This window comes from Methylobacterium ajmalii (assembly GCF_036448855.1).
Taxonomy (GTDB): domain Bacteria; phylum Pseudomonadota; class Alphaproteobacteria; order Rhizobiales; family Beijerinckiaceae; genus Methylobacterium; species Methylobacterium ajmalii.
Map to the genome: position 1 here is coordinate 1 of NZ_JAZFXT010000066.1, position 57,289 is coordinate 57,289.

The following is a 57,289-nucleotide window of genomic DNA, read 5'->3' on the forward strand; positions in this document are numbered from 1 at the left end:
CTCGCAGCCGGCGGTGTTGGGCAGGAAGCGCGCGCCCTTCAGCCGCGCCACCGTGTCCGAGCCGTGGCCGTGGAGCGAGATGCGGCGGATCGAGACCGTCACCACCTCGGCCCCGCTCGCCCGCACCTCAGGATGAGGTTGGTGGATGGGAATCACCAACAACGTCGAGCGTTTCCGGCAAGTCCTTCTGATCGATCGTTCCTGCATCGAGCTTGTTCTGGACGCAGTTTCGTCTGGCCAAACGCTTGAGGCGATCCCAATCACTCCGGATCAGCGCTTCCTTCTTTGCCCGACCCCAACCTTTGATGCGCCGCTCCATAGCGATCGCATCCGTGATGCGCTCGAACATTTCGGCATAGACGAGTGTCACGGGTCGGCGCTCGCGGGTGTAGCCAGGATAGGTGCCGGTCTGGTGCTCGCTGAGGCGCTTGTCGAGGGTCTCCCCGCGTGCCGAGCCGACGTAATAGCTGCCGTTGGCGCATCGAAGAATGTAGACGAAGGCATTCATGACGATATGTCTCCGCCTTCTGATTCATAGCAACGGACACCTGATCTCCAACCCCTAACCTCATCCTGAGGTGCGGGCGATCGGAGATCACTGAGCCTCGAAGGAGGGCTCCAGAAGCCGCTGCGATCCCTGTAGCCCTCCTTCGAGGTCAGTCCATCTCTGATGGACTGACACCTCAGGATGATGTCGAGGGTGGGGAAGGAAAAAGCGTCCGCGATGCTGCGCGACCCCATCGAACGATCTCACAACCACTACCCGCCCTGCATGGCGCGCACGATCTCGACGCGGTCGCCCTCGCCGAGCGGCGTCTCGGCCCAGGCGCGCTGGCGCACCACGGCGCCGTTGAGGGCGATGGCGAAACCCTGCGGGCCGGAGAGGTCGAGGTCGGCGGTCTCCTCGCGCCACAGGGCGTCGAGGGTGGCGGCCGCGCTGTCGCGGGGCTCGCCGTTGACGAGGATCTTCATGGGGTCTCGCGGGACGACGGGGTGAAGCGGGCAAGGCCGAAGGGCGCGGCGACCGGCAGCGTCTCGCCGCGCAGGATCAGGGCGGCGACCGCCTCGGCGGTGACGGGGGCGAGCAGGTAGCCGTTGCGGTGGTGGCCGGCGGCGAGCACGAGGCCCGGCCGCGCCTCGCCGAGGATCGGGGCGTCGTCGTCGGAGGTCGGTCGAAAGCCGCTCCAGACGCCGGCCACCCGCATCTCCTCGACGCCCGGAAGCGCCCGGCGGGCGCCCTCCAGCAGCGCGTAGAGCCCGCCGGCGGTGAGGTGGGGGTCGAAGCCGGTCTCCTCCACGGTGGCGCCGACGATCAGCGTGCCGTCGGCCTTCGGGGCCATGTGGACCTGCTCGGTCCAGACGACGTGGGAGAGGTGACCGCTGCGCGGCGTCATCTGCAGCGCCATCGACTGGCCCTTGAGCGGGCGCACCGGCAGGGCGAGATCGGGGATCAGCCCCCCCTCCCCGGCCCAGGCGCCGGAGGCCAGCACCGTGGTACCGGCCCGTAGCGCGCCGGCCGAGGTCTCGATGCCGGTGATCCGCCCGCCCTCGCGGGTGAGCGCCGTGACGGTCGTCTCCTCGACGAGCCGCCCGCCGGCCGCCCGCAGCGCTCGGCGCAGGGCCGCCATCACCCGGGCGGGATCGACCTGGTGGTCGTCGGGGCAGAAGAGGCCGGCGGTGACGGTGGGGCGCAGGCCCGGCTCGCGGGCGCGCACCGCCGGGCCCGACAGCCACTCGGCGGCGAGGCCGTCGCGCCGCTGCAGCTCGTGGCGGAAGCGCAGGCGCTCGACCTCGTCGCGGCCGAGCGCGATCACGAGCGTGCCCTCGCGGCGGTAATCGATGGCGAGGCCGGATTCGGCCTCCAGCTCGTCGCGAAACGGGTGCCAGAGGCGCTGGCTCTCGACGCAGAGCGGCGACAGGCCCTCGCCGCCGGGCTCGTGCTCGGCGGCGGCCGCCAGCATGCCGGTGGCGGCAAGGCTCGCCCCGTCCCCGGCCGTGCCGCGCTCGACCACCGCGACGGCGAGGCCGGCGCGCACCAGCCGCCAGGCGACCGAGAGGCCGATCAGCCCGGCGCCGATCACCGCGACGTCGGCGCGCTCCGGCAGGCGGTCGGTTCCTTCGGAGGTGGCCGGCCCGCTCCGCCGTCCGATCGTCTGCGCCCTGGTCGCGTGCACCCTCGTCTCCACGGTGGCCCGAAGAGAGTTGGACAGCGCCCGGTGGCCGGATGATGCGCGGGGCCTGAGACGGCCTGTCCAATCCCTACGCCGGTATGAGCCGGATCAGGTTCGAAGGATTTCCGCGCCGACCGAGGCCGAAGGGCCTGCAGTCCAGCGGTGTCTCAGCCCCTTGCCGGGGATCTCCCTGGAACGGCCGGAATTTGGCGAGCGGGAGCCGGTTCGTCAACCGCCTGCGACCGCCCGCCGTGCCCGACGGCGCGAAATCGGTAGCCCTCGAATCAGCAACCCTTGCCGGGCCGGTAGATCGCCATCTCCTCGGCGATGCCGTCGAGGGGGTGGGTGCCGAGCAACTCGGGATCGCCCCACAGGAAGTCGACGAAGGGCTTCGACATCAGGAGCGGCTCGGACAGGATCTTGTTGAGCTTGGCGAGCCGGCTCGCCAGATTCACGTCGCGGCCGATCACGGTGAAATCGAGCCGGGCGCCGGAGCCGACATTGCCGTAGGCCGCCTCGCCGTGATGGAGCGCGATGCCGATCTCGATGCGGGTGGGAAAGCGCGCGGCGCGGTTGGCCTCCTCGACGCGCCGCAACGCGGCCTGCGCGGCCGAGAGCGCGCCCTGCGCCGCGCCGCCGAGGTCGTCGCCGCTCTCGCGGAAGATCGCGAGCAGCCCGTCGCCCATGTATTTCAAGACCTCGCCGCCCTCGCTCTCGATCGGCGGCACTAGGCAGTCGAAATAGGTGTTGAGCAATTCCACCGAGGCCTCGGGCGTGAGCGCGTCGGTGAGGTGGGTGTAGCCGCGCATGTCGGCGAACAGGATCGCCGAGCGGATCCGCTCGACCTGGCCGCGGCGGATGAAGCCGGCGAGGATCGCCTGGTGCGGCCCGTCGCCGACATAGACCCGCAGCACGTGGTCGAGCCGGGCGTTGAGGCCGCGCATCTCCATCACGGCCGACAGGGTCGGCACGATGAAGCGCAGGATGGCGAGGTCGTCGTCGCGAAAGCCGCTGGGGTCGCGCGTCGCGAAGGTGACGCCGTTCTTGGTGCCGTTGGTGAAGAACAGCGGCACGGTGATGTAGTGGGTGTAGCCCGCCGCCTTCAGCTCCGGGACGATGCTGAACCGGTCGTCCGGCGTCTGGCGCAGATCGAGGATCAGCCACTGCCCGGTGGCGTAGACATGCGCGAACGGGCTGCGCGAGAGCGCCTTCTCGGTCGCCTCGCCGTGGGGAAAGAGGCGGAAGCTGACGCCGTCCTCCCGAGTCCAGAACCGGCCGACGCCGGAATAGTCGGAGTGCAGGGCGTCGATGGCGGTGGTCGCCCGGTCGACCGGCACGCCGAGGTTGTTCAGCCGCTCGGCCATGCCGGCCAGGAGATCGCCGGATTCCGGCAGCCGCGCGCCCTCGCTGAGCAGCCAGTCGCGCAAGGCCACGCATTCGCGAAACAGGCCGATCGGAATGTCGCTCGCCTCCGACCCGTCCGCCGCGGCCGTGGGCGTCGGAACGGAGTTGAGGCGAGGCTGGTCGTGCATGGCTCTGACATGGGCTTCGCCGTACGGAACGGCAAGGCTTGCGAGGAGGCGATCGAATGGGCCGGCCGACCGTTCCGGCACGGTCGGGCCGGACGGAACCTTGGCGGTGGGAACCGAATCTGGTAGCGATCGGGACGCCCCCGGGACACCATCCCGCCCGGCCGTAAGCGTCTCACGTCAAGCAACGCGCTCCCTGGGTGGTTCCACCGGGCGGGCCGCGTCGCCTCGCTCCGGGCGGATCCATCCGCTTCGAAAGACGCGTCATGCCCTCCCTCATCGTTCCGCGCCGCCTTCCGGCCCGTACCGCGCCGCTGGTGACCGCCTTCCTGCTCTCGATCCTGATGACCTGCGTCGTCTCGGGCATCGCCACCCTGCTCAGCCTCGGGCCCACGCCCGACGCGCTGTGGCACTGGCCCCGCGCCTGGGGCCTCTCCTGGCTCGTCGCCTTCCCGACCCTGCTGCTCGTCCTGCCGCTGGTGCGCCGCGCCGTGGCGCGGATCGTGGCGCCGCTGTAACGGAGAAGGCCCGGGAGGCGGCTGCCTCCCGGGCCTTCTCGGTCCGTGCGGATGTCGGGGCTCAGTTGTCGAGGAAGCTGCGCAGCTTGCGCGACCGGCTCGGGTGCTTGAGCTTGCGCAGGGCCTTGGCCTCGATCTGGCGGATACGCTCGCGGGTCACCGAGAACTGCTGGCCGACCTCCTCGAGGGTGTGGTCGGTGTTCATGCCGATGCCGAAGCGCATGCGCAGCACGCGCTCCTCGCGGGGGGTGAGCGAGGCGAGCACCCGGGTGGTGGTCTCGCGCAAGTTCGACTGGATCGCCGCGTCGATCGGCAGGACGACGTTCTTGTCCTCGATGAAGTCGCCGAGGTGGGAATCCTCCTCGTCGCCGATCGGGGTCTCGAGCGAGATCGGCTCCTTGGCGATCTTAAGGACCTTGCGGACCTTCTCCAGCGGCATCGCCAGCTTCTCGGCCAGCTCCTCCGGGGTCGGCTCGCGGCCGATCTCGTGCAGCATCTGGCGCGACGTCCGGACGATCTTGTTGATCGTCTCGATCATGTGCACCGGGATGCGAATCGTGCGGGCCTGGTCGGCGATCGAGCGGGTGATCGCCTGCCGGATCCACCAGGTCGCGTAGGTCGAGAACTTGTAGCCGCGGCGGTACTCGAACTTGTCGACCGCCTTCATCAGGCCGATGTTGCCCTCCTGGATCAGGTCCAGGAACTGCAGGCCGCGGTTGGTGTACTTCTTGGCGATCGAGATCACCAGTCGCAGGTTCGCCTCGATCATCTCCTTCTTGGCCTGGCGGGCTTCGCGCTCGCCCTTCTGGACCATGTGGACGATCTTCCGGTATTCCTGGATCTCCAGGCCGGTCTCAGAGGCGAGCGAGATGATCTGCTCGCGCAGCGTCAGGATGTTGACCGCGCCGCGCTCGGTGAAGTTCTTCCAGCCCTTGCCGCCGAGCTTGGCCACCCGCTCGACCCAGTGCGGATCGAGCTCGTAGCCCTGGTAGTGGCGCAGGAACTCGTCGCGGGCGACGCCGTGGTTCTCGGCGAGCCGCATCAGGCGGCCCTCGTGCGAGATCAGCCGCTTGTTGATGTCGTAGAGCTGCTCGACCAGCGCCTCGATGCGATTGGCGTTGAGCGACAGCGACTTCACGTCGGCGACGACGGTGTTCTTCAGCTCGGAGTAGCGCTGGCCTTGCGATTCCGAGGCCGCCGCGCCCTTGAGCCGGGTCTCGGCCTGCTCGGCCTGCACCTTGCGCAGCTTGCGGTAGTTATCGGCGATCGCGTCGAAGGTCTCGAGCACGCGCGGCTTCAGCTCGGCCTCCATGGCCGAGAGCGACACGTTGTTCTCGAGGTCGTCCTCGTCGCCCTCGCCGTCCGGCGGGGTCTCGCCCTCGGCGTCGCCCTCCTCCTCGGACTCGGCCTCGCCCTCGGCGGGACCGCCGCGGCCGTCGGGGCCGGCATAGGTCGCCTCGAGGTCGATGATGTCGCGCAGAAGCACCCGGCCGTCGACGAGCTCGTCGCGCCAGATGATGATGGCCTGGAAGGTCAGCGGGCTCTCGCACAGGCCGGCGATCATCGCCTCGCGCCCGGCCTCGATCCGCTTGGCGATCGCGATCTCGCCCTCGCGGGAGAGAAGCTCGACCGAGCCCATCTCGCGCAGGTACATCCGCACCGGATCGTCGGTGCGGTCGGTCGGCTCCTTGGTGGTCTCGGCGCGAAGCGCGACCGGGCGGGCGGCGGCGACCTCGGCGACTTCGCCGCCCTCGCTCGCCTCCTCCTCCTCGGCACCCTCCTGGGCCGGGGCCTCGCCCTGCTGCTCGTCGGCCTCCTCGGCCTCGACCACGTTCACGCCGAGCTCGGACAGCTGACCGAGGACGTCCTCGATCTGCTCAGAGGTGAACTCCTCCTGGGGCAGCACCTCGTTCAGCTCGTCGTAGGTGACGTAGCCGCGCTTCTTGGCGAGCTTGATCATCCGCTTGACGGAGGCATCCGTCAGGTCGAGGAGCGGGCCGTCGGTCTGCTGCTCGGGGGCCGCTTCGGTCTCGTCTCGTTCCGTTGCCTTCGTCGCCATGCTCAGCCTATGCTTCCCGGTGTCGGCAGTGCCCGGGCGGGGGAGGCTCCCGCCGTGCCGGCACCGTGATGTCGCGTCGGACGGCGCGGGTGCCGTCCCAGGATCTCACGCAGAATTGCAAGCCATTCTATCGGCTTGCCGTAAACCAGTCGGGGCGCAAGCCGCAAGTCGTGCGTGGCGTCACGGCGTTTCCGTCACCCCGTTTGCCTCCGAACCGACCTCGGCCGCCTCGACCGCCGAGAGCTGGTTCCTCAAGTCGAAAAGCCAGGCTTGGTTGGCTTCGGTCTCCGCCTCCGCGAACGCACGCTCGGCTGCCCGAAGTTCGCTATGTAGCGTTCCCGCCTTGCGGTGCAAGATCACGGCCTGCTGGAACGCGTCCTCCAGCCGCACCGGATCGGCGTGCGGATCCAGCAACCAGCGGTCGCCGGGACGCACCAAGCCGGCGATTCGGCCCGCAGCCGCCGTGAGCCCGGCCCGTTCGAGCCGCGCGTCGAGGAGGGCGGCGTCGCTCGCCCCCCCCTCCGCCGCGAAGTCGAGGAGCACGCTGCGCAGCGCCCGCGCATCCGCGCCCTCGAACTCGACCTCGGCCAGCTCCTCGGCCTCGCGCGCCAGGAGTTCGGGATGGACCAGGAGGGCCGCGACGATCAGGGCCTCGCGCGAGGACGAGCCGCCGGAGAACAGCGATGAGCGGGCGAGCAGCGGGCTCGCCCGGGCGGTGAGCCGCGGCGAGACCGGCGCCGGCGGCGCTCCGCGGGCCCGCGGCACGAACGGCGCGCGCTCGCGGCCGTAGGGGCGGTCCCCGCCGCCGCCCGGCTGGCGATTGGAGTTGTTGGGGCTCAAGGAGCGCAGGCGCGCCTCGATCTCGTCGCGGTAGTAGCGCTTCAGGGTCTCGTCGCGGATGCCGCCGACGATCTCGCGCAGGCGCTGGGCGAGGCCGGCCCGGCGCTCCGGCGTGTCGACCGGGCTCATCTCGGTCTCGCGCGACCACAGCACGTCGACGAGGGGCTTGGCCCCGTCGAGCACCCGGTCGATGGCGCCCGGGCCGCCCGAGCGCAGGAGGTCGTCCGGGTCCTGGCCCTCGGGCATCAGGGCGAAGCGCAGGGATTTCCCGGGCGCCAGCGCCGGCAGGGCGACGTCGAGGGCGCGGTAGGCGGCGCGCCGACCCGCCCCGTCGCCGTCGAAGCACAGGATCGGCTCGTCGGCCATGCGCCAGAGCAGGGCGAGCTGGTCCTCGGTGAGCGCGGTGCCGAGGGAGGCCACCACCTCCGGATGGCCGGCGAGCGTCATCGCGATGGCGTCGACGTAGCCCTCGACCGCGATCACCCGGCCGGTGTCGTGGGCGCTCTTGCGGGCGGCATGGTGGTTGTAGAGCATCCGCCCCTTGTGGAAGAGCGGCGTCTCGGAGGAGTTCAGGTATTTCGGCTTGGCGTCCGGGCTCATGCCGCGGCCGCCAAAGGCGACGACCCGGCCGCGCACGTCGCGGATCGGGAAGATCACCCGGTCGCGAAAACGGTCGAACGGGACCTTGATGTCGTCGCCGGTGGTGAGAAGGTTCAGCTCCACCATCAGCTCGGCCGGCACGTCCCGGGCGGCGAGGTGGTCGCGCAGCGCGTAGCGCTCGGGCGGCGCGTAGCCGAGGCGGAAGGTGCGGCGGATCTCGCCGTCGAGCCCGCGCCCGGCGAGGTAGTCGCGGGCCCGCGCGCCGGCCCGGCCCGCGAGCTGCTCCTCGAAGAAGGCGCAGGCGAGCTCCATCACCTCGAGGGCGCCGCGCCGCCGGGTTTCGCTCTCGCGGGTGGCCTCGCTCGGCGCCGGCAAGGCCACCCCGGCCTCGGAGGCCAGGCGCTCCACCGCCTCGGGGAACGAGACGCCCTCCGTCTCCATCAGGAAGGTGAAGATGTCGCCGTGCTTGCCGGAGGAGAAGCAGTGATAGAACTGCTTCTGGTCGTTCACGTAGAACGAGGGCGACTTCTCGGCGTTGAACGGCGACAGGCCGCGCCATTCCCGCCCCGCCTTCTTGAGGCGCACGCGCCGGCCGACGACATCGGAGGCCGGCAGGCGCGAGCGGATCTCTTCGAGCAGGTGAGGCGGATAGCGCACGATGGATTCCGGTTGAGGGACCTGCCTTGTAGCGCGTCTTGGTCAGCGGAGTCCTAACGGGGGGGCGGACCGGCCGCCCGACGCGGCCGTCAGGCCGCCCGGACCGTGGCGAGGAAGCGGGCGACCTCGGCCGAGAGCTGCTCGGATTGCCGCGACAGCTCGGAGGAGGCCGCGAGTACCTGGGACGCCGCGGCGCCGGTCTCCTCGGCCGCGCTCGCCACCGCGGTGATCGTGTCCGTGACGGCGTGGGTGCCGGTGGCGGCCTCCGCCACGTTGCGGACGATCTCGCGGGTCGCCGCCCCCTGCTGGTCGACCGCCGTGGCGATCCCGACCGACACCCGGTCGATCTCGGCGATCCGGCCGGTGATCGCGTCGATCGCCGTCACCGCGTCGCCGGTCTTGCCCTGGATGCGGCCGATCTGGCCGGTAATCTCCTCGGTGGCCTTCGCGGTCTGGCCGGCGAGTTCCTTCACCTCCGCCGCCACCACGGCGAAACCGCGGCCGGCCGCGCCTGCGCGTGCCGCCTCGATGGTGGCGTTGAGCGCCAGCAGGTTGGTCTGGGCGGCGATCGAGGAGATCAGCCCGACCACGTCGCCGATCCGCGACACCGCCTCGCTCAGCTCGCGCATGTGCCCGGCGGTGCCCGCGGCCTCGTCGACGGCAGTGCGGGCGAGCGCGGCCGAGCCCGAGACCTGACGGCTGATCTCGCCGACCGAGGCGCCCAGCTCCTCGGCGGCGGCCGCCACCGTGCCGACATTCTCGGCGGTCTGGCCGGCGGCGGTCGCGACGGCGGTGGAGCGTCCGGCGGTCCGGGTGGCGCCCTCGGTCATCACCGCGGCGGTGGCCTGGAGCTCGGTGGCGGAGGCGGCGACCTGGCCGACGATGCCGCCGACGGCGTGCTCGAAGGCATCGGCCATCTGGCGCATGCCGGCCCGGCGCTGCTCCTCTGCCGAGGCGCGGGCGAGCGCCGTCTCCTCCTCCAGGGCCCGGGTCCGGATCAAGTTGTCGCGGAACACCTGCACGGTGGCGGCCATCGCGCCGATCTCGTCGCGGCGTCCCAGCGCCGGCACCGTCACGGCGGCGTCGCCGTCCGCCAGGGACTGCATCGCCTGCGTCATGCGGCGGATCGGCTTGACGATGCCGAACTGCGCCACCGCGCAGCTCAGGGCCACGAGCAGGAGCGCCGCTCCGAACAGGGCCGCGTTGACGAACAGCCGGCGTTGCGCCGCCTCGGCCGAGGCATCGGCCGCCTCGACCCCGAGGGCAAGGGCCTCGTTCGCCACCGCGACGATGGTGTTGAGCTTCGGGGTGACGAATTTCTGCCACTCGGGCAGGGACATGGCGGGCTCGGCGCCCGGCGTGAAGGCGCGCAGGTTGCGCTGGAGCGCCGCCGTCACCTCGGGCGTGAAGTAGACCGCCTGCGCCGTCGCGACGGCGGCGGCGATACGCGGCGGCATCTCGCCGGTCGCGGTCTCGACGAGCCTCCACGTCGCCTCGTAGCGGCCGCGCAGGACCTGTGCGGCATCGCCCTGCTCGGCCGTCATCGGCTTCTGGCTCGACAGGACGGTGTTGACCATCACGGCGAGCGATCCGGCGGTGGCCCGGGTCGACCAGGCGTTGTTCTTGGCAGTGGTCAGCCCCCGGGTCGCGGGGTCGAGGTGGGCCATCTGGCGCTCCAGCGCGGCGGAGACCCGCTCGAGCCGGGCCAGCACCGCATCGCCGGTCTGCAGCACCCGCGGGGCCAGGGCCTTGTCGCGGGCGCCCGCGTCGAGGCCGTAGGCCTCGTCGGCCATGCGCCGCACGGCGAGCTGGTCGTTGTAGCCGGATTCGAGGTCCTTGAGCGCCCCGGCGAGGCCCGGCACGGCGAGGTCGGCCGGCGCGGCGAGGAGCGTCCCGATCGCGGCGTCGACCCGGCCGCGATGGCCGTCGATGACCTTGCGCATCGCCCCGACCTGCTCTCCCGACAGGCCCAGGGTGGCGGCGGTGTCGCCGCGCTCCGAGCGGAACGCCTGCATCGCCTCGAGGATGCGCTGGTCGAGCTTCGCCGCGGCGGCGACGGTATGGGCGTTGCGGTAGCCGCTCCAGGCCTGGAGCACCCCGTCGAGCGTCATCGCGCCGACGATCGCACCGAGGGCCAGGGCGATCCCGAGCACCTGGGCCCGGATGGACAACAACGAACGCACCGCGACCTCCTGAATGCCGGAAGCCGCCGGGCTTCACGTCGACAAGACCGAAGATGACGCGAACTTCCCTAATAAAGCTCTAAATATCGCAGGGTCATACTCCAATGTTATATCTTGAATTGTGAGAACCTTGAGAAGCGTCGGGACGCGACCGAACGGTGCGTTGCCGCCGGGATGTCGCGCAACGGTTGCCCGGTGGCGGACATGCTGGCCCGTCCGGGAAGGGCCCCCTTCGCCGGGGGCCCGGACCGTGTCAGGACAGCATCCCCTTCACCAGGCCGCTCGCCTTGGCGAAGTCCATCCGGCCGGCATAGGCGGCTTTCAGGGCGGCGATGACCTTGCCCATGTCCTTCTGCGAGGCGGCGCCGGTCTCGGCGATGGCGGCCTGGATCGCCGCGCGGGTCTCGTCCTCGTCCATCTGCTGGGGCAGGAACTGGGCGATGATCGCGGCCTCGGCGCGCTCGCCCTCGGCGAGCTCGGGGCGGCCGCCCTGGTCGTAGACCGTCGCCGATTCGTTGCGCTGCTTGATCATCTTCTGGAGCAGGGAGAAGATCTCCTCGTCGGCCAGCGGCTCCTTGCCGAGGCCGCGGGCCTCGATGTCCTTGTCCTTCAAGGCGGCCTGGATCAGCCGGACGGTGGCGAGCTTCGCCTTGTCGCCGCCCTTCATGGCGTCCTTCATCTCGGCGGTGAGGCGCTGGCGCAGCATGCCGGTCTCCTGATGTTCTCGTGGGGGGCGAGGCACTTGCACGATTCCTGCAAGGCTCTTGAAAGTCGAGGCGCTTGAGGGGATACCGGAGCATCCCCAGATTGACCGGGCCGCCGCCGGCCTCGTAAACAGCCGGCCGCGCCCGTCGGCCGGACCCGGCCGCGACATAAGCGAGATCAACATCATGCTGCAAGACGACGCGGCCGCCCCCGCGCAACCCGAAGGCTGGGCCGAGCCCGTCGCGACCGCCCTCCTGGTGCTCGCCGACGGCACGATCCTGGAGGGTTTCGGCATCGGCGCCACCGGCGAGGCTGCCGGCGAGGTCTGCTTCAACACCGCGATGACCGGCTACCAGGAGATCCTGACCGATCCGTCCTATGCCGGGCAGATCGTCACCTTCACCTTCCCCCACATCGGCAACGTCGGCACCAACGACGAGGACCTCGAGAGCCTCGACGCGGCGCCGGCCTCCGGCGTGCGCGGCGCGGTGATCGCATCCGCCGTCACCAACCCGTCGAACTGGCGGTCGTCCAGCCACCTCGACGGCTGGCTGAAGGCCCGCGGCATCGTCGGCATCACCGGGGTCGACACCCGGGCGCTGACCGCGCTGATCCGCGACCGCGGCATGCCGAACGCCATCCTGGCCAACGCCCCGGACGGCCGCTTCGACCGCGAGGCCTTGACCGCCAAGGCCGCCGCGCTCCCGCCGATGGAGGGCCTCGACCTCGTGCCGCCGGTGACGAGCAAGGCCTCGACGGCCTGGGGCGAGACCTCCTGGCAGCACCCGGCCGGCTACGGCAACCGGGCGGCGGGCGAGGGCCTGAAGGTCGTGGCGATCGATTACGGCGTGAAGCGCAACATCCTGCGCCTGCTGGCCAAGGCCGGCTGCGACGTCACCGTGGTGCCGGCCACCGCCACCGCCGACGAGGTGCTGGCGCTCAAGCCCGACGGCGTCTTCCTGTCGAACGGCCCGGGCGACCCGGCGGCGACCGGCGAGTACGCCGTGCCGGTGATCCGCGCCCTCCTTGACCGGAAGGTGCCGACCTTCGGCATCTGCCTCGGGCACCAGCTGATGGGCCTCGCGCTCGGCGGCCGCACCGTGAAGATGAGCCAGGGTCATCACGGCGCGAACCACCCGGTGAAGGACCACACCACCGGCAAGGTCGAGATCGTCTCGATGAACCACGGCTTCGCGGTCGATCCGTCGAGCCTGCCTTCGAACGCCGTCGAGACCCACGTCTCGCTGTTCGACGGCTCGAATTGCGGCCTGTCCCTCACCGACCGTCCGGCCTTCTCGGTGCAGCACCACCCGGAGGCCTCGCCGGGCCCGCAGGACAGCCACTACCTGTTCGACCGGTTCGTCAGCCTCATGCGCGATACGAAGGGCAGTAACGCGTAACTTCGAAAAAGGTTGCGGCCGGCTTCGGCCGCAGCCACAAAAAACCCGAACTCGCGGCCGATTCTCCCGGCCGTCCACGGGGCCTTCGAGCGACGACGATCCAACGATCGTCGCGGGGCCGCGAATTCGGGGGCCTGCCCAGTGATCGACCACGCCGCGACCGACAGCTTCTCGCGCCTGCACCGCACCTTCACCACCCATCTCGGCATCGCCGTGGGCCTGGCCTGGGTGACGACCCTCGCGGCCGCAATCCAGGCGCCGTGGGTGCGCAACATCCGGGCGCTGATGGACCCGATGGCGACCCGCGTCGAGAGCACTTGGTCGTTCCTGTTCGCGATGCCGGTGGTGCTGACGCTGGCCTGGCTCGGCGCGGTCTACGGCCGCGAGACCCTGCGCGAGCTGCGCGCGCTCCCCAACGACGCCGCCGAGTTCGCGCTCGCCGCCGTCGTTGCCTTCGCGGTGTTCTACCTCTCGATCGACCGGGCGATCTCGGTCCTGCTCATCGGCGGCTAAAACCCGCGTCGCGCCGGGAACGGGAGGATCGGCGTGGTCTCCTCCTGGCGCGAGTTCTGGGACCGCGACACCCCGATCTACGTCAGCGCCCGCCACAAGGCCCGGCACTATGCCGGGCTCGCGGACGAGATCGCCGCCCTGGTGCCGCATCCGGAGGCCGTCGTCCTCGACCACGGTTGCGGCGAGGCTCTCTTCGCCGATCCGATCGCCGAGGCCTGCGGCCGGCTCCTTCTCTGCGACGCTTCCCCGCGCCGGCGCGACGCCCTGGCCCGACGCTTCGCCGGCTCACCCCGGATCGCCGTGCTGGCGCCCGAGGACGTCGCCGCCCTGCCCGCGGCGAGCCTCGACCTCGTGGTGGCGAACTCCCTGGCGCAGTACCTCACCGACGCGGAACTCGCCGCCTGCCTGCGCGACTGGCGCCGCGCGCTCAAGCCCGGCGGCCGCCTCGTCCTCGCCGACGTGATCCCGCCGCAGCTCGGCGCCGCCGCCGACGCGACCGCCCTCCTCGCCTTCGCGCGGCGCGAGGGGTTTCTCCTCGCCGCGCTTCTGGGCCTCGCCCGCACCCTCCTGTCGGATTATCGCAGCCTGCGTCGCCGGCTCGGGCTCACGCGCTACGACGAGGCCGCGATGCTGGCCCGGCTGCACGAGGCCGGCTTCACCGCCGAACGGATGCCGCGGAATCTCGGGCACAACCAGGGGCGGATGGCATTCACGGCGCGGGCGTGAGGGATCGAGGCCAGACCGCGCTCACAGCGCCTGGAACATCACCAACGCATCCACATCCCCGTGGATCGGGTGCCGGAACGCCAGAGGCAGGCGCCCGACCGTCTCGAAGCCGAGTGAGTGCCACAGCCGCACCGCCCGCTCGTTGGTGCTGACGACGAAGTTGAACTGCATGCCGCGGTAGCCGCGGGCGCGGGCATGCGCGAGGGAATGCTCGGCCATCCGGCGGGCGATCCCGCGCCCCGTCGCGCCCGTCCGCGTCATGTACCCGCAATTGCAGACGTGGCGTCCGCCGCCGGCCTGGTTGGCCCGCATGTAGTAGGTGCCGACGACCTCGCCCGCCTCCTCGGCGACGAAGGTCTCCTTGTCCGGCCCCATCCAGTAGGCGAGGGCCTCCCCCTCGCCCATCTCCGGGTCGAGCGTGTAGGTCTCGCCGGCGCGGATCACCGGCGCAAGGATCGACCAGATGGCGGGGGCGTCGTCGGGGCGGGCGGGACGGATCGGCATGGCGCCGCTCATAGCGGCCCGGGGCCGGGCGCGGAAGCGCTGCGGCCCGGCCGGGCGGTATTTCGCCGCGAGAGGCTTGCCGGCGCTTCGGCCGCGCCGAGGTAAACTCTTACAGGAACGAACTCGGAGAACCGGGATGACGCTGTCGCGTCGCTCCCTCCTGGCCGGCGCGGCCGTGCTGGCCGCCTCCGCCAGGGCCCGCGCCGCCGCGGAGGTGGAGGTCGTGGTGATCGGCGCCGGTGCCGCCGGCCTCGCCGCGGCGGCGGCGATCCGCCGGAGCGGCCACGGCGTGGTGGTGCTGGAGGCGCGCGAGCGCATCGGCGGGCGCGCCTTCACCGAGACCGCCCTCGGCGCGGGGCGGAGCTTCGATGCCGGCGCGCAATACGTCCACTGGGCCGAGCGCAACCCCTGGCGGGAGATCGTCCGGGCGTCGGGCGTGCGCACGAGCGACGAGACCACCGGGTCCTGGCCGGTGCTGGTCAAGGACGGCGTGCGCGCGAGCGAGGACGAGCGGCGGCGTCGCCGGGCCGGCTTCGGGCGGGTCAGCGGCCTCCTCGACCATCCGGCCGGGCCGGACCGCGCGGTGGCGCAGGCCGTGGCGGGCGAGGACGAGGCGGTGCGGGCCGCCGCGACCGGGCTCACCCGCCTCACCCTCGGCGAGGAGCCGGACCGCGTGTCGTCCGCGGATTACGACCAGCTCTGGTCCGGCGACGACATCTGGGTCGACGGGTACGGCGCCCTCGTCGCCCGCCACTATGCCGAGCTGCCGGTGCGCGTCGGCATGCCGGCGACGGGGATCGACTGGCGCGGCCCGGGCGTGGCGGTCGAGACGCCGGGCGGCACCCTGCGGGCGGCCTGCGCGATCGTCACCGTGCCGGTCGGCGTGCTGGCGGCGGGCAGCTTGCGCTTCACCCCGGACCTGCCGGCGTCGACCGCCGCGGCCGTGGCGGGGCTGGGGATGGGCGCCTACACCAAGATCGGCCTCGCCCTCGACCCGGCCAAGGCGAAGGATCTTCGCGACGCCGTGATCCTGACGAGCGGCACGCCAGGCTTCACCGCCTACCTGGAGATGCGGCCCTTCGACAGGCCGCTGGCGGTGCTGCATTGCGGCGGCGACGGCGCCCGCGCCCTGTGCGAGGCCGGCGAGCCGGCCGCGCTAGCAGCGGCGACAGACCATCTGGCGAGCGTGTTCGGGGCCGAGATCCGGGGCGCCGTGTCGGGCGGGCGGCTCGCCGCGTGGTGGACCGATCCGTTCAGCCGGGGCAGCTACTCCGTCGCGCGGCCGGGGCGGCTTGCCGCCCGCGAGGCCCTGCAGGTCCCCCTCGCCGAGCGGGTGTTCTTCGCCGGCGAGGCCGCGGCCGGCGGGGGCGCCATGACGGTGGGCGGCGCGACACTCGACGGGGAGCGGGCGGCCCGCGCGGTGCTGGCGCGGCTCGGGTCCTGACAGGTCGGGCTCGGGTCTGGACGGGTCAGTGCAGCGTCTGGCGCGGCCCCCCGGCCGGCCGGCGCTCCCAGGCCTGGACCAGGCTGCCGGAGACGCCGCCGTCGCACAAAAGCGTGCTGAGGTCGCAGAAGGCGCGCTCGCTCACCGCGAAGTCGGTCGCGGTCTCGAAGTCGTCGGGCTCGTCCTCGGTCGAGGCGGTGAACCGGTCGTAGGCGGCGGACATCTCCGCGAAGGCGAAGGCCACCGGCATGGTGCGAAACACCGTGACGCCCTCGGTCTCGACGTCGCCCGTATCGAGGTCGCGCATGCGCACGACGTAGCCGTCGGCGTGCTCGGCGATCTCGTAGCGCCAATGGCGGCCTTCGCAGGCCGCAAGGATTGTCGCGCCCATCACCCGCGCCCTCCGTCTCGGTCGAGGAGCGAATGCGGGGCGGCCCGGAGGGTTCCGGCGCGCCCGGGTCGCAGGGGCCGCCTACCGTGTGCGCGCCCCGAACTCGTAGGCCGCGCGGCCGCCGACGCGCAGCGAGGTGCCGTTGCCGAGATCGATGAAGCCCGGCGCGCTGCCGGCGCGCACGGCCTCGAGCGCCTCGCGGCATTCGGGCCGGTCGGGCAGGCGCACGCCGGGCGGCGCGTCCTGCGGGCACAGGCGCGCCGGGCGGGCGCCGCGCTCGCCGGCCAGGGCGGGCTGCGCGAGGACGCCCGGGGCGATGGCGAGGGCAGCCAGCACGAAGGCGACGGGGAGACGTGCGGTCACGGGATCGAGGCTCGGCGACGGGTCGGCGCCAGGATAGCGCCCCGCCCCGCGCGAGGCGAGCGGGGACGGCCGCTCAGCGCCGGCCCCGCCCCATGTCGGCCGGGGTGACCGTGACGGTGATCGCGCGCCCGTCGCGCTCGACCTGGAGCGCGACGCCGCGGCCGACACCGCTCGCTTCGAGGGCCGCGGTCAGGTCGGCAAGGCGCCGCACCGGGCGGCCGTTCACCCCCATGATGATGTCGCCGAGCTCCCCGCTCGACGAATCGACGCCCTGGAGGCCGGCCTGGGCGGCGGGCGAGCCCGGCAGCACCCGCACCACCACGATGCCGTCGATGCCGAGACGCGCCGCCGCGTCCTCGCTCGCCGCCACGATGCCGATGCCCGGGCTCGGGGTGCGGCCGGTGCGGATCAGGTTCGGCACCACGCGGTTGACCACGTCGACGGGAATCGCGAAGCCGATGCCGGCGCTGGCGCCCGAGGGAGAGAAGATCGCCGTGTTGACGCCGATCAGCCGCCCGGCGGAATCGAGCAGCGGCCCGCCGGAATTGCCCGGGTTGATCGCCGCGTCGGTCTGGATCACGCCCGAGAGCTCGCGACCCTCCGCGGTCGGCAGCCGGCGCTGCAGGGCGCTGACCACGCCGGTCGTCAGGGTGTGGTCGAGGCCGAACGGGTTGCCGATCGCGTAGGTGAACTGCCCGACCTTGAGGTCGGCGGAGGTTCCGATGGCGATCGGCGGCGGCGCGGCGGTCACCCGGCCGAGCTTGAGCACCGCGAGGTCGTAGTTCGGATCGGTGCCGGCGAGCGTCGCGGGCACGACCTCGCCGGTCGACAGCCGCACCTGGATCTCGCCGCCGCCCTGGATGACGTGGTTGTTGGTCACGACGTGACCGGCCGCGTCCCAGACGAAGCCCGACCCGGTCTGCTCGCCCCCGCCCTGCCGGCGCTCGCCGGTCTCGGGATCGAAGGAGATCATGCCCTGGCGCGGCTTGGCGAAGACGTAGACCACCGAGGGGGCGGCACGCTCGAACAGCGCCACGGTCGAGGCCTCGGCGGGGGCGAGGTCGCCCCGCGCCGTCACCGCCCGCGGCGCCTCGGCCGAGAACATGAGGCTCGTCACGTAGGGCTGCGCCACGAAGAGGGCGAGCAGCACCAGGGCCGCCGCGACGGCGATCCTCAGGAAGCGATCGGGCACCGGTTGTCTCACTCCGTGATGGACCTCGCCGGGGCGGGGCCTGCCCTAGGGCAAGTGGGCCGGGCCGGCACGGCGTCAATCGCCCTGCCGGCCGCGACGTGCCTGGGCCGGCTGACGACGGCCACCAGGGTGTAGGAAATGATCATCAGGAGGAACCACGAGCCGAATTTCTGCGGCGACACCGCGGCCCAGCTGGCGGCCTGGTGCGGGTAGATCCAGCCCCGCGTCGCCGTGCCGATGTTCTCGGCAAACCAGATGAACAGCGTCACGAGAAGGAGGCCCAGCAACAGCGGCATCCGCCGGTGGACCCGCCACACCTTGAAGTGGATCACCGCCGGGCCGAACAGGAGGGCGGCCGCCGCGAACAGGACGGAGCGCAGGTCGGCGACGACGTGCTGGGTGAAGAAGTTGGCGTAGATCGCCAGCGACAGGATCGCGAGCGTCCAGAGCGGCGGGTGGCGGGTGAAGCGGAAGTCGAACAGGCGCCAGACCCGGGCGAGGTAGGAGCCGACGCTGCCATACAGGAAGCCCGTGAAGAGCGGCACGCCGCCCAGGCGCAGGAGGCTCGGCTCGGGATAGATCCACGAGCCCATCCTGGTCTTGAACAGCTCCATGGCGGTGCCGACGACGTGGAAGACCAGGATGACCTTGGCCTCCTCCCAGGTCTCAAGCCGGAAGGCCAGCATCGCGACCTGGATGGCGACCGCCGCGAGCGTCAGAAAATCGTAGCGGGCGAGCGGCGCGCCGGCCGGGTAGAGCAAGTGGGTGAGGATCAGGAGCCCGCACAGCGCCCCGCCGAACAGGCAGGCCCAGCCCTGCTTCACGCCGAAGCGCAGGAATTCGTAGACGCCCGCCGCCACCGGGCCGCGCGCCCGCGCCCATTCTCCCAGGCGCGCATCCCGGGCGGACAGGCGCGCGAGCGGCGCCCAGAGCCGCGCTGTCCGGTGCCCTCGCGTCACCGTCGAGTGGCGCCGGGACCGGAGGACCCGGCAAGGTTGCAGGCATGGGGCGGGGTCTCTAGGCTCGAGGCCTTCCCCATACGAAAGGTCCGGAATGCTCCGCAAGCCGTCGCTGTCCCATTGCCTCCTCGCCCTCCTCGCCCTCGCCGCGCCGCTCTCGCCGATCGTCCCCGCGAGCGCGACCGAAGCCTCTCCCCGCCAGAACCGGGCGGAGGCCTGCACCCGCGCCCGCAGCGACGGCGAGCGCCAGGCGCTCGGCTGCTGGCGGTTGCGGCACGAGGCGGGGCGCGGCCAGCGCATCCATGGCGGCGCGGCGGTCGCGGACTTCTACGCCACCGTCCCTGCGGAGCGGGAAGCCGCCGACGCGAAAGCCGACCAGCGGCGCCGGGACTGGGCCCGGGCACGGGCCCGCGAGCGGATCGCCGGAGGCTCGGAGACGCCCTGAGGCGCGCCACCCCTCGACCTTCCGCCCATTGGCCGCGGGCGGACCCGCGCCTATAAGTTCCGATCAAGGAACGCCAGCAACGAGAGCCGCAGGCCGATGACCCGCATCCCGGATTTCTCGGAAATCGCCTTCGCGCCGGCCGCGGCCGCGAGCGCCGCCGCGTCGGTCGCCGAGCCGTGGATGACGCCCGAGGGCATCCCGGTGAAGGCGGCGTACGGGCCGCAGGACCGGGAGGGCCTCGATCTCGCGGGCTCCTATCCGGGCATCGCGCCGTTCCTGCGCGGGCCCTATCCGACGATGTATGCGACCCAGCCGTGGACGATCCGGCAATATGCCGGCTTCTCCACGGCCGAGGATTCGAACGCCTTCTACCGCCGCAACCTGGCGGCCGGGCAGAAGGGCCTGTCGGTCGCCTTCGACCTCGCGACCCACCGCGGCTACGATTCCGATCATCCGCGGGTCTCGGGCGATGTCGGCATGGCGGGCGTCGCGATCGATTCGATCTACGACATGCGGACGCTCTTCTCGGGGATCCCCCTCGACGAGATGACCGTGTCGATGACGATGAACGGCGCGGTGCTGCCGGTGCTGGCGCTCTACATCGTCGCCGCCGAGGAGCAGGGCGTAGCCCCGGAAAAGCTCGCCGGCACGATCCAGAACGACATCCTCAAGGAGTTCATGGTCCGCAACACCTACATCTACCCGCCGGCCGGGTCGATGCGGATCATCTCTGACATCTTCGCCTACACCTCGGCCCACATGCCGAAGTTCAACTCGATCTCGATCTCCGGCTACCACATGCAGGAGGCCGGAGCGACGCAGGACCTCGAACTCGCCTATACGCTCGCCGACGGCGTCGAGTACATCCGCGCCGGGATGGCGGCGGGGCTCGACATCGACAAGTTCGCTCCCCGCCTGTCGTTCTTCTGGGCGATCGGGATGAACTTCTTCATGGAGGTGGCCAAGATGCGGGCGGCGCGCCTGCTCTGGGCCTCCCTCGTCAAGGACTTCTCGCCGAAATCCGACAAGTCGCTGGCGCTCCGCACCCACTCGCAGACGAGCGGATGGTCGCTGACGGCGCAGGACGTGTTCAACAACGTCACCCGGACCTGCGTGGAGGCGATGGCGGCGACGCAAGGGGGAACGCAGTCGCTCCACACCAACGCGCTCGACGAGGCGCTGGCGTTGCCGACCGACTTCTCGGCCCGCATCGCCCGTAACACCCAGCTCTTCCTGCAGCAGGAGAGCGGCACCACCCGGATCATCGATCCGTGGGGCGGCTCCTACTACGTCGAGCGGCTGACCCAGGACCTCGTCGCCCGGGCCTCGGCCCATATCCGCGAGGTCGAAGCGTTAGGGGGCATGGCGAAGGCCATCGAGGCCGGCATCCCGAAGCTGCGCATCGAGGAGGCGGCGGCCCGCACCCAGGCCCGGATCGATTCGGGCCAGCAGGTCATCGTCGGCGTCAACCGCTTCAAGCCCGACGGCGACCGGGCGATCGACCTCCTGCGGGTCGACAACGGCAACGTCCGCACGCTCCAGATCGACAAGCTGAAGCGCCTGCGCGGCGAGCGCGACGCGCAGGCGGTCGAGGCGCGGCTCGCCGCGCTCACCGAGGCGGCCAAGGGCTCCGGCAACCTGCTCGCGCTCGCCGTCGAGGCGGCGCGGGCCAAGGCCACGGTCGGCGAGATCTCGGAGGCCCTGGAGCGGGCCTGGGGCCGGCACCGGGCCGAGATCCGGGCGATCTCGGGCGTCTACAAGCGGGAGATGGGCGGCATGTCGGCGGCGGTCGAGCGGGTGCGCGGGCTGGTCGAGGCCTTCGAGGAGTCGGACGGGCGCCGTCCCCGCATCCTCGTCGCCAAGATGGGCCAGGACGGGCACGATCGCGGCCAGAAGGTCATCGCGTCGGCCTTCGCCGATCTCGGCTTCGACGTCGATATCGGGCCGCTCTTCGCCACCCCCGAGGAGGCGGCGCGCCAGGCGGTGGAGAACGACGTCCACATCGTCGGCGTCTCGTCGCTCGCCGCCGGCCACCTGACGCTGGTGCCGGAACTCAAGCGCGCCCTCGACGAGGCGGGGCGCCCCGACGTGATGATCGTGGTCGGCGGCGTGATCCCGCCGGGCGACTTCGCGGCGCTCCGCCAGGCCGGCGCCTCGGCGATCTTCCCGCCCGGCACCGTGATCGCGGAAGCGGCGGCGGAGCTCATCGCCGAGCTGAACGGGCGGCTGGGCTACGCGCCCCGGGCGGCGGCCGAGTAGGGTCGCGGGCCGGGTCTCAAAACGGTCACGGTTTCGGCGCCAAGGGCGGGTCCCACCGCCAAGGCCCGATTCGTCCTCCGTGTTCGCCGACGCCCCTTCCCTCTCCGGTCCCGCCTCGCCCCCCCGCCAGGCGCTGAACCTGCGCTGGCTCGCCGGCAGCCTGCTCACCGCCGTCGCCGGTGCCGGCCTCATCGGCCTCGCGCTCTCGCTCGCCTCCGTGGACGGCATCGTGCCGGTGCCGCCGGAGCGTGCGGTGCCGTCCCACGGCGACGGCGGCGCGGGCGACGCGGCCCGCAAGGGCGACCGGCTGGTGCGCGACGAGATGATCGTGGCGGCCAAGACCGCCTTCAAGGCGCCGATGAGCGAGCGCGCCGGCGAGCGCGAGGTGATCCGCGTCCACTCCTACGTGCAGATCGCCACCGAGCTCCCCTTGCGCGCGCCCGACGTGCCGGTGCCGCCCTTCGATCCCCTGCGCGGCGCCCGGATCGAGGCGCCGCCGGCCCAGGAGGGCGATTCCGACCCGGCCGAGACCGCCGTGACCCTGGTGCGCAGCCCGCTCGCCGAGGCGCCGCTGGAGGCGGATGCCCCGGCCCTGTCGGACGCCGAGGTCGACGCGATGGTGGCCGAGACCCAGACCCTCGCCAACGGCGCGCTGCCGCCGGCCTTCCCGGCCGAGGGCCTGCTCTCCCGCGCCCTGCGGCCGGCGGCCGTCCCGGACGAGGCCGGGCCGGAGGCGCGGTTCCGCAATATCGAGGTGCGGATCCTGCCCGAGAACCTGACCGAGATCGCCGAGACGGCGACCGCGGGCGAGGAGGCCGGCCGTCGCCTGTTCGAGGAGCGCGACCTGGTGCTGGGCAAGGACCAGAGCCTCGCCGACCTCCTCAAGCGCAACGGCGCCGGCCCGGCCCGGCTCGCCGCCCTGACGGCGGCCCTGAGCGAGCGGGCGCGGACCGATTTGTCCGAGGGCCAGCACGTCCGCCTCCTGATCGCGCCGGAGGGCGACCACGAGGCGAAGGCCGGGGGCGGCGAGAGCCGCGGCATCGCCCGGGTCACCCTCTACGGCGAGGACGGCATCCAGGAGATCGTGGCGGCCAACGACCGCGGCGGCTTCGTCTCGGTGGCCCCGCCCCGGCCGGGCGCCGCGCAGGACAACGACGAGGAATCCGGCGTCACCCTGTACGAGAGCCTCTATGGCACCGCGCTCAAGAACGGCGTGCCGCGCCCGATCATCGAGGAGATGGTGATGGCGCTCGCCACCTCCACCGACCTCCAGCAGCGCACCGGCGCGGGCGACCGGGCCGAGCTGTTCTTCACCGAGGACGAGGATGCCCGGCCCGAGCTGCTCTACGTGGGCCTGCGCGTCCACGACGAGATCTACGGCCTGTACCGCTACCGGGTGCCGGGCACGTCCGAGGTCGACTACCTCGACCCGAACGGCCGCTCGAGCCAGAAATTCCTGATGCGCCGGCCGGTCGCCGAGGGGCGGATCTCCTCGCCCTTCGGCCTGCGCCTGCACCCGATCCTCGGTTATTCGCGGCCCCATAACGGCGTCGACTGGGCGGCGACCCGCGGCACCCCGATCATGGCGACCGGCGACGGCACCATCGTGTCGGCCGGGGCCCGGTCGGGCTACGGCAACCGGGTCGAGATCCAGCACGCCAACGGCTACACCACCGCCTACAACCACATGGCCCGGATCGCCCGCGGCATCGCCCCCGGCGCCCGGGTGCGCCTCGGCCAGGTGATCGGCGCGGTCGGCACCACCGGCCTCTCGACCGGCCCGCACGTCCATTACGAGGTCGCGATCAACGGCCGTTTCGTCGACCCGATGAAGATCCGCCTGCCGAGCGCCCGCGAGCTGACCGGCCCGAGCCTCGCCGCCTTCCGCCAGGCCGAGGAGCAGATCGACGCCCTGCGCCAGAAGCACGGCGGCAAGACGGTGGCGGAGCGGACGTAAGGCGCGTCAGCCGAGTGCCGCGAGCGGCACGCCGAGCGCCGTGAGCGCATCCGCCTGCGGCCGCAGGATCACCTCCCGGGGCAGCTCCGCCACGTCCCGGTAGCCCGCCGCCGCCGGTTCGCGATGGACGCTCGCCGTGCGCTCCTGCGCGTCGATCACCCAGTATTCCCGCACCCCGTGCCGCGCGGAGAGCGCCGCCTTGCGGCCCCGTTCGTAGGCGAGGCTGGAGGCCGCCACCTCGATCACCAGCAGGATCTCGGAACCCGAGATGGTGCAGAACCCCTCGGGCGAGGCGCTGTGGGCGCTCATCGGCGCGAGCAGAAGATCCGGCTCCAGCAGGCTCGGCCGAAGCTGGAGCGTGCTCTCGATGCCGAGATAGATCGTGTCCGGGAGCGCCGGGACGAGACGGCGCATCAGCGCGTTCTTCACGACGTCATGCGCGAAGCCCTTCGCCGCCATCTCGACCAGCTCGCCGTCCAGGAGTTCGATCCGCTCGTCCTCGCGCAGGATCCCGGATTCCAGCATCAGCCGCAGGTCGCCGGCCGTGAAGCGGCGGGGGAGCGGGCTGTCGGGCGTGACGTGGAGGGTCAAACGCTGCTCGCGGCGTGAAACGATCCTGCCACACTATCAGGCCCGGCCCGCGAAGGCACGCGATCCACGGTTGACCGCACCCCGCTCGCGCATCCGTCAATTGACAGACACAGCCGGCCGCCGCGAAGTTGTTATCGCTAAAAGGTGCGAGACAACGCCCCCGGCTGCGCCCCACGCGGCTGCCCTCTCCCCACGGCGTCGCTCGGCGCCGGACAACCCGAACGGAAGCGCCCATGATACGCCTGACCGTGAACGGCTCCGTGCGCGAGGTCGAGGCCGAGCCCGACACGCCGCTGCTCTGGGTGATCCGCGAGCAGGTCGGTCTCACCGGCACCAAGTACGGCTGCGGCATCGCGCAGTGCGGCGCCTGCACGGTCCATATCGACGGGCAGGCGGTGCGGTCCTGCTCGCTGCCGGTCTCCGGCGTCGAGCCGGGACAGAAGATCGTCACCATCGAGGGCCTGAGCCCCGACCGTTCGCATCCGGTGCAGAAGGCCTGGGCCGCGCTCGACGTGCCGCAATGCGGGTTCTGCCAGTCGGGCATGATCATGGCGGCCGCCGCCCTGCTGGCGCAGAACCGTAAGCCCAGCGAGGCCGAGATCCGCCAGGAGATCACCAATATCTGCCGCTGCGGCACCTACAACCGGGTGCTCGCCGGCATCACCCTCGCCGCCGAGGGCGGCGAGACCGGCCGCGGCTGAGGGAGGCTTTGATGACCGACACCGCCTTCCCCGCCCTGTCCCGCCGCTTCTTCCTCGCCGGCTCCGCCGCCGCGGCCGGCGGCCTCGCGCTCGGCTTCGACCTGCCCGGCGCCGCCGCGGCGCCCGATGCCGCCACCCCGGAGATCAACGCCTGGGTGGTGGTGCGCCCGGACGAGACCGTGGTGATCCGCATCGCCCGCTCGGAAATGGGCCAGGGCACGCTCACCGGCCTCGCCCAGCTCGTCGCCGAAGAGCTCGGCTGCGACTGGGCCCGCGTCACCACCGAGTACCCGACCCCGGGCCAGAACCTCGCCCGCAACCGCGCCTGGGGCGATTTCTCCACCGGCGGCAGCCGCGGCATCCGCGAATCCTACGTCGCCGTGCGCCAGGGGGGCGCGGCCGCCCGCACCATGCTGGTCGCGGCCGCCGCCGCGGAGTGGAAGGTTTCGCCCGGCGAGTGCCGGGTCGAGAAGGGCGTGATCCACCATCCGGCGTCCGGTCGCTCCACCACCTTCGGCAAGGTGGCGGCCGCCGCCGGACGGATGGAGGTGCCCAAGGATGTGCCGCTCAAGGACCCGAAGGACTGGACGATCGCCGGCCACCCGGTGAAGCGCCTCGACACGCTGGAGAAGACCGACGGCTCGCAGGTCTACGGCATCGATCTCAAGCTGCCGGGCATGCTCAACGCCGCGATCCGCGACTGCCCGGTCGTCGGCGGCACGGTGAAGAGCGTCGACGCCGCGGCGGTCGAAAAGATGCCCGGCGTGCGCAAGGTCGTGCGGGTCGGCGACAGCGCGGTGGCGGTGGTGGCCGACACGTTCTGGCGCGCCAAGCAGGCCGTCGAAGCGCTCCAGATCGTCTGGGACGAGGGCCCGAACGCCAAGGTGTCGAGCGAGACGATCGCCGCGACGCTGAAGGAGGGGCTCGATGCCTCCGAGGCCTTCGTCGGCAACAAGGCCGGCGACGCGGGCGCAGCGCTGAAGGGCGCGGCCAAGGTGGTCGAGGCGACCTACGCCTACCCGTTCCAGAACCACGCCACGATGGAGCCGATGAACGCCACGGCGCGCTGGACGCCGGAACGCTGCGAGGTCTGGACCCCGACCCAGAACGGCGAGGCCGCGCTCGCCGCGACGGCCGAGGCGGCCGGCCTCTCGGCGCGGCAATGCGACGTCACCAAGATCCATCTCGGCGGCGGCTTCGGCCGGCGCGGCGCCACCCACGACTGGGTGCGCCAGGCGGTCCTGATCGCGAAGGAACTCCCCGGGACCCCGGTCAAGCTGATCTGGACCCGCGAGGAGGACATGACCCACGGCCGCTACCACCCGGTCACCCAGTGCCGGATGCGCGCGGCCCTCGACGAAGGGGGCAACCTCACCGGCCTGCACATGCGGATCTCCGGCCAGTCGATCCTGGCCGGCATCATCCCGGGACGGCTGGCGCCGGACGGCAAGGACCCGGTGGTGTTCCAGGGGCTCAACCCGGGCGGGGCGGAGGCCGCGATCGGCTACACGATCCCAAACCTCCTCATCGACCACGCGATGCGCAACCCGCCGATCATTCCGGGCTTCTGGCGCGGGGTGAACACCAACCCGAACGCGATCTACCTCGAATGCTTCCTCGACGAGGTGGCGCACGCGGCAGGAAAGGACCCGCTCGCCTTCCGGCGCAAGCTGATGGAGAAACACCCCAAGCACCTCGCCGTGCTGAACGCGGTGGCCGAGCGGATCGGCTGGGACACCAAGCCGGCCGCGGGCGTGCACCGGGGCCTCGCCCAGATCATGGGCTTCGGCAGCTACGTGGCCGCCGCCGCGGAGGTCTCGGTCGCCGACGACGGCAAGATCAAGGTCTACCGCATCGTCGCCGCCACCGATCCGGGCGTGGCGATCAACCCGCAGCAGATCGAGGCGCAGGTCGCCGGCTCCTTCGTGTACGGCCTGTCGGCGGCGCTCTACGGCGAGTGCACGGTGAAGGACGGGCGGATCGAGCAGACCAACTTCGATTCCTATCCCGTCCTGCGCCTCGACGAGATGCCGAAGGTCGAGGCGATCCTGATGCCGTCCGGCGGCTTCATCGGCGGCGTCGGCGAGCCGACGATCGCAGTGGCGGCCCCCGCCGTGCTCAACGCGGTCTTCGCCGCCACCGGCAAGCGGGTGCGCCAGATCCCGGCGCGCCACACGGACCTGAAGCGCGCGTGAGGGCCTCGCTCCTCCTCGTTCTCCTCGCCACCACCCCGGCGGCGGCTTCGCCGCCGGGCGCCTCGTCCTGTTCTGGCTGCCACGGCGCCCCCGGCGGGGCGGTGCCGAGCCTTGCCGGCCACTCGGCCGAGGACATCGCGGCGTCGCTTTCCGCCTTCCGGTCGGGCGCCCGCCCGGCCACGGTGATGAACCGCATCGCCAAGGGCTTTTCCGACGACGAGAGCCGGGCGATCGCCGCCTGGATCGCGGGAGGCGGCCAGTGACGAAACTCGGCCGTCGCGCGCTGCTGGCGGGGCTCGCCGCCGCCGCCCTGCCCCGTCCCGCCCTGGCGCAGGGCGCGCGCGGGCGCGTCGTCGTGGTCGGCGGCGGCTTCGGCGGCGCCACCGCGGCGCGGGTCCTGCACCGGGCCGGCCACGCCGTCACGCTCATCGAGCCGTCGGAGACCTACTGGGCCTGCCCGTTCAGCAACGAGGTGATCGCGGGCCTGCGGCCGATGTCGGCGCAGGCCTTCGGCTACGACGCCTTGCGGGCGAGCGGGGTGACGCTCGCCCGCACCAGCGCCGAGGCCATCGACGGGGCGGCGCGCCGGGTCCGGCTTGCCGACGGCACCAGCCTCGATTACGACCGGCTGATCCTCTCGCCCGGCATCGCGCTCCGCTTCGACGCGCTATCGGGCTACGACGCGGCCGCCGCCGAGGTGATGCCGCATGCCTGGAAGGCGGGCGCGCAGACCGAATTGCTGGCGCGAAAGCTCGCCGCGATGCCCGAGAACGGCACGGTGGTGCTGGCGGTGCCGGGCAACCCCTATCGCTGCCCGCCCGGGCCCTACGAGCGGGCGAGCCTGATCGCCCACTACCTCAAGACCCGCAAACCGCGCGCCAAGCTGATCGTGCTCGACGCCAAGGACACCTTCTCGAAGCAGAAGCTGTTTCAGCAGGCCTGGGCGGCGCTCTATCCGGGCATCCTGGACTACGTGCCGCTCGCCGCCGGAGGACAGGTCTCCTCGGTCGACGTGAAGGCGATGACGGTCGCCACCGACTTCGAGACGTACAAGGCCGACGTCGCCTGCATCATCCCGCCCCAGCGGGCAGCCCCCATCGCGAGCGCGGCCGGCGTCGCCGACCGCTCGGGCTGGTGCCCGATCGACCCCATCACCTTCGAATCGCGGCTGGTGGCGGGCATCCACGTCGTCGGCGACGCCGCCATCGCCGGGGCGATGCCGAAATCCGCCTTCGCGGCGAACGCGCAGGCCAAGGTCTGCGCCGAGGCGGTGATCGATCTTCTGGCCGGGCGGACGCCGGAGCCGCCGAAGCTGATCAACACCTGCTACAGCCTGGTCGCGCCCGGCTACGGCATCTCGGTCGCCGGGGTCTACCATCCGGCGAACGGCGTGCTGGCCGACGTCGAGGGCGCCGGGGGCACTAGCCCGGTCGACGCGCCGGACGCCGTGCGCGAGAAGGAGGCGGTCTACGCAGAGGAGTGGTACCGCACCATCACCGCCGCGGTGTTCGGGTGAGGCGGGGGCTGGCCGTGCTCCTCGCCCTGTCCCAGACGGCGCTCGCGCCCGCGACCATCGTCGGCGACGCGATCCCCGACCCGCTCGGGGGCCGCACCGGCGACGCCGCGCGCGGGCGGGCCATCGCCACCGACACCCGCAAGGGCCTGTGCCCGCTCTGCCATACCGGCCTCGGCGGCATAGCGCCGGCCGGCGATCTCGGGCCCGATCTCGCGGAGGTCGGCGCGCGGCTCTCCGAAGGCCAGTTGCGGCTGCGTCTCGTCGACGGACGCGTCTTGAACCCCGCGACCCTGATGCCCTCCTATTACCGGACCGACGGCATCCGGGTCGCGGCCGCGTGGCGCGACCGGCCGGTGCTGGAGGCGGGCGAGATCGAGGACGTGATCGCCTACCTCGTCACCCTGAAGGGAGGATCCGCGACGCCATGACGGCCGTGCTCGACCGCCGCACGATCCTCGCCGGGGGCGCCGGCCTGCTCACCGTGGCGCTGGTGCGCCCGGGCAAAGCCGCGATCATCCGGCCGACCCGGGAGGCCACCGTGGAGGCGATCCGCCGCTTCACCGGCGGCGCGCCGATCCGGACCGGGCGCATCCACCTCGACATGCCGCCGCTGGTCGAGAACGGCAACACCGTGCCGCTCGCCGTCACCGTCGAGAGCCCGATGAGCGAGACCGACTTCGTCCGTCGCATCGCGGTGTTCAACGACAAGAACCCGCAGCCGCACGTCGTCACGCTGCATCTGGGACCGCGCGCCGGCCGCGCCGCGGTCAATACCCGGATTCGCCTGGCCGATTCCCAGACCATCACGGCCATCGCCGAGATGCGGGACGGCACCTACTGGTCGGCCACCGCGGACGCGATCGTGACGCTGGCGGCCTGCGTGGAAGGATCGTGACGATGGCCCGCGCCCTCATCAACCTGCCGAAGACCGCCGGGGCGGGCGCGGTGATCGAGATCAAGACCCTGATCTCGCACCCGATGGAGACCGGCTACCGCCCCGGCCCGGACGGCCGCCTGATCCCGCGCAACATCATCACGGAGTTCGTCTGTACCTACGACGGCGACGAGGTGTTTCGCGCCGAGCTGTCCCCGGCGAGCGCGGCGAACCCCTACCTGACCTTCACCACCGTGGCGACGAAGACCGGCACGCTGCGCTTCACCTGGACGGGGGACAACGGGTTCTCGCAGACCGAGGAGATGCCGATCACGGTGACGTAAGAGGGCGCGACGCCGACCCCTCCCCCGCAGCGGGGGAAGGAGGGCTCGGAGGGCCGCGCTACCCCATCGCCTCCCCGTCCCGCAGGGCGCGCCGCAGCACCTTGCCGACATTGGTCTTCGGCAGGCTGTCGCGGAAGACGAAGCGGCGGGGCACCTTGTAGGCGGTCAGGCTCTCGCGGGCGTGGAGGCGCAGGGCCTCCGCCGTCAGGTCGGGGTCGCGGCGCACCACGTGGGCGACGACGCTCTCGCCGGTCTCGGCCGAGGGCTCGCCCACCACCGCCACCTCGACCACGCCCGGATGGGCGGCGAGCACGTCCTCGACCTCGTTCGGATAGACGTTGAATCCGGAGACCAGGATCATGTCCTTCATCCGGTCGACGATGCGGACCTGCCCGTCGGGCTCGATCAGGGCGACGTCGCCGGTGCGGAAGAAGCCGTCCGGGGTCATCGCCCGGGCGGTCTCGTCGGACCGGCCCCAGTAGCCGGCCATCACCTGCGGCCCGCGCACGCAGAGCTCGCCGGGCTGGCCGACCGGCAGGGTGGTGCCCGCGGCGTCGCGGATGCAGACCTCCGTCGAGGGCACCGGGTAGCCGATCGTGCCCGACCAGTCGTGCAGGGCCGGCGGGTTGATCGAGACCACCGGCGAGGTCTCGGACAGGCCGTAGCCCTCGATCACCGGCTTGCCGGTGGTCGTCTTCCAGCGCCGGGCCACCGGCGCCTGCATCGCCATGCCGCCCGCGATCGAATATTCGAGCCGCGACCAGTCGACCTTGTCGATGTCGGGGTGGTTGAGCAGGGCGTTGAACAGGGTGTTGACGCCCGACAGGTTGGTGAAGCGGCTCTTGCGCAGGAGCGTCACGAAGCCCGGGATGTCGCGCGGGTTCGGCACCAGCAGGCAGCAGGCGCCGAGCCGCATCATGAAGAAGCAGCAGCACGTCAGCGCGAAGATGTGATAGAGCGGCAGCGCCGTGACCATCACCCGGCCCGGACCCTCGTCGTCGCGCATGCCGAACCACACCCGGCTCTGCTCGACGTTGGCGGCGACGTTGCGGTGCGTGAGCATCGCCCCCTTCGACACGCCGGTGGTGCCGCCGGTATATTGCAGGAAGGCGAGGTCGTCGGGCCCGACCGCGACCGGCCGGAAGCTCGCCTTGCGACCGGTGGCGAGCACCGCCTTGAAGGCCGTGCGGCGCGAGGCCGGCAGCTCGAAAGGCGGCACCGCCTTCTTGACGTGGCGCGCCACCAGCGTGACGAGCGCCCCCTTCAGCCCGAGCCCGTCGCCGGCGCCCGCCACCACCACCCGCTCCAGGCCGGGCAGCTCCGGCAGCGCCTCGGCGACGGTGTGACAGAAGTTCTCCAGGACGAAGAGCACCCGCGCGCCGGCATCGCGCAGCTGGTGGGTCAGCTCGCGCGGGGTGTAGAGCGGGTTGACGTTGACGACCGTGGCGCCGGCGAGGAGCGCGCCGACGAGCGCGACCGGGAAGGCCGGCACGTTCGGCATCATGATGGCGACCCGGTCGCCCTTGCCGATGTCTTGCGCCTGCAGCCAAGCCGCCACCGCCGCGCCCTCGCGCCGCAGGGCGGCATAGGTCAGGGAGGCGCCGAAGCAGGTGACCGCCGGGCGGTCGGCGAAACGCTGCGCGCTGGTCTCGATCAGCTCGACCAGGGTGCCGAGACGGTCGGCCTCGATCTCCGCCGGGACGCCGGTCGGATAGGCGGCGAGCCAGGGCCGCGGCGGGGTGTTCGGTTCCATCGCGCTCGGCCCCTTGCCCATGAACTCCACCCTCCCCGATGCCGGATGCCTCGACGGGCCCCGGCTTGGCTCCGGGTTAGCGCCTCCCCGGGGTCGTTTCAACCGAGCGCCGGGTTCCGGCCGACCCCGGGGCGAGCACGCTCAGGGCGGCGTGGGGCAGGAACGCCGCCAGGACGAGACCCAGCGCCAGCGGTGCCTGCCCCCCGAGCGGCAGGCGCGGGAAACCCGACAGGCCGAGATCCCGGGCCGAAGCCAGCAGCCACAGGGCCCAGGCGAGGGCGAGGACGCGCAGGGCTCCCCGTCCGAGGGCGCGAAGCCGGGTGCCGCGCCGCGGCAGGCCGCGGGCGACGAGCACGGCGACGGCCAGCGCGCTGCCGAGCACGATCGCGGCGACCGCGGCCCCGAGGATGTGGGACACGGTCATCGTCTGGCCCGACAGGAAGGCGACGCCGCCGACCGAGAAACCGGCCCGCAGCACCAGCCCGCCATAGGTCGGGTGGAGCGACAGGCCGAGGACCAGGGCGAGGCCGAGGAGCGCGCCGAGCCAGCCGCGCCACCCTGGCGCAGCGACGGGCAGCAGCGCGACCCGCGCCGCGCCGTACGCGACGGCGGAAAAGAACAGCGGGTAGCGGTCGGCGAAGAAGCCGTAGGCCCATTGGCCGAACCCCGCCGCGTCGAGGCCGCGTTGTGTCACTCCCGCGGCGGCGGCGAGCGCCACCGCCGCCAGGGCTGCGGCGAGCGGGACGAGCGCCACGAAGCGCCCGCCGCCGGAGGTCGCGGGAGCGGTGCTCGGGAGGGCACCGGAGGCGGTGCTCACGCCTCGTAGTGGTCGCGCACGAGCCGGTCGAGCAGGCGCACGCCCCAGCCCGAGCCCCAGGAGCGGTTGATCTCGGAGGCCGGCGAGCCCATCCCGACGCCGGCGATGTCGAGATGGATCCACGGCACGTCGTTGACGTAGCGCTTGAGGAACTGCGCTGCCGTGGCCGAGCCGCCGTGGCGGCCGCCGGTGTTCTTCATGTCGGCGAACTTCGACTCGATCAGCTTGTCGAAGCCCGGCGCCAGCGGCATCCGCCACACCTTCTCGCCGGTGGCCTCGCCGGCCGCCGAGAGGCGCTGGGCCAGCTCGTCGTTGTTGGAGAACATGCCGGCGAATTCCTGGCCGAGCGCCACCAGGATCGCGCCGGTCAGGGTCGCGAGGTCGATCATGAAGCGGGGCTTGTAGGTCTGCTGGACGTGCCAGAGCACGTCGGCGAGCACCAGGCGCCCTTCCGCGTCGGTGTTGATGATCTCGATCGTCTGGCCCGACATCGAGGTGACGATGTCGCCCGGGCGCTGCGCCTTGCCGTCGGGCATGTTCTCGACGAGGCCGATGGCGCCGAGCGCGTTCACCTTGGCCTTGCGGCTGGCGAGCGCGTGCATCAGGCCGACCACGCAGGCGGCGCCCGCCATGTCGCCCTTCATGTCCTCCATGCCGCCGCTCCCCTTGATGGAGACGCCGCCGGAATCGAAGGTCACGCCCTTGCCGATGAAGGCCACCGGCGCCTCGTCGGCGTCCTCGGCCCCGTTCCAGCGCATGATGACGACCCGGGCCTCCTTGGCCGAGCCCTGCGCGACCGCGAGCAGCGCCCGCATGCCGAGCTTCTTCATATCCTTCTCGTCGAGGATCTCGATCTCGACGCCGAGCTTCTCCAGCGCCTCGGCGCGGCGGGCGAACTCTTCCGGGTCGAGGACGTTCGGCGGCTCGTTGACGAGCTCGCGGGCGAGGATCACGCCCTCGGCCAGCCCCTCGGCCCCGCGCAACGCCTTCTTGAGACCCGCATTCTCCGGCACCAGCAGGGTCAGGCGCCCGGCCCCGCCGGCCTCCTCGCCCTCGGGCGTCTTCTTGCTCTTGTAGCGGTCGAACTTGTAGGTGCGCAGGCGCGCGCCCAGCGAGAACGCCGCGACCTCGTCCGAGCCCGGGGCGGTGCCGGGCCATTCGAGCACCACCGAGGCCGAACGGCTGCCGATCTTGCCCGCCGTGAAGCCGCCGAGGGTCGCCCAGTCGCGGGCGGCCTGCTCCTCGCTGCCGGTGCCGACCACCACCAGGCGCTCGGCCGCCAGACCGGCCGGGGCGGCGATCACGAGGGCGCTCGCGGCCTTGCCCTTGAAGCGCTCGGCGGCGGCGGCCCGCGCCACCAGGTCGGCGGCGCCGGGACCGGCGATCTCGGCCGCCCGCGGCGACAGGGCGAGGTCCTCGCCCACGAACAGCACGAGGTCGCCGCCGGCCCCGCCGGGCTTGGCCGTCGCGAGGGATTCGATCTCGATGCTGATGCCGTCCGCCATGGCGTTGCTTTCGTCCCGTCTTCTGGATCGCGCGCCTCTCGAGGGGCGCCGCGCCGGTCCTGTGTAGCGGGGGGACGCCCGCGAGCGCAACGCGGCCGGGTGTGGCGGGCCGACCGCGCCCGCCCGCAAAAGGCCGCACTTCGGGCGCTTGAGGGCAGCCGGTGCTTGTGCGGCCGGCGGGCGGCGCCTAACCAGCATCGACGCGGGAGGGGGCCCGACCGCAGCCGGCCGATGAAGCAGATCGAGCGATACATCTTCCGCATCGCCCTCGGGGCGTTCCTGTCGTGCCTGATCGGCCTCACCGGCGTGATCTGGGTGACGCAGGCCCTGCGCGAGCTCGACCTGATCACCGCGAAGGGCCAGACCCTGCTGATCTTCTTCCTGATCACCGGGCTGTCGCTGCCGACCCTGATCACCGTGATCGCGCCGGTCGCGCTGTTCATCGCGGTGGTCTACGCGCTCAACAAGCTCAACGGCGATTCCGAGCTGATCGTGATGAGCGCGGCCGGCATGTCGCCGCGCCACCTGATGCGGCCGTTCCTGACGCTGGCGCTGATCGTCAGCGCGGCGATCGGCTTCCTGACCATCCAGGTGATGCCGTCGAGCTTCCAGGAGCTGCGCGACGTGCTCACCCGGGTGCGCGGCGACTTCATCGCCAACGTGGTCAAGGAGGGGCAATTCACCAGCCTCGACAGCGGGATCACCTTCCATTTCCGCGAGCGGGCGCCGAACGGGGCGCTGCTCGGCATCTTCATGCAGGACCGGCGCGAGGTGGGTAAGACGGTGGTCTACCTCGCCGAGCGCGGCCAGGCGGTCGACCTCGACGGGCAGACCTACCTGGTGCTGGAGAAGGGCAGCATCCACCGCCAGCAGCCCAACAGCCGGGATTCCTCGATCATCACCTTCCAGCGCTACGCCGTCGACCTCGCGGCCTTCACGCCGCCGGACGCCGACACGATCTACAAGCCGCGCGAGCGCTCGACCGTGCAGCTGCTGTTCCCGAACCCGAACGAGACCTACTACAAGCTCACCAAGGGCCGCTTCCGGGCCGAGCTGCACGACAGGCTGTCGTCCTGGCTCTATCCCCTGGCCCTCGGCCTGATCGCCTTCGCGGCGCTCGGCGATCCCCGCACCACCCGCCAGGGGCGCGGTCTGGCGGTGGTGGGCGCGATCACCGCCGTGGTGGCCCTTCGCATCGCGGGCTTCGCCGCCTCGAGCGCGGCGGTGCGCAGCCAGGGCGCCGTCGCGGCGGTCTACCTCGTGCCGCTGCTCGCGATCGTGCTCTCGCTCGTCGTCGCCACCCAGGGCAACCGGGTGCGGGCCTTCAACGCCGTCGTGGCGGCGCGGCTGCGCCGGCTCTCGGCGGCGCTGCCGGCACGGCGCCTGCGGATGCGGGCGGGCTGAGCCGCCATGCTGATCGGCGTCACGCTCGGCCGCTACCTGGCGGCCCGCTTCCTGCGGATGATCCTGGGGGTCTTCCTCACGGTCTTCGCCCTCGTCTACACCCTCGACTTCGTCGAGCTGATGCGCCGGGCCGGCGACGCCGAGGGCGCCTCGGCCGCCGTGATGGCGCGGCTCGCGCTGTACCGCACCCCGGCGGTGGCCGAGCAGGTCCTGCCCTTCGCGATCCTGTTCGGCGCGATGGCGGCCCTGCTCCAGCTCAGCCGGAAGCTCGAACTGGTGGTGGCCCGCGCCGCCGGCATCTCGGCCTGGCAGTTCCTGCAGCCCGGCGCGCTGGTGGCGCTCGGCATCGGCGCCTTCACGGTCGGGGTCTACAACCCGGTCTCGGCAGAGCTGAAGCAGCGCTCGACCGAGATCGAGGCCAAGATCTTCGCCCGCTCGGGCAAGGCCGCCTCCGGCAAGGAGCTGTGGATCCGCCAGCGCGGCATCGACGGCCAGGCGATCATCCGGGCCGAGACCGCGGTCGAGGGCACGGCGACGCTCGCGGGCGTCATGGTCTTCACCTTCGACGACAGCGGCGCCTTCACCCAGCAGATGCAGGCGGCCCGCGCCACCCTGCACGACGGCTACTGGGAATTGCAGGACGTGCGCGTGCAGGGGCCGGACCAGGAGCCGCAGAGCTACGACACCTACCTGATCGCCTCGACGCTCGACCCCTCGCAGGTGCGCCAGCGCTTCACCCCGCCGGAATCCGTGCCTTTCTGGCAACTCACCGAGACGATCGCCCGGACCGAGCGGGCGGGACTCGACGCCACGCGCTACCGCCTGCAGTACGACGTGCTCCTGGCGCGGCCGGTGCTGTTCCTGGCGATGGTGCTGGTCGCGGCATCGGTTTCTTTAAGGTTCTTCCGCTTTGGTGGCATCGGCAAGATGGTGCTCGGCGGCGTCGCGGCGGGTTTCGTGCTCTACGTGGCACGGCAGGTGATGGAGGGCCTAGGAGCCTCTGGATTGGTCGCCGCGCCGGTGGCGGCGTGGTTCCCGGCCGTGGTAGGGAGTCTTCTCGGAACGCTCGCGCTTCTGCACCTGGAGGACGGCTGATGCCCACCCTCCGGCAAGGCGGCACGGGCATAGCGGGTGCAGGGATGGGTCGAGTCGTGCGTAAGGCCGCGGGTGCCGCGGTCACGGGATCCCTGACGGTTCTGCTAGCGGCCGCCGTGACGGTGGGCGCGAGCGAGCCCGCGCGTGCGCAGGGCACGCTGAACGACCGCCTGGCGGCGCGTACCGCCAAGAATCAGGACAAGCCCGGGGCCGGAGGCGAGCGCCTGCTCGTCGAGGCCAAGGAGCTCGTCTACGACAACGACAAGAACACGGTCTCGGCGGTCGGCAATGCCGAGCTGCATTACGGGCCGCGCACGCTGCTCGCCGACCGCGTCCGCTACGACCGCAACACCGGCCGGGTCTTCGCCGAGGGCAATGTCCGCCTCACCGACGAGACCGGCTCGGTCGTGACCGGCGACAAGATGGAGCTGACCGACGACTTCAAGTCCGGCTTCATCGACTCGCTGCGCGTCCAGCAGACCATCGAGCAGCGCGGCCGCCCGGCCCGGGTGCGGTTCTCCGCCCCGCGGGCGGAACGGATCGCGGGCGAGACCACGACCTTCGAGTACGGCACCTACACGGCCTGCGAGCCGTGCAAGGACCACCCCGAGCGCCCGCCGCTGTGGCAGGTCAAGGCGGCGCGGATCATCCACAACAACGAGGAGCGCCGGATCTACTACGAGGATTCCTACCTCGAAGTGGCCGGGATCCCGATCGCCTACCTGCCCTACTTCTACTCGCCCGACCCGACGGTGCGGCGCGACACCGGCTTCCTGGCGCCGCACTTCGTCTCCTCGAACGTGCTCGGCTACGGCATCGGCACGCCGTTCTTCTGGAACATCGCGCCCGATTACGACCTCACGATCGAGCCGACCTTCCTGTCGAAGCAAGGTGTGCTCGGCCAGGCCGAGTGGCGCCAGCGGCTGGCCAACGGCTTCTACAACGTCCGCGTCAGCGGCATCTTCCAGTCGACCCCGAGCGCGTTCCTGCCCGGCCCCCTCGGCTCGGGCGACCGCGACTTCCGCGGCTCGATCGAATCGGCCGGCCAGTTCTACCTCGCCCCGAACTGGCGTGCGGGATGGGACGTCGTCGGCGTCACCGACAAGTGGTTCCTCGACAACTACCGCATCCGCAACCAGACGATCAGCACGGACTACTTCCGCGAGGCGGTCTCGACCGCCTTCCTGATCGGCCAGGGCGACCGTTCGTGGTTCGAGGCGCGGGGCTACTACTTCAAGGGCCTGTCGACCTTCGACTGGCAGAAGCAGCAGCCGATCGTCGCCCCGGTGATCGACTACGACAAGCGCCGGGACGGGCCCGATCCGATCGGCGGCGAGGTGCGGTTCCAGGCGAACTTCACCCACCTGTCGCGGGACGCGACCCAGTACACCCAGATCCCGCGCACCGGCACCTACCTGCTCAGCCCGAGCGTCAACGGGATCACCTTCCCGCTCTACAGCACCTGCTCGGTGTTCGAGCGCGGGCAGTGCCTGGTGAGCGGGCTGGCCGGCGACACCACCCGGGCGACCGCCCAGGTATCGTGGCGGCGCACCTTCACGGACGAATTCGGCCAGCGCTGGCAGCCCTTCGCCTACCTGCGCGGCGACGCCTTCTTCGTGAATCCGAACACGACCGGCTTCCAGAACCCGGAAGTCAGCAACCTGTTCTCGCCCGACTCGAACTTCTCCGGCCGGGTGATGCCGGCGGTCGGGCTCGAGTACCGCTATCCGTTCGTCGCCGATTTCGGGCCGCTCGGCGTGCACACCATCTCGCCGGTGGCCCAGGTCATCGCGCGGCCGAGCGAGACCCATATCGGGCGGCTCCCCAACGAGGACGCCCAGAGCCTCGTCTTCGACGACACCTCGCTGTTCGCCTGGGACAAGTTCTCCGGCTACGACCGGGTCGAGGGCGGCGTGCGCGCCAACCTGGGCGCCGAGTACTCGATCACCGGCCGCAACGGCTTCTACCTGAACGCGATGGCCGGCGAGTCGATCGCGATCGCGGGCGTGAACTCGTTCCGCCGCGGCGACATCGCCAATGTCGGCCGCGATTCGGGCCTCGAGCAGACCCGCTCGGACTTCGTCACCCGCTTCCAGGTCTCGCCGAACCAGAACATCAGCTTCATCACCCGGGCGCGGTTCGACAACGACACCTTCGCGATGAAGCGCCTCGAAGCCGGCATCACCGCCAAGTTCGCGCCGTTCCTGCCGCTCGAGGGCTCGCTGATCTACGCCCGCTACGCGGCGCAGCCCGAACTCGGCTTCGATCGCCGTCGCGAAGGCCTGCAGGCCTCGGCGCTCTACAACATCACCCCGAACTGGTTCGTCACCGGCTCGGTGCTGTTCGACCTGTCGCACTACCTCCAGGTGCGCGAGTTCTACGCCACTGCCGCGCAGTCCTACTTCCTCAACCCGGTCGGCACGGCACCGATCTACGACAAGTCCGACAAGTTCTACGTCTCCTCGTCGGGCTTCGGCTTCGGCTACCGCGACGAGTGCACGACGATCTCGCTCAACTACCTGTCCTCTCCGATCGAGACGGCGGCGGGCCTGCGCGAGCGCAACCAGACCTTCCTGCTCAGGATCGAGCTGCGCACCCTCGGCGAGGCGAACTTCCGGCAGAACCTCAGCACCTCCACGACGGCGGACGGCATCGCCACGGCGCGGTGACGGGTTGCCGGCGCCTGCCCTTCCGGCGGGCGCTCGCCCGGCGGGAGCGCTTGGCCGACGGGAGCGCTTGGCCGGCAGGAGCGCTTGGCCGGCAGGAGCGCTTGGCCGGCAGGAGCGGTTAGCCGGCAAGAGCGCTTGCCCGACGGGAGCCGGGATGCGATGGCGCGCTGGACGAACCTGCGCCACGGCGCGCCGCCACGGACGGGGATCCCCGCGATGACCACAGCCCTCGCGCTGACACAGGGCGATCCGGCCGGGATCGGGCCCGAGATCACCCTACGGGCCTGGCTCGCCCGCGAGGAGCACGGCCTTGCGCCGTTCTTCGTCATCGGCGACCCGGAGTTCCTCGGATCGATCGCGGCCCGCCTCGGCCTCGCCGTGCCGCTCGTCGCGGTCGAGCCCGAAGAGGCGGCGGCCGCCTTCGCCCGGGCCCTGCCGGTGGTGCGGCTGCCGGGCGGACTCACGGTCGCGGCGGAGCCGGGACAGCCCGATCCGGCGAGCGCCGCCGGCACCCTCGCGTCGATCGACGAGGCGGTGCGGCTGGTCCAGGCCGGCCGGGCGCCCGCCCTCGTCACCAACCCGATCGCCAAGCACGTCCTGTACGAGGCGGGCTTCCGCCATCCGGGCCATACCGAATACCTCGCGGCGCTCGCCGCCGCGGCCGGCGCGGCCCCGCCGACGGCCGTGATGCTGCTGTGGTCGGAGGACTTGGCGGTGGTGCCGGTGACGATCCACGTCGCGCTGCGCCGGGTGCCGGACCTGCTGACCGCCGACCTCGTGGTCGAGACCGCCCGCATCGTCGACCGCGACCTGCGGAGCCGCTTCGGCCTGGCCGCTCCGCGCCTCGTGCTCGCCGGGCTCAACCCGCATGCCGGCGAGGCCGGCACCATGGGCACCGAGGACCGCGACGTACTCGCTCCCGCGGTCGAGCGGCTGCGGGCGGAGGGCATCGCGATCACCGGGCCGCACCCGGCCGACACGCTGTTCCACGCCCGGGCGCGCGCGACCTACGACGTGGCGCTCGCCCCGACCCACGACCAGGCCCTGATCCCGATCAAGACGCTGGCCTTCGACAAGGGCGTGAACGTCACCCTCGGGCTGCCGTTCCTGCGCACCTCGCCGGACCACGGCACCGCCTTCGACATCGCCGGCAAGGGGCTCGCCATGCCCGACAGCCTGATCGCGGCGCTGAAGCTCGCGGGCCGACTGACGCGAGCCCAGGATGGAGTTGCCGCGTGAGCGCCCCGGACGGCCTGCCGCCCCTGCGAGAGGTGGTGCAGGCGCACGACCTGATGCCGCGCCGCTCGCTCGGACAGAATTTCCTGTTCGACCTGAACCTCACCGGGCGGATCGCCCGCTCGTCGGGACCGCTCGACGGGGTGACGGTGGTCGAGGTCGGCCCCGGCCCCGGCGGCCTGACCCGGGCTCTCCTGATGCACGGCGCCGCCAAGGTGATCGCGGTCGAGCGCGACCCCCGCGCCCTGCCGGCGCTCGCCGAGATCGCCGCGCATTATCCCGGCCGCCTCGAGGTGGTGGAGGCCGACGCGCTGGAATTCGACCCCCGCCCGCTGATCGGCGAGGGACCGGCCCGGATCGTCGCGAACCTCCCCTACAACGTCGGCACGCAGCTCCTCACCGGCTGGCTGACCCAGGAGGCCTGGCCGCCCTGGTGGGACTCGCTGACCCTGATGTTCCAGCGCGAGGTCGCCGAGCGCATCGTTGCCGACGAGAGCGACCGGGCGAATTACGGCCGGCTCGGCGTCCTGTGCGGTTGGCGTACGCAAGGACAGATCCTGTTCGACGTGCCGCCCGCTGCCTTCGTGCCGCCGCCGAAGGTGACCTCGAGCGTGGTGCGGCTGGTGCCGAGACCCGAGCCCCTGCCCTGCCGGGTCCGGGCCCTCGAAACCGTGACCGGCGCCGCCTTCGGCCAGCGCCGCAAGATGCTGCGCCAGAGCCTGAAGGGCGCGACCCCCGACCCCGCCCCCCTGCTCGCCGCCGCCGGCATCCCTGAGACGGCCCGGGCCGAGGAGGTGCCGGTGGCGGGATTCGTGGCGATGGCCCGAGCGCTCTGACGCCCGAGCCTTCGACAACGCCAAGCCTTCGACAACGCCAAGCCTTCGGGAACGCCAAGCCTTCGAGATGCGACCGAACGCGAAAAAGCCCCCGATCCAGGCCGGATCGAGGGTTTCGCGAAGGTAGCGGGGAGCGTGGCTCCCCGCACGATCGACCGTTACCGCGTCTGCTGGATGGCCGAGACCACCCATTGGCCGCCGCGCTCGCGCAGGAACGTCCAGACCTCGGTCGCCTCGGGCGGGTTGGTCTCGACGACCTTGCCGCTGGCGCGCTCGATCAGCGCATCGCGCAGGGTGTAGCGCATCGCCACGGTGGCGTAGTCGACCGGGCCCTCGCGCCAGGCCTCGGCGAGGTCGCCCTGCTGCAGCTTCACGTCGGCGATCTTGTTGACCACGCCGCGGGCGGTGTTGGCCCGGATCTCCTCACCGAAGTAGCCGAACATCTCCGGCGTCGTCAGGCGGCGCAGGGTGGCGGCGTCCTCGGCGCCATAGGCGAGCTGGACCTGGGTGAGGGTGCGCTCGAAGGCGTCGAAATCCTGCGGGCCGATGCCGACCTCGTCGCGCTTGGGCGGACGGGCCTGCTGGGCCGCGGCACCACCGCCGAGCATGCCGCCCAGACCGCCACCGAGGCCGCCCGTGTTGCCGCCGAGCGGGCCGCCGGAGGCCGGTCCGCTGCGGTTGTAGGCAGCCGCCATGGCCGGCTCGGCCCGGCGACGGCGCAGGAAGCGCATCACCAGCACGACCGCGCCGACGAGCAGGCCGACCTGGATCAGCAGGCCGAGGAAGGACGCGATGCCGCCGAGGCCGCCGAAGAAGCCGCCGCCGATCAGCGCACCGAGCAGGCCGGCGCCGAGCAGGCCGGCGAAGAAGCCGCCGCCGAAGCGCCGTGCCGGGGCGGCGGGGGCGCCCATCGGCGAGCCGGGCTGGGTCATCGAGCGCTGCATCGGCGCGGGGGCACCGGGGGCGGTCGTGGTCGGGGCCGGCGCCGAATAGGTGCGGGAGCCGCGCGATCCCATCGAGGAGCCGCTGCCGGGACGCGCCTCGCCGGCCGTCGCCGCCACGGCCATCAGGGCCGCGAGGCCGAAGGCTGCAACCGTCCGGCGGCCGCGGGTGAAGGTGGTCATCATCGGTTCGTCTCGCCTCGTGCCATCACCAGTTGGGGCGCCGTCCGGGGGTCGGGGTCCCGCCCCCGCCGCGCATATGGGGATGCGGGCGACGCAGTAGAAGGGAGGACTCGCCCCGGATGCCGTCCTGGTCATCACTACACAGGATGAAAAGTCACCGATCGGCGCCAGATCTGCCAAGCGATAAATTTTTGATCTGACGGGGATTAGCGCATAGCGGCACTTCGTTGCGGGCGCCGTTCCTCTGCCGCCGGGAAGGTCAGGCGGATCGACGTCCCCTCGCCGGGGGTGCTGCGGAGCGCCACGGCGCCGTTCTGGCGCTTCACCACCGCGTTGAGGATGGCGAGGCCGGTGCCGCGGCCGGGCTCGCGCGTGGTGAAGAACGGCTCCAGCGCCCGGCCCAGCACCTCCGGGGCCATGCCGGATCCGGTATCGGCCACCGTCAGGGCGACGTGGCGCCCGGCCGACCCGTCCGCCGCCACGCCCTCGCCGCCGTGGTTGCGGGTCTGGATCGTCACGCGCCCGCCCGCCGGCATCGCCTCGACGGCATTGCGCAACAGGATCTGCAGGATCAGCTCGGTCTGGACCGGATCGACGCAGGCGATCCACAGGTCGCCGGCGAGGTCGAGATCGAGGGCGACGCTCCCGCCGAGCACCGCCTCGGCCCGCCCGCGGTGATCGCGCAGCAGCCCGTTGAGGTCGACCGGCCGCGGCTCCGGCCGGTGTCTTCGCGAGAACGCCAGGAGGTGGCGGGTGAGCGCCGAGGCGCGCTCGGCCGCGTCGGTCGAGCGGGTCAGCGCCCGCTGCACGAAGGCGTCCGGGTGCTCGCCGAGGCGCCGGCGCAGGCCGTCGACGTAGCCGACGAGGATCTGCAGCAGGTTGTTGAACTCGTGCGCGACGCCGTTGGTGAGCTGGCCGAGCGCCTCGCGGCGCTGCGCCAGGCCGAGGGCCGCCTCTAGGTCGCGGCAGCGGGAGGTGTCGACGAGCTGAATCAGGCGGGCGCCGTCCTCCCCGCCCACCGGGGAGACATGGAGCGCGGCCCACAGGGTCGCGCCGTCGCGGCGGCGCACCAGCACCTCGGCGCTGGCCGGGCCACCCCCGGCGAGGAGGGTCCGCAGGGCATCCTCGGCCTCCGAATCGGCGCCGAGCGCGGTGATCCTGCCGGGAACCGCCCCCAGCAGGGTCTCGGCCGCGGAATTGGCGAACAGGATCGCGTCCTCGGCGCCGGCCGCGACCACGACGGAGGGCAGCGGCGCCGCCGCGAGCGCCGCTCGCAGGGGCCGGAAGGCGCCGGAGCCTGAGACCTCGGAGCCTGTGACCTCGGGGGTCTCAGCCGGCACGGGCGGGGCCTCCATCATGGCGCGGCAGGGGCCGCCCGCCCGGCAGCCGCATCGTCCACGCGTTCTGGACCATCACTCTAGAGCAAGTCCGGGCAAGCTGAAAACCGGGGGACGGTGGGGTAACCGTCATGGATCCGTCGGCGGGGCGGCCTCGCCCCGACCATCGTCCTCGACCAGCACGGTGGGCCCGAAGATCGCCTCGAAGCGCCCGCGCAGCACCGCGTCGACCTCCGGCAGGGTGACCGGCCGTCCGAGATCGACGAGGCTCGTCACCCCGTGCTCGCGCACGCCGCAGGGCACGATGCCGGAGAAGTGCGACAGGTCCGGCTCGACGTTCAGGCTGATGCCGTGGAAGGTCGCCCAGCGCCGTACCCGGATGCCAATCGCCGCGATCTTGTCCTCGATTCCCGGCCCCTTCTCCGGTCGGCGCACCCAGACGCCGACCCGATCCTCCCGGCGCTCGCCCCGCACCGTGAACGCGTCGAGCGTCGCGATCAGCCAGGCCTCCAGCGCGGCCACGTAGGCGCGCAGGTCCGGCCGCCGCCGGTTGAGGTCGAGCATCACGTAGGCCACCCGCTGCCCGGGGCCATGATAGGTGTATTGCCCGCCCCGCCCCGTGCGGTGGACCGGGAACCGCTCGGGCGCCACGAGGTCGGCCTCCCGGGCCGAGGTGCCGGCGGTGTAGAGCGGCGGATGCTCGACGAGCCAGACGCGCTCGAGGGCGCGGCCCTCGGCGATCGCCGCCGCCCGCGCCTCCATGGCGGCCTCCGCCTCGCGGTAGTCGAGGAGCGCGTCGCGCACGACCCATTCGACGGGAGGGCTGCCGGGCACCGGCAGGAGGCTCCCCGGGGCGGTTCCGAGCCGGTCGTTTACCAAGGCTTCACCATAAGATCGGATTGTCGGGGCATCGGTTCGTGGTCAGGGTGGGTCTGTCCGTTGGCGGTTCTCGACATTCTCAAGGTTGACCTCGCGGTGGTGCTCGGGCGGACCCGGATGCCGATCCACATGCTGCTGCGCATGGGCCGCGGCGCGGTGATCGAGCTCGATTCGACCGACAGCGATATGGTCGAGATCCTCGCGAACAACCACCCGATCGCCCGCGGGCAGATCGTGGTCACGGGCAACCGCATCTCCGTGGAGGTGACCGAGCTGATCCGCAAGGCCGAGGTGGTGCGCGAGCCGGGCATCCGCATCGGCGACGGCGGCGCCGCCTTCCTGGGCGCCCTGTCGGACGCGCTCTGACGAGAATGTTTGCCAGTTCCGCATCGGGGCGCTTGCGTCCCCCGGGGGGGACTGGTATTCGCAGCCTCGCTTCGGACGGGTTTCAGCCCCGCCCCGCCGCTTCCGGCGAGACGAAGCAATCCGCGGCCGTGGCGGAATTGGTAGACGCGCTAGCTTGAGGTGCTAGTTGGGCAACCAGTGGAGGTTCGAGTCCTCTCGGCCGCACCATCTCTCTCACGAGGTCTTCGACCGGCGGCAGGGGATGGAGACGGAAGTCCTTGCAATAGGTTCGACCAGGTCTGGCCGTGCGTAGGACGAAGTCGCCGATGAGCGCGCTGTCTTCCCGGCAGTGATGCAGATATTGACTGATGGTTTCAAGACGAGCTGGACCGCTTTTTGGATGTCCGGCGAACTCCGCGGCCGTGGCGGAATTGGTAGACGCGCTAGCTTGAGGTGCTAGTTGGGCAACCAGTGGAGGTTCGAGTCCTCTCGGCCGCACCATCCCGCTTCAAGGGATGGCGCCAGAAATATGTCTCTCTAATAGTAGGCTGCTGGATAAGGGGTTGTACCGTTCTGGTGCTTTGTTGGCACCGTTTGGTTTCGAGGGTCTCACCTTGCACTGGCGTTGTGGGGGCCTTTAGCGCCGGGCTTGCCGGATGCAGTGAAGTAGAGTTCAGCCGAGTGTCGCAAAAGGCGGCTCTATTCTTTTGTCAGGCTGTCGCTTACACTCTGGGGATTTTTGGCAGCAGCACGAGGTTGAAGGCCGCCGCCATGAAGTTGAAGGCCATATCGATCCGCTCCCCCCGCGGAGCCGGATGCGGCCGGTCAGGCCGATCTCCATGCTCCAGCCGAAGCCTTCCTCGATCCGCTTGCGGATGGTCTGGCTGATCGCATAGCCGGGCTGGCGCATCGTGCATCCGTCAATGGCGGAGCGGCGTCTCGCCGTGTTGCAGGCCACGTGCGGCGTCACCGGCAAGGCGTGCAGGTCGTTCACAAAGTCCGCAGCGTCGTAACCTTTGTCGGCGCCCAGGGTGATGCGGGTGGGACGGTCGGCCCGCGTCTCGATCATCGCCAGGGCCGCGACGCGCTCGGCCTGTTCGGTCGCCTGGGTCAGGCAGCCGTTGACCGATCAGCCCGTTGCGGTTCTCCATGAGCGCATGACCCTGAAGCAGAGCTTGGCTTCCTCGCCCTGACCCTCGCGGTAGAGCCGCGCCTGGGGATCGGTGCTGCTCTGACGAGTGTCGTTGGACAGGCCCTTGCCTCGACAGTCGACGTCGGGATTGCGCCCTCCTGCCGGAGGGGTCGGAGGGCGCGGTATCCTTGGGCTTGAGGATTTTCATCGAGGCCCAAGCCTGGATCAGGATCCCATCGACGGTGAACTGGTCCTGCGATCGCAGCCGCTTGACGCGTGGAATTGCCAGCACGGCGCTCAGGAAGGCGGCGGCCACGCTGCCGTCCAGCAACCGATCGCAGTTCTTATCTCGACTTTGGCCAATCGCGCCCCGTTACCTGTGTAGGGCCCGCATCCGTGAGCCAGGATCCGTACGCATCCTGCGCCTATGGCGTCCGAAGGTGAAGCCGATTTGTTACGGTAACGAGGATGTTCCTCGGTGAGTGACTACTTGGCAGGTCCAATGGGGATTTTCGCCATGTCCCATCGACGAGGTGAGAGTGCAATACCCCCTCGGCGCGTCCAGCCTCGCCGGAGGACACCGTCAACAGGCACTGGCCGATTGGCCAAAGTCGAGCTTAGAGCGCCTAACAGAACCGTTCGAATTGGCGGAGGGTGATGAGGCTGGCCTGCAGGAACGTGAAGGCCTCGTAGATGGCGGCGCGGCGTTCGTAGCGGATGGGCAAGCGGCCGGCGCGATTGAACCAGGCATGGCTGCGCTCGACCACCCAGCGGTGCCACCCGAGCCTGTCGCTTCTCTCGATGCCATGTTGAGCAATCCGCGGCCTGACCCCGCGCGCCCGACACTCCCGCCGCCGCACGCGGGCATTATAGGCCTTTTCGGCGTGCAACTTGTCAGGCCGCTGGCGTGGACGTCCACGCCGCCCGCTGCGCACGGGCGGGATTGCGTCCAGCGTCGGGGCCATCAGCGGGCTGTCGTGGCAGTTGGCGCCGTTTACAATGGGGCCGAGCGGCGTGCCGCGCGCGTCGGTGACGAGATGACGCTTGGTGCCCACCTTGCCCCGGTCCGTCGGGATCGGGACGGTGGCAGACCCCTGAACCGCTCCGGGTTTCCCGGAGGCTCCAACTTCTGAGAGGATGGAGCCATGACGATGCGAACAGCCCCATTTTCCCCCGAGGTGCATGAACGTGCCGTGCGGATGGTGCGTGACCATGAGAGTGAGCATGGCTCGCAGTGGTCGGCGATCCAGTCGATTGCCGCCAAGATTGGTTGCTCGGGTGCGACGCTGAGGAAATGGGTGTGCCAGTCCGAGCGTGACCAGGGCGTGCGGCCTGGCCAGACGACGGACGAGCGCGAGCGGATCAAGGCTCTCGAGCGAGAGGTTCGCGAGCTGCGGCAGGCCAACGAGATCCTGCGCAAAGCGTCGGCGTATTTCGCTTTTGCCGAGCTCGACCGCCGGTCCCGGCCATGATCAGCTTCATCGATGATCATCGGGAGGCTTACGGGGTCGTCCTTCGAGAGCCTCAGGATGAGGCCGATCTGCAGGGTGCTGCCGATTGCCCCGTCGACCGACTACGCGCATGCGGCCCGACGTGCCGATCCCGAGAAGCAGCCGGTTCGTGCTCGCAGCGATGCTGCGTTGATGATCGAGATCCGGCGCGTGTTCGAGGCCAAATTCCGCGTCTACGGCGTACGCAAGATCTGGCGGCAGCTGGCCCGGGAGGGGATCGTGACGGGGCGATACACGGTGGCGCGGTTGATGCGCCAGATGGGCTTGGCGGGGGTGGTACGGGGCAGGACCGTGCGCACCACGATCCCCGACCCGGCCGCAGCCTGCCCCCTCGACCGCGTCAACCGTCAGTTCAAGGCTCCCCGACCGAATGCCTTGTGGGTCAGCGACTTCACCTGCGTGGCGACGTGGTCGGGCTTCGTCTATGTGGCCTTCGTCATCGATGTGTTCGCCCGGCGCATCGTTGGTTGGCGGGCCTTACGTAGCGCTCATGCGAGCTCCGTGCTGGATGCTCTGGAACAGGCGCGGCACGAGCGTCGCCCCGTTCAGGGCAGCGAGCTGGTGCACCACTCGGACCGTGGCTCGCAATACGTGGCTCTACGCTACGCCGAGCGCCTAGCTGGAGCCGGCATCGAGCCGTTGGTCGGCAGCGTCGGTGACAGCTACGACAACGCCCTGGCGGAGACGATCAACGGCCTGTTCAAGGCGGAGGTCATCCACCGGCGCGGGCCGTGGCGCTCCTTCGAGGCGGTCGAGTACGCCACCCTGGAATGGGTCGACTGGTACAACCACCGTCACCTCCTCGCGCCGATCGGCAACGTCCCTCCTGCCGAGGCCGAAACGCGCGATCATGCTCGCGTCGGCGACCAAGCCTTGGCCGCCTGACCCAAGACAATCAGCCTCCGACAAACCCGGGGCGGTTCACCCCTTGTTTCGCCGGCACGCTCGCGCTGTCGACGCTCGCCCGGTTCCAGTCGATCTCGCCCGCCGCGTGCAGGCGTTCAAGCAGCACCTGATACAGGCGCCGCCACACGCCGGCGGCCTGCCAGTCGCGCAGCCGGCGCCAGCAGTTCATGCCGCAGCCGCACTTCATCGCGGCCGGCAGCATCTCCCAGGGGATGCCCGAGCGCAGCACGAACAGGATGCCGGTCAGGGCGGCGCGGTTGTCCACCCAGGGACGCCCACCCTTGGGGCGAGGCGAGTGCGGCGGCAGAAGCGGGGCGATCGCAGCCCAAAGATCGTCGGGTAGAAGCGGGCGAGCCATACCAGACAACGCCCAACCGCTCCGATCGTGCCGTTCTGTTAGGGTCTATACCCGTTCAAGGCGTTGCAAGGATGAGGGAAATGTGATTCGGATTGCCTCCCAGATGGGGGAGGCTATGGCAGAGCTTTTCTAGCTGTCGGACGAACAATGGCAGCCGATGGCGCCGTTCATGCCCACCAATCAGCCCCCGCTCGTCGCAAGGACGACCGCACCATCCTGTCGGGCATCCTGCACGTCATCAAGTCCGACTGCCGCTGGAAGGATTGCCCGAGCGAGTACGACCCTCACACCACCGTCTACAACCGCTTCAACAGATGGGCGCGACGCCGCTTCTGGACCGGCATGCTGGAGGCCCTGGCCAAGGCCGGATGGTCCGGCGAAGCGGCCGCCCTCGACTCGACCTACGTCAAAGCCCAGCGCGCCGACCACGGCGGAAAAGGGGGCCCGACCACCAAGATCCACGTCCTCACCGATGTGATCGGCCGCCCCGGCGTCATCCACCTCACCCCCGGCAACGCCAGTGACGTGAAGACCGCCCCCGCCGTGCTGGACAAGGCGCCCTACCCCGTGCGCAGGCTCATCGCCGACAAGGGCTACGACGCCGACTGGCTGCGCCAGGACCTGCGCGAGCAGGGCATCAGCGTCGTCATTCCCGGCACTCGCGCCCGCAAGCGCAAGATCCGGCTGGACAAGCGACGGTATCGGGATCGCTGGCGGGTCGAGGCGTTAGTCTGCCGCCTCAAGGACTTCCGCAGCATCGCCACACGCTACGACAAGCTCGCCCGCAACTTCGCTTCGGCTCTCGCCCTCGCCCTCGCCACCGTCATCGCGTTCTGGTGCTGATCGAGTCTCGACCCTAGCATTCGTCACAGCTTACAACTTCGCCAAGCACGTCAAAGCGCTGCGCTGGAAAACCCCGTTCCAAACCATCTGTCAGGCCTGGACCAAAGATCCGGACCACTTCAAGATCGACCCGCACCAAGTCATTACGGGACCATACACCTAATCGACGAAGACTGAATCACGTTTCTTCCGACAGGCGAAGCCCTTCTTAAGCAGCCTGCTAGATTGCTGGAGTGGATTGCGGGCATGTTTGCGCCGCTCGCGATACCTCGTTCCCCTTTTTCAGAACGTCGCTGGCACGAAAAGTATGCTCCCCGGGTTTAGAGCGCGCGGTGCGGCTGGGCGGAGTGGCTTGGCCTTACCCGACATTACCTGAAATCGCATCGTCCCCGATGCCCGTGCGCGTCGCCCCACAGGATGCGCGGCGTGACCGCTACCATGGAGAGAGCAGGATCTGGTCAGACGGGCACGGATACGAGGCAGCATGGACGCTCAGCCGAGATGTTACAAACGCTCCCTTCCCAAATGACGACCCAGCCCAGCACGAGCTCCACCCGGTGGAGGCGAGGCGGATCCTCAGTTGGGGACGCGCGGCACCACGAAGCGGATACCAAGCAAGCCGATCAGCGCAAGCGATCCACTAACTATAAGGACGTACAAGACAGAAGCATCAGCTCCATACCCTACATAAAACGCTGATCGGCACACCTTGACGATATGCATAAGCGGATTCCATTGTACATACTCATAAATTACAGCCGGCATAGACTCCGTCACAAAAAGTGCACCACTGGAAAAGTACATTAAAAGCGTTGGGACGACTGCTCCGATTTGCCAGGGCGGAAAAATTTGAGAAATAAATACATTTAATAAGCCCATGGATAGCGCAAAGAAAAGCGCTAGAAGCATACTTTCACAGAATGCAAAACTGTCACTCGGTAATATTTGAGCGCCGAAGCACGCTGCGATAAAAAATACCAGCGCTATGCTAAGGCTGCTCGTGCAAATTTCTACGAGAGCACGAGACATTACGACATCAAAAAATTTTACTTGTGGGAAATAAATAAGCTGCTTGTTTTGCGCCGGCCCTTCCATCATCTTGCGCGACGCATAGTTGAGTATGATGTAGGGTGAAAGGCCAGAAACCGCGAATAATACGATACTATCACCGATGGGGGCCGGCATGCGCCGAAGCGCATAGAAGCTGGTGATGACGAGGATGTGGGCGCATGGCCACGCGACGGCGATGCTGTAGCCCCACATCGTCCCGCCGAAGCGGGTCCGGATATCGCGCAGCATGAGGGCGCCGAGCACATCCAGCTGGATCTCGAGCGCCGATTTTGCCTGGTACGCCATCCACCACTCCCGTCGGGCGAGGGGCGCGACGCGCCCTCGACCGGTTGCCCGTTCTCTTGCTGCGCCTAAGCCGACAATACGGCAGCCGGGTGACCGCCTGCGGGCTCAGCCGGCCTCGGGAAGGCCTCTCGCCTCGCCGTGGTAGGAGCGGTTCGGTCGCATGTCGACGGCCGAGGCCATGCGGTTCGACATGTTGAAGAAGCTCGCCACAGCGGAGATGTCCCACAGGTCGCGCTCGGAGAAGCCGGCGTCGCGAAGCGCGTCGCGGTCCTCCTCCTCGATCGTCCAGGGCGCCTCGGTCAGCACCACCGCGAAGTCGAGCATGGCGCGGTGGCGGGGCGAGAGGTCGGCGGCGCGGTAGTTCATCACCAGCATCTCTGCCAGCACCGGGTCGCCCGAGAGGCTGCGCACGGCAGCGCCGTGGGCGGTGAGGCAGTAGTAGCAGCGGTTCACACTCGAGACAGCGACCGCGATCATCTCGCGCTCCAGCTTGGACAGGCCGGAGGGTGCCAGCATCAGATCATTGTAGAGCGCCGCGAACGCCTCGAGCTTGGCGCCGTCATGGGCGTAGGCCAGCAGGACATTCGGCACAAATCCGATCTTTTCCCGACACTTTTCGAAGTAGACTTGCATCTCTGGCGAGAGTTCGGGCGAGTTCGGAAGGTCGAGGGCCATCACCCGTCCTTCGGTCTCCTGCGGTATCGGCCGCTCTCCGACTGTCGGCTTCGCGCCCGGCTGCTTCTTACCGTTCGACATCCTAGTGCCCTCCCGATCGGCATGCCTCACCTATAGGCAGTTTGCCTCATGATGGCGAGGTCGGCCTTGCCGGGCCGGAAGCGCTGTGCCACCGCTCGCGCCGTCACCCTCGACAGAGGACGAGCAGACGTGGAACCATCGACCGCGACCGCCACCGCCGAGGCGAAAGCCAGCCGGACCGATCTGATCGCCGCCGCTGCGGCGCTGGCGGAAGACCGGGGCGGCCCCGGCGGCTTCGTCCGCGACCTCTTCGGCCGCGTCGCCCCGGAGGATCTGACCGCCTACACGCCCGAGGCCCTGGCCGATCTGGCGCTCGCCGCTCGGGCGCACCTGGCCGCCGCGCGGCCCGGCCGCACGACGAGCGCGGTGCGGCTCTCCGACGCCGAGGTCGAGCAGGGCGGGCGCCGGCGCGACCTCACGGTGATCGAGGCGGTCAACGCCAACCGGCCGTTCCTGCTCGATTCGACCCTCGCGGAGATCGTCGCCCGCGGCTACCGCCCCCGCCTCGTCGCCCACCCGATCCTCGGCGTCGAGCGCGACGCCGAGGGCGCCCTGGTGCGGGTCGTCGGCGAGACCACCGCGCAGGAGACAGGCGGCGAGGCCGGCGGGCTCGCCCGCGAGAGCTTCATCCACGTCCATCTCGACCGCATCGACGACGAGGCGGCCCGCGCCGCGCTCCATGCCAGCCTGACCCGGGTCTATGCCGACGTCGCCGTGACGGCGGCCGACCACACCGCGATGGTCGAGCACCTGGCCGAGGCGGCCGCCGCCTACACGGACGCGCCCTCCCCCCTGGCGCCCGAGGAACGGGCCGAGGCCCGCGCCTTCCTCGACTGGCTGCGCGACGGGCATTTCGTGCTGCTAGGCCTGCGCGAGTACCGCGACGCGGACGGCGCCGACCATGCCGGCGTGCCCGGCAGCGGGCTCGGCCTCCTGCGCGACCCCGCCGTCGAGGTGCTGCGGCGCGGCGACGCCATGGTGGCGGTGACGCCCGAGATCCGCGCCTTCCTGGAAGGGCCCGAGGCGCTGATGGTCACCAAGGCGAGCCTGCGCTCGCGGGTGCGCCGGCAGGCGCATCTCGACATGGTGGCGATCAAGCTGTTCACCGCCGAGGGCGGCCTGGCGGGCGAGTTGCGCCTCGTCGGCCTGTTCACCGGCAGCGCCTATGCGAGCCGGGCCGAGGAAGTGCCGTTCCTGCGCCGCAAGGTGGCGGCGGTGCTGCGCAAGGCCGGCCTCGACCCGACGAGCCATGCCGGGCGCTCCCTCGTCCACGTCCTCGAGACCTACCCGCGCGACGACCTGTTCCAGATCGAGCCCGGCCTGCTCCTGCGCTTCGCGCTCGCCATCGTGTCGCTCGCCGACCGGCCGCGGGTGCGGGTGCTGGCGCGGCCCGACAAGTTCGGCCGCTTCGTCTCGCTGATCGCCTACCTGCCGAAGGACCGCACCGACGCCCGGCTGCAGGCCCGGATCGGCGCCTACCTGGCCGAGGCCCTGGGCGGTCGCCTCTCGACCATCGCGCCCGACTATCCCGAGGGTCCGCTCGCGCGACTCCACGTCATCGTGGCGACGCCGGACGCGCCGCCCGACGAGATCGACGCCGGCCGGCTCGAGGCCGGCATCGCGGAACTCGCCCGCACCTGGGCCGATTCGCTGCGCGACGCCCTGTCCGAATCCCGCGGGGGCGACGCCCGCGGCCTCGCCGCGGTCTACGCCGATGCCTTCCCGGCAGGCTACCGCGAGATGTATGCCGGCGCGCAGGCCCTGCCCGACATCGCCATCCTGGAGCGGATCTCGGAGGGCCAGCCCCGGGCGGTCGACCTCTTCCGGCGCCCCGGCGATCCCGAGACCCGCATCGGCCTCAAGGTGTTCTCCCGCGGCGCGGCGCTGCCGCTCTCGGAGCGGGTCCCGGTCCTGGAGAATCTCGGCTTCCGGGTCATCGACGAGCGCTCCTACCGGCTCAAGCCGGAGGGCGCCGGCGCCCGGGTGTGGCTGCACGACATGCTGCTGGAGCGCGCCGGCGGCGGGCCGGTCGACGTCGCGTCGGTCGAGGGCCCGGTCGAGGCGGCGCTGCTGGCGCTCGCCCGCGACCTCGCCGAGTCGGACGCCTACAACCGCCTGGTGCTGGAGGCCGGGCTCGGCTGGCGCGACGTCGCGCTCATCCGGGCGCTCGGCCGCTACCTGCGCCAGCTGCGCATCCGCTACGGCCAGGACTACCTCGCGGCGACGCTCGCGCGGCATCCCGCCCTCGCCCGGCGGCTGGTCGCCCTGTTCTACGCCCGCTTCGACCCCCGCCGCGACGGCGATCGGGCGGGCGCGCAGGAAGCCGTACGGGGCGAGATCGAGGCGGATCTGGCCGGAGTGACGAGCCTCGACGAGGACCGGATCCTGCGCCGCTTCGTCAACCTGGTGGAGGCGGCGCAGCGCACGAACTTCTTCCAGATCGGGCGCAACGGCCTGCCCCCTGAGACCATCGCGTTCAAGTTCCGCTGCGCCAAGGTCGACGGGATGCCGCTGCCGCGGCCGCTCTTCGAGGTGTTCGTCTACTCGCCCCGCGTCGAGGGCGTGCACCTGCGCTTCGGCTACATCGCCCGCGGCGGCCTGCGCTGGTCGGACCGGCCGGAGGACTTCCGGACCGAGGTGCTGGGCCTCGTCAAGGCGCAGCAGGTCAAGAACGCCGTGATCGTGCCGGTCGGCGCCAAGGGCGGGTTCTTCCCCAAGCGGCTGCCCCCGGCCTCCGACCGCCAGGCCTGGATGCAGGAGGGCACCGAGAGCTACCGGATCTTCATCCGCACCCTGCTCTCGCTGACCGACAACATCGTCGACGGGGCGATCGTGCCCCCGCCCGCCACCGTGCGGCACGACGCGGACGACGCCTACCTGGTGGTGGCCGCCGACAAGGGCACCGCCACCTTCTCGGACGTCGCCAACGCGCTGTCGCTCGAGGCGCGCCACTGGCTCGGCGACGCCTTCGCGTCCGGCGGCAGCCAGGGCTACGACCACAAGGTGATGGGCATCACCGCCCGGGGCGCCTGGGAGGCGGTGAAGCGCCACTTCCGCGAGGTCGACATCGACATCCAGGCCGAGCCGGTCACGGTGGCGGGCGTCGGCGACATGTCGGGCGACGTGTTCGGCAACGGCATGCTGCTGTCGCGCTGCCTGAAGCTGGTGGCGGCCTTCGACCATCGCGACATCTTCCTCGACCCCGATCCGGACCCGGCCGTGGCCTTCGCCGAGCGGCAGCGCCTGTTCGATCTGCCGCGCTCGTCCTGGGCCGATTACGACCGGCAGAAAATCTCGGCCGGCGGCGGGGTCTTCTCGCGCCAGGCCAAGACCGTGCCGCTCTCGCCCCAGATGCGCGCCCGCCTCGGGCTCGACCAGGCCGAGGCGACCCCGGCGGACGTGATGCAGGCGATCCTGCGCGCGCCCGTCGACCTCCTGTGGTTCGGCGGCATCGGCACCTACGTGCGCGCCACCTCCGAGAGCGACGACGAGGCCGGCGACCGCGCGAACGACGCCATCCGCATCACCGGCGCGGAGCTGCGCGCCCGGGTGGTGGGCGAGGGCGCCAATCTCGGCCTCACCCAGCGCGGCCGCATCGAGGCGGCGCGGCGCGGGGTGCGCCTCAACACCGACGCGATCGACAACTCGGCCGGCGTCAACACCTCGGACGTCGAGGTCAACATCAAGATCGCGCTGGCCACGCCGGAGCGCGACGGCCGCCTGAGCCCGGAGAGCCGCAACGCACTCCTCTCCGGCATGACCGAGGCGGTGGCCGACCTGGTCTTGCGCAACAACCAGCTCCAGACGCTGGCCCTGTCCCTCGCCCAGCGCTCGGCGGCGGCCGAGACGGGCTTCGCCTCCCGGCTGATGCAGACGCTGGAGGCGGACGGCCGCCTCGACCGCGGCGTCGAGTTCCTGCCCTCCGACGCGACCCTGGCGGAGCGGGCGCAAGGTGGCGAGGGCCTGACCCGGCCCGAGCTCGCGGTGCTGCTCGCCTACGCCAAGCTGTCGCTGAAGGATGCCCTCCTCGACAGCGCTGTGCCGGACGATCCCTACCTCGCCCGCGAGCTGGAGCGCTCCTTCCCGCCGGTGCTGGTGGCACGCTACCCCGACGCGGTGCAGGGCCACCGGCTGCGACGGGAGATCATCGCCACGAGTCTTGCCAACGCCATCGTCAACCGCGGCGGGCCGACCATCGTCAGCCGGCTCGCCGACGAGACCGGCGCCGAGGCCCCGGCCATCGCGGCAGCCTATGCGGTCACCCGCGACGCCTTCGGGCTGGTCGACCTCAACAAGGCGGTCGACGCCCTCGACGGTACGATCTCGGGCGACCAGCAGCTCGCGCTCTATGCCGAGCTGCAGGATCTGCTGCGCCAGCGCATGGTCTGGTTCATCCGCAACGGCGAGGCCGCCGCCGGCGGCATCGAGGCCGCGGTGCAACGCTACCGCGACGGCATCGCGGCGGTCTCGGCCGCCCTCCCGGGCGCCCTGCCCCCGGCGGCGGCCGAGGCCCTGACCCGGCGCATCCGCTCGCTCGTCGACCACGGCGTGCCGGAGGAGCTGGCCACGCGCCTCGCCGCACTCGGCGAGCTCGGCGCCGCGCCCGACATCGTCGAGGTCGCCGAGGCGACCGGACGCCCGCCGGCCTCCATCGCCGCGACCCACTTCGCGCTCGCCGACCTGATGCGCCTCAACGCCCTCGCGGCCGCCGCCCGGGCGGTGCCGGTGGCCGACACCTTCGACCGCATCGCCCTGGAGCGGGCGGTTGCCGGCATCGCCGCCGCCCATCGGGCGCTCACCGCCGAGGCCGCGGCGTTCGAGTCCGAGGGCCCGGCCGCGGTCGAGGCCTGGAGCCAGGACCGCGGCGCGGCGCTCGCCCGCATCCGCACCGCGGTCGGGGCCATCGCCGCCTCGGGCCTCACGGTGTCGAAGGTGTCGGTGGCGGCGAGCCTGCTGGGGGACCTGGCGAAGCGCGAGCCGGCACGGCCGTGACCGACCCGGCGACCACGGGCCGGTCAGTCGGCGGCCCGGAATTCGGTACCGAGTTCCGGGCCCGCTTCGCCGACCTGGTCGCCTGGCGCCGCGACGTGCGGCGCTTCCGCACCGACCCGGTGCCGGACGACGTGCTGAGGGACTGCCTGGCGCTCGCGCGCCTCAGCCCCTCGGTCGGCAACAGCCAGCCCTGGCGCTTCGTACGGGTCTCCCGGCCGGAGCGCCGCGCGGCCGTCGCGGCGAGCTTTTCGCGGTGCAACGAATCAGCGGCGGGCACCTACGACGACGAGCGCGCCATCGCCTATCGCCGGCTCAAGCTCGCGGGCCTGCGCGAGGCGCCGGTGCACCTCGCGGTGTTCTGCGACGAGGCGACGGCGTCCGGCCACGGGCTCGGCCGCGCCACCATGCCGGAGATGCTGCGCTACTCGGTCGTGACGGCGGTCCACACCCTCTGGCTCGCCGCCCGCAGCCACGGGCTCGGCGTCGGCTGGGTCTCGATCCTGTGCCCCGAGGAGGTGACGGACGCCCTCGACGTGCCGCCGAGCTGGCGGCTCGTCGCCTATCTGTGCGTCGGCTACCCGGCCGAGGAGCATGCCGACCCGGAACTGGTGCGGCACGGCTGGCAGGCGCGCGAGGCGGACGGCGCGCTTCTCGAGAGGTGAGCCGGGCGCAAGCCGGGACTGCACTCTTCACATTCGCGTACATACCAGTACGTACGATAGAAGGATCGAGGCCGCTCCCGCAGCCGCGGAGATCTCTCCCATGCCCCTGGTCACCCTCACCCTGAAGCGGAATCGCC

At 71.2% G+C, this 57,289-nt stretch carries 46 protein-coding genes, 2 tRNA genes, 7 pseudogenes, 1 riboswitch and 1 other annotated feature (1 of these 57 cut by a window edge); of the genes and pseudogenes, 29 read left to right on the forward strand and 26 right to left on the reverse strand.

Annotated elements, in window-relative coordinates; all coding sequences use genetic code 11:
• From thiG to V3T34_RS26960, 5 genes and pseudogenes are all read right to left on the reverse strand, one after another.
• Positions 1–126: pseudogene (thiG, locus tag V3T34_RS26940) on the reverse strand (thiazole synthase); the annotation flags it as partial.
• A gap of 1 nt (position 127) precedes the next feature.
• Positions 128–508, reverse strand: a complete 381-nt coding sequence (locus V3T34_RS26945; protein WP_331369325.1) for a GIY-YIG nuclease family protein — start codon at positions 506–508, stop codon at positions 128–130.
• A 251-nt stretch (positions 509–759) separates the two neighbouring features.
• Positions 760–972 carry a sulfur carrier protein ThiS gene (thiS, locus tag V3T34_RS26950; protein WP_060848735.1) on the reverse strand — a complete coding sequence of 71 codons (213 nt, stop codon included), beginning with the start codon at positions 970–972 and terminating at the stop codon, positions 760–762.
• On the reverse strand, positions 969–2,174 hold the full coding sequence (gene thiO, locus V3T34_RS26955; protein WP_407942781.1) for a glycine oxidase ThiO: 1,206 nt from the start codon (positions 2,172–2,174) through the stop codon (positions 969–971). The genes thiS and thiO overlap by 4 nt, the downstream gene beginning before the upstream one ends.
• A gap of 64 nt (positions 2,175–2,238) precedes the next feature.
• Positions 2,239–2,372, reverse strand: a riboswitch (TPP riboswitch).
• Between the two features lie 83 nt (positions 2,373–2,455).
• Positions 2,456–3,703: an adenylate/guanylate cyclase domain-containing protein gene (locus tag V3T34_RS26960; protein ID WP_305077279.1), complete on the reverse strand. Its 1,248-nt coding sequence runs from the start codon at positions 3,701–3,703 to the stop codon at positions 2,456–2,458.
• Between the two features lie 263 nt (positions 3,704–3,966).
• On the opposite strand from V3T34_RS26960, the gene V3T34_RS26965 reads away from it, so the two are divergent.
• On the forward strand, positions 3,967–4,218 hold the full coding sequence (locus V3T34_RS26965) for a DUF2798 domain-containing protein (protein WP_091884486.1): 252 nt from the start codon (positions 3,967–3,969) through the stop codon (positions 4,216–4,218).
• 61 nt (positions 4,219–4,279) lie between these two features.
• On the opposite strand, the gene rpoD is transcribed toward V3T34_RS26965, so the two are convergent.
• From rpoD to V3T34_RS26985, 4 genes are all read right to left on the reverse strand, one after another.
• Positions 4,280–6,277 carry an RNA polymerase sigma factor RpoD gene (rpoD, locus tag V3T34_RS26970; RefSeq protein ID WP_091884488.1) on the reverse strand — a complete coding sequence of 666 codons (1,998 nt, stop codon included), beginning with the start codon at positions 6,275–6,277 and terminating at the stop codon, positions 4,280–4,282.
• A gap of 180 nt (positions 6,278–6,457) precedes the next feature.
• On the reverse strand, positions 6,458–8,374 hold the full coding sequence (dnaG, locus tag V3T34_RS26975) for a DNA primase (protein ID WP_305077280.1): 1,917 nt from the start codon (positions 8,372–8,374) through the stop codon (positions 6,458–6,460).
• Positions 8,375–8,463: 89 nt separating this feature from the next.
• A complete protein-coding gene (locus tag V3T34_RS26980; RefSeq protein ID WP_305077281.1) occupies positions 8,464–10,557 on the reverse strand; it encodes a methyl-accepting chemotaxis protein in 2,094 nt (697 codons plus the stop codon).
• Positions 10,558–10,810: 253 nt separating this feature from the next.
• A complete protein-coding gene (locus V3T34_RS26985; RefSeq protein WP_060848729.1) occupies positions 10,811–11,263 on the reverse strand; it encodes a GatB/YqeY domain-containing protein in 453 nt (150 codons plus the stop codon).
• Between the two features lie 184 nt (positions 11,264–11,447).
• Here V3T34_RS26985 and carA point away from each other — a divergent pair, with 184 nt between their 5' ends.
• The 3 genes from carA (at position 11,448) to V3T34_RS27000 (ending at position 13,901) form a co-directional block, all read left to right on the forward strand.
• On the forward strand, positions 11,448–12,662 hold the full coding sequence (gene carA, locus V3T34_RS26990) for a glutamine-hydrolyzing carbamoyl-phosphate synthase small subunit (RefSeq protein ID WP_060848728.1): 1,215 nt from the start codon (positions 11,448–11,450) through the stop codon (positions 12,660–12,662).
• Positions 12,663–12,803: 141 nt separating this feature from the next.
• Positions 12,804–13,175, forward strand: coding sequence for a hypothetical protein (locus V3T34_RS26995; protein ID WP_060848727.1), 372 nt, complete (start codon positions 12,804–12,806; stop codon positions 13,173–13,175).
• Between the two features lie 33 nt (positions 13,176–13,208).
• On the forward strand, positions 13,209–13,901 hold the full coding sequence (locus V3T34_RS27000) for a class I SAM-dependent methyltransferase (protein ID WP_305077282.1): 693 nt from the start codon (positions 13,209–13,211) through the stop codon (positions 13,899–13,901).
• A gap of 21 nt (positions 13,902–13,922) precedes the next feature.
• On the opposite strand, the gene V3T34_RS27005 is transcribed toward V3T34_RS27000, so the two are convergent.
• Complete coding sequence (locus V3T34_RS27005; protein ID WP_305077283.1) at positions 13,923–14,405, reverse strand: GNAT family N-acetyltransferase; 483 nt, start codon at positions 14,403–14,405, stop codon at positions 13,923–13,925.
• Positions 14,406–14,541: 136 nt separating this feature from the next.
• On the opposite strand from V3T34_RS27005, the gene V3T34_RS27010 reads away from it, so the two are divergent.
• Positions 14,542–15,849 (forward strand): flavin monoamine oxidase family protein, encoded by a 1,308-nt coding sequence (locus V3T34_RS27010; RefSeq protein ID WP_305077284.1) that lies wholly within the window; start codon positions 14,542–14,544, stop codon positions 15,847–15,849.
• Positions 15,850–15,874: 25 nt separating this feature from the next.
• Here V3T34_RS27010 and V3T34_RS27015 read toward each other — a convergent pair whose 3' ends face one another.
• The 4 genes from V3T34_RS27015 to V3T34_RS27030 form a co-directional block, all read right to left on the reverse strand.
• On the reverse strand, positions 15,875–16,240 hold the full coding sequence (locus tag V3T34_RS27015; protein WP_060848723.1) for a hypothetical protein: 366 nt from the start codon (positions 16,238–16,240) through the stop codon (positions 15,875–15,877).
• 81 nt (positions 16,241–16,321) lie between these two features.
• Positions 16,322–16,603, reverse strand: coding sequence for a hypothetical protein (locus V3T34_RS27020; protein WP_305077285.1), 282 nt, complete (start codon positions 16,601–16,603; stop codon positions 16,322–16,324).
• A gap of 73 nt (positions 16,604–16,676) precedes the next feature.
• Positions 16,677–17,795, reverse strand: coding sequence for a S1C family serine protease (locus tag V3T34_RS27025; protein ID WP_060848722.1), 1,119 nt, complete (start codon positions 17,793–17,795; stop codon positions 16,677–16,679).
• An 8-nt stretch (positions 17,796–17,803) separates the two neighbouring features.
• The gene (locus tag V3T34_RS27030; RefSeq protein ID WP_305077286.1) at positions 17,804–18,754 is read right to left on the reverse strand and encodes a DUF817 domain-containing protein; all 951 of its coding nucleotides are present in this window, start codon (positions 18,752–18,754) and stop codon (positions 17,804–17,806) included.
• 94 nt (positions 18,755–18,848) lie between these two features.
• On the opposite strand from V3T34_RS27030, the gene V3T34_RS27035 reads away from it, so the two are divergent.
• The 3 genes from V3T34_RS27035 (at position 18,849) to V3T34_RS27045 (ending at position 23,415) form a co-directional block, all read left to right on the forward strand.
• Positions 18,849–19,199 (forward strand): hypothetical protein, encoded by a 351-nt coding sequence (locus V3T34_RS27035; protein ID WP_305077287.1) that lies wholly within the window; start codon positions 18,849–18,851, stop codon positions 19,197–19,199.
• Between the two features lie 96 nt (positions 19,200–19,295).
• A complete protein-coding gene (gene scpA / locus V3T34_RS27040; RefSeq protein ID WP_305077288.1) occupies positions 19,296–21,458 on the forward strand; it encodes a methylmalonyl-CoA mutase in 2,163 nt (720 codons plus the stop codon).
• A gap of 79 nt (positions 21,459–21,537) precedes the next feature.
• Positions 21,538–23,415, forward strand: coding sequence for a M23 family metallopeptidase (locus V3T34_RS27045; RefSeq protein ID WP_305077289.1), 1,878 nt, complete (start codon positions 21,538–21,540; stop codon positions 23,413–23,415).
• A gap of 6 nt (positions 23,416–23,421) precedes the next feature.
• On the opposite strand, the gene V3T34_RS27050 is transcribed toward V3T34_RS27045, so the two are convergent.
• Positions 23,422–24,006 (reverse strand): Uma2 family endonuclease, encoded by a 585-nt coding sequence (locus V3T34_RS27050; protein WP_305077290.1) that lies wholly within the window; start codon positions 24,004–24,006, stop codon positions 23,422–23,424.
• A gap of 233 nt (positions 24,007–24,239) precedes the next feature.
• On the opposite strand from V3T34_RS27050, the gene V3T34_RS27055 reads away from it, so the two are divergent.
• Genes V3T34_RS27055 through soxZ form a run of 7 tightly spaced genes read left to right on the forward strand, consistent with a single transcriptional unit; the run spans position 24,240 to position 29,636 of the window.
• Complete coding sequence (locus V3T34_RS27055; RefSeq protein ID WP_060848715.1) at positions 24,240–24,707, forward strand: (2Fe-2S)-binding protein; 468 nt, start codon at positions 24,240–24,242, stop codon at positions 24,705–24,707.
• Between the two features lie 11 nt (positions 24,708–24,718).
• Positions 24,719–26,902 (forward strand): xanthine dehydrogenase family protein molybdopterin-binding subunit, encoded by a 2,184-nt coding sequence (locus V3T34_RS27060; protein ID WP_305077291.1) that lies wholly within the window; start codon positions 24,719–24,721, stop codon positions 26,900–26,902.
• Positions 26,899–27,165 carry a c-type cytochrome gene (locus V3T34_RS27065; RefSeq protein WP_091884530.1) on the forward strand — a complete coding sequence of 89 codons (267 nt, stop codon included), beginning with the start codon at positions 26,899–26,901 and terminating at the stop codon, positions 27,163–27,165. Before V3T34_RS27060 ends, V3T34_RS27065 begins: the two co-directional genes overlap by 4 nt.
• The gene (locus V3T34_RS27070; protein ID WP_305077292.1) at positions 27,162–28,418 is read left to right on the forward strand and encodes an NAD(P)/FAD-dependent oxidoreductase; all 1,257 of its coding nucleotides are present in this window, start codon (positions 27,162–27,164) and stop codon (positions 28,416–28,418) included. Before V3T34_RS27065 ends, V3T34_RS27070 begins: the two co-directional genes overlap by 4 nt.
• Positions 28,415–28,846, forward strand: coding sequence for a sulfur oxidation c-type cytochrome SoxX (gene soxX / locus V3T34_RS27075; protein WP_305077293.1), 432 nt, complete (start codon positions 28,415–28,417; stop codon positions 28,844–28,846). Before V3T34_RS27070 ends, soxX begins: the two co-directional genes overlap by 4 nt.
• On the forward strand, positions 28,843–29,313 hold the full coding sequence (locus V3T34_RS27080; RefSeq protein WP_305077294.1) for a SoxY-related AACIE arm protein: 471 nt from the start codon (positions 28,843–28,845) through the stop codon (positions 29,311–29,313). The genes soxX and V3T34_RS27080 overlap by 4 nt, the downstream gene beginning before the upstream one ends.
• 2 nt (positions 29,314–29,315) lie before the next feature.
• Positions 29,316–29,636 (forward strand): thiosulfate oxidation carrier complex protein SoxZ, encoded by a 321-nt coding sequence (soxZ, locus tag V3T34_RS27085; RefSeq protein ID WP_091884538.1) that lies wholly within the window; start codon positions 29,316–29,318, stop codon positions 29,634–29,636.
• 58 nt (positions 29,637–29,694) lie between these two features.
• Here the strand turns inward: soxZ and V3T34_RS27090 are convergent, their stop codons facing one another.
• The 3 genes from V3T34_RS27090 to V3T34_RS27100 are packed head-to-tail and all read right to left on the reverse strand — an operon-like array spanning position 29,695 to position 33,711.
• On the reverse strand, positions 29,695–31,410 hold the full coding sequence (locus tag V3T34_RS27090) for an AMP-binding protein (protein WP_305077295.1): 1,716 nt from the start codon (positions 31,408–31,410) through the stop codon (positions 29,695–29,697).
• Between the two features lie 55 nt (positions 31,411–31,465).
• Complete coding sequence (locus V3T34_RS27095; RefSeq protein ID WP_305077296.1) at positions 31,466–32,206, reverse strand: hypothetical protein; 741 nt, start codon at positions 32,204–32,206, stop codon at positions 31,466–31,468.
• The gene (locus V3T34_RS27100; RefSeq protein WP_305077297.1) at positions 32,203–33,711 is read right to left on the reverse strand and encodes a leucyl aminopeptidase; all 1,509 of its coding nucleotides are present in this window, start codon (positions 33,709–33,711) and stop codon (positions 32,203–32,205) included. The genes V3T34_RS27095 and V3T34_RS27100 overlap by 4 nt, the downstream gene beginning before the upstream one ends.
• A 231-nt stretch (positions 33,712–33,942) precedes the next feature.
• Between V3T34_RS27100 and lptF the strand changes: the two genes are divergently transcribed.
• From lptF to rsmA, 5 genes are all read left to right on the forward strand, one after another.
• Positions 33,943–35,115, forward strand: a complete 1,173-nt coding sequence (gene lptF, locus V3T34_RS27105; RefSeq protein WP_305077298.1) for an LPS export ABC transporter permease LptF — start codon at positions 33,943–33,945, stop codon at positions 35,113–35,115.
• A 6-nt stretch (positions 35,116–35,121) separates the two neighbouring features.
• Positions 35,122–36,210: an LPS export ABC transporter permease LptG gene (lptG, locus tag V3T34_RS27110; RefSeq protein WP_060848706.1), complete on the forward strand. Its 1,089-nt coding sequence runs from the start codon at positions 35,122–35,124 to the stop codon at positions 36,208–36,210.
• A gap of 56 nt (positions 36,211–36,266) precedes the next feature.
• Positions 36,267–38,879 (forward strand): LPS-assembly protein LptD, encoded by a 2,613-nt coding sequence (locus V3T34_RS27115; protein WP_407942783.1) that lies wholly within the window; start codon positions 36,267–36,269, stop codon positions 38,877–38,879.
• A 216-nt stretch (positions 38,880–39,095) separates the two neighbouring features.
• Entirely contained in the window at positions 39,096–40,118 is a 1,023-nt protein-coding gene (gene pdxA / locus V3T34_RS27120; RefSeq protein WP_305077299.1) for a 4-hydroxythreonine-4-phosphate dehydrogenase PdxA, read from the forward strand.
• A gap of 53 nt (positions 40,119–40,171) precedes the next feature.
• The gene (gene rsmA, locus V3T34_RS27125) at positions 40,172–40,951 is read left to right on the forward strand and encodes a 16S rRNA (adenine(1518)-N(6)/adenine(1519)-N(6))-dimethyltransferase RsmA (RefSeq protein WP_288585614.1); all 780 of its coding nucleotides are present in this window, start codon (positions 40,172–40,174) and stop codon (positions 40,949–40,951) included.
• 158 nt (positions 40,952–41,109) lie between these two features.
• Here the strand turns inward: rsmA and V3T34_RS27130 are convergent, their stop codons facing one another.
• From V3T34_RS27130 to lipB, 3 genes are all read right to left on the reverse strand, one after another.
• Entirely contained in the window at positions 41,110–42,078 is a 969-nt protein-coding gene (locus tag V3T34_RS27130) for a Tim44 domain-containing protein (RefSeq protein WP_305077300.1), read from the reverse strand.
• Between the two features lie 203 nt (positions 42,079–42,281).
• A complete protein-coding gene (locus tag V3T34_RS27135; RefSeq protein ID WP_305077301.1) occupies positions 42,282–43,415 on the reverse strand; it encodes an ATP-binding protein in 1,134 nt (377 codons plus the stop codon).
• A 126-nt stretch (positions 43,416–43,541) separates the two neighbouring features.
• Positions 43,542–44,246, reverse strand: a complete 705-nt coding sequence (gene lipB / locus V3T34_RS27140) for a lipoyl(octanoyl) transferase LipB (RefSeq protein WP_407942784.1) — start codon at positions 44,244–44,246, stop codon at positions 43,542–43,544.
• A gap of 105 nt (positions 44,247–44,351) precedes the next feature.
• Here lipB and V3T34_RS27145 point away from each other — a divergent pair, with 105 nt between their 5' ends.
• From V3T34_RS27145 to V3T34_RS27155, 3 genes are all read left to right on the forward strand, one after another.
• Positions 44,352–44,657, forward strand: coding sequence for a FliM/FliN family flagellar motor switch protein (locus V3T34_RS27145; protein WP_048428740.1), 306 nt, complete (start codon positions 44,352–44,354; stop codon positions 44,655–44,657).
• 122 nt (positions 44,658–44,779) lie between these two features.
• Positions 44,780–44,864, forward strand: a tRNA-Leu gene (locus tag V3T34_RS27150).
• Between the two features lie 188 nt (positions 44,865–45,052).
• Positions 45,053–45,137 (forward strand) — tRNA-Leu (locus V3T34_RS27155).
• 221 nt (positions 45,138–45,358) lie between these two features.
• Here the strand turns inward: V3T34_RS27155 and V3T34_RS27160 are convergent.
• Together V3T34_RS27160 and V3T34_RS27165 are read right to left on the reverse strand one after the other, a co-directional pair.
• A pseudogene (locus V3T34_RS27160) lies at positions 45,359–46,114 on the reverse strand (transposase); the annotation flags it as partial.
• Between the two features lie 280 nt (positions 46,115–46,394).
• Positions 46,395–46,868, reverse strand: a pseudogene (locus tag V3T34_RS27165) (IS5 family transposase); the annotation flags it as partial.
• Positions 46,869–46,913: 45 nt separating this feature from the next.
• Here V3T34_RS27165 and V3T34_RS27170 point away from each other — a divergent pair.
• A pseudogene (locus V3T34_RS27170) lies at positions 46,914–48,164 on the forward strand (IS3 family transposase).
• Positions 47,195–47,333: a sequence feature (AL1L pseudoknot), on the forward strand. (Overlaps the previous pseudogene by 139 nt.)
• Positions 48,165–48,204: 40 nt before the next feature.
• Here the strand turns inward: V3T34_RS27170 and V3T34_RS27175 are convergent.
• Positions 48,205–48,543 (reverse strand): annotated as a pseudogene (locus V3T34_RS27175) (transposase); the annotation flags it as partial.
• A 157-nt stretch (positions 48,544–48,700) separates the two neighbouring features.
• Between V3T34_RS27175 and V3T34_RS27180 the strand changes: the two are divergent.
• Both V3T34_RS27180 and V3T34_RS27185 read left to right on the forward strand, forming a co-directional pair.
• Positions 48,701–49,386, forward strand: a protein-coding gene (locus V3T34_RS27180) for an IS5 family transposase (RefSeq protein WP_305077303.1) whose coding sequence is annotated in 2 segments (ribosomal slippage) — positions 48,701–48,731 and positions 48,731–49,386 — 687 coding nt in all. Because the reading frame shifts where the segments join, the coding sequence is not laid out codon by codon here.
• 1 nt (position 49,387) lies between these two features.
• Positions 49,388–49,549: pseudogene (locus V3T34_RS27185) on the forward strand (IS481 family transposase); the annotation flags it as partial.
• A 413-nt stretch (positions 49,550–49,962) separates the two neighbouring features.
• On the opposite strand, the gene V3T34_RS27190 reads toward V3T34_RS27185, so the two are convergent.
• Together V3T34_RS27190 and V3T34_RS27195 are read right to left on the reverse strand one after the other, a co-directional pair.
• A complete protein-coding gene (locus V3T34_RS27190) occupies positions 49,963–50,742 on the reverse strand; it encodes an ABC transporter permease (protein WP_305077304.1) in 780 nt (259 codons plus the stop codon).
• Positions 50,743–50,847: 105 nt separating this feature from the next.
• Positions 50,848–51,417 carry a peroxidase-related enzyme gene (locus tag V3T34_RS27195; protein WP_407942785.1) on the reverse strand — a complete coding sequence of 190 codons (570 nt, stop codon included), beginning with the start codon at positions 51,415–51,417 and terminating at the stop codon, positions 50,848–50,850.
• Positions 51,418–51,627: 210 nt separating this feature from the next.
• On the opposite strand from V3T34_RS27195, the gene V3T34_RS27200 reads away from it, so the two are divergent.
• The 3 genes and pseudogenes from V3T34_RS27200 to V3T34_RS28635 all read left to right on the forward strand — a co-directional run.
• Entirely contained in the window at positions 51,628–56,490 is a 4,863-nt protein-coding gene (locus V3T34_RS27200) for an NAD-glutamate dehydrogenase (protein WP_305077306.1), read from the forward strand.
• Positions 56,487–57,152, forward strand: a complete 666-nt coding sequence (gene bluB / locus V3T34_RS27205; protein ID WP_305077307.1) for a 5,6-dimethylbenzimidazole synthase — start codon at positions 56,487–56,489, stop codon at positions 57,150–57,152. The genes V3T34_RS27200 and bluB overlap by 4 nt, the downstream gene beginning before the upstream one ends.
• A gap of 100 nt (positions 57,153–57,252) precedes the next feature.
• Positions 57,253–57,289: pseudogene (locus V3T34_RS28635) on the forward strand (tautomerase family protein); its annotated part runs 278 nt beyond the window's last position; the annotation flags it as partial.

What these genes read in the sequence shown, in the direction of transcription:
- V3T34_RS26945 (WP_331369325.1), bottom strand. Translation starts at nt 508, where the DNA reads ATGAATGCCTTCGTCTACATTCTTCGATGCGCCAACGGCAGCTATTAC.
- thiS (WP_060848735.1), bottom strand. Translation starts at nt 972, where the DNA reads ATGAAGATCCTCGTCAACGGCGAGCCCCGCGACAGCGCGGCCGCCACC.
- V3T34_RS26960 (WP_305077279.1), bottom strand. Translation starts at nt 3,703, where the DNA reads ATGCACGACCAGCCTCGCCTCAACTCCGTTCCGACGCCCACGGCCGCG.
- V3T34_RS26965 (WP_091884486.1), top strand. Translation starts at nt 3,967, where the DNA reads ATGCCCTCCCTCATCGTTCCGCGCCGCCTTCCGGCCCGTACCGCGCCG.
- rpoD (WP_091884488.1), bottom strand. Translation starts at nt 6,277, where the DNA reads ATGGCGACGAAGGCAACGGAACGAGACGAGACCGAAGCGGCCCCCGAG.
- V3T34_RS26985 (WP_060848729.1), bottom strand. Translation starts at nt 11,263, where the DNA reads ATGCTGCGCCAGCGCCTCACCGCCGAGATGAAGGACGCCATGAAGGGC.
- carA (WP_060848728.1), top strand. Translation starts at nt 11,448, where the DNA reads ATGCTGCAAGACGACGCGGCCGCCCCCGCGCAACCCGAAGGCTGGGCC.
- V3T34_RS27005 (WP_305077283.1), bottom strand. Translation starts at nt 14,405, where the DNA reads ATGCCGATCCGTCCCGCCCGCCCCGACGACGCCCCCGCCATCTGGTCG.
- V3T34_RS27010 (WP_305077284.1), top strand. Translation starts at nt 14,542, where the DNA reads ATGACGCTGTCGCGTCGCTCCCTCCTGGCCGGCGCGGCCGTGCTGGCC.
- V3T34_RS27015 (WP_060848723.1), bottom strand. Translation starts at nt 16,240, where the DNA reads ATGGGCGCGACAATCCTTGCGGCCTGCGAAGGCCGCCATTGGCGCTAC.
- V3T34_RS27035 (WP_305077287.1), top strand. Translation starts at nt 18,849, where the DNA reads ATGCTCCGCAAGCCGTCGCTGTCCCATTGCCTCCTCGCCCTCCTCGCC.
- scpA (WP_305077288.1), top strand. Translation starts at nt 19,296, where the DNA reads ATGACCCGCATCCCGGATTTCTCGGAAATCGCCTTCGCGCCGGCCGCG.
- V3T34_RS27055 (WP_060848715.1), top strand. Translation starts at nt 24,240, where the DNA reads ATGATACGCCTGACCGTGAACGGCTCCGTGCGCGAGGTCGAGGCCGAG.
- V3T34_RS27060 (WP_305077291.1), top strand. Translation starts at nt 24,719, where the DNA reads ATGACCGACACCGCCTTCCCCGCCCTGTCCCGCCGCTTCTTCCTCGCC.
- V3T34_RS27080 (WP_305077294.1), top strand. Translation starts at nt 28,843, where the DNA reads ATGACGGCCGTGCTCGACCGCCGCACGATCCTCGCCGGGGGCGCCGGC.
- soxZ (WP_091884538.1), top strand. Translation starts at nt 29,316, where the DNA reads ATGGCCCGCGCCCTCATCAACCTGCCGAAGACCGCCGGGGCGGGCGCG.
- V3T34_RS27090 (WP_305077295.1), bottom strand. Translation starts at nt 31,410, where the DNA reads ATGGGCAAGGGGCCGAGCGCGATGGAACCGAACACCCCGCCGCGGCCC.
- V3T34_RS27100 (WP_305077297.1), bottom strand. Translation starts at nt 33,711, where the DNA reads ATGGCGGACGGCATCAGCATCGAGATCGAATCCCTCGCGACGGCCAAG.
- lptF (WP_305077298.1), top strand. Translation starts at nt 33,943, where the DNA reads ATGAAGCAGATCGAGCGATACATCTTCCGCATCGCCCTCGGGGCGTTC.
- lptG (WP_060848706.1), top strand. Translation starts at nt 35,122, where the DNA reads ATGCTGATCGGCGTCACGCTCGGCCGCTACCTGGCGGCCCGCTTCCTG.
- pdxA (WP_305077299.1), top strand. Translation starts at nt 39,096, where the DNA reads ATGACCACAGCCCTCGCGCTGACACAGGGCGATCCGGCCGGGATCGGG.
- rsmA (WP_288585614.1), top strand. Translation starts at nt 40,172, where the DNA reads ATGCCGCGCCGCTCGCTCGGACAGAATTTCCTGTTCGACCTGAACCTC.
- V3T34_RS27130 (WP_305077300.1), bottom strand. Translation starts at nt 42,078, where the DNA reads ATGATGACCACCTTCACCCGCGGCCGCCGGACGGTTGCAGCCTTCGGC.
- V3T34_RS27190 (WP_305077304.1), bottom strand. Translation starts at nt 50,742, where the DNA reads ATGGCGTACCAGGCAAAATCGGCGCTCGAGATCCAGCTGGATGTGCTC.
- V3T34_RS27195 (WP_407942785.1), bottom strand. Translation starts at nt 51,417, where the DNA reads ATGGCCCTCGACCTTCCGAACTCGCCCGAACTCTCGCCAGAGATGCAA.